42 protein-coding genes and 7 pseudogenes are annotated in these 47,195 nt (G+C 58.3%); 22 read left to right on the forward strand and 27 right to left on the reverse strand.

The annotated features are described in order from the left end of the window. Positions 1-96 (forward strand): integrase catalytic subunit (locus QMG56_RS20540; protein WP_281824588.1); only part of this gene is annotated, 96 nt, incomplete at its 5' end. Positions 97-145: 49 nt separating this feature from the next. After that, the gene (locus tag QMG56_RS20545) at positions 146-1,114 is read left to right on the forward strand and encodes an MFS transporter (RefSeq protein WP_281824589.1); all 969 of its coding nucleotides are present in this window, start codon (positions 146-148) and stop codon (positions 1,112-1,114) included. 3 nt (positions 1,115-1,117) lie between these two features. Here the strand turns inward: QMG56_RS20545 and QMG56_RS20550 are convergent, their stop codons facing one another. The 7 genes from QMG56_RS20550 to QMG56_RS20580 all read right to left on the reverse strand — a co-directional run bounded on the left by QMG56_RS20550 (position 1,118) and on the right by QMG56_RS20580 (position 7,737). Continuing rightward, positions 1,118-1,435 (reverse strand): hypothetical protein, encoded by a 318-nt coding sequence (locus QMG56_RS20550; protein WP_281824528.1) that lies wholly within the window; start codon positions 1,433-1,435, stop codon positions 1,118-1,120. Positions 1,436-1,454: 19 nt separating this feature from the next. Next, positions 1,455-2,003: a TetR/AcrR family transcriptional regulator gene (locus tag QMG56_RS20555; protein WP_281824529.1), complete on the reverse strand. Its 549-nt coding sequence runs from the start codon at positions 2,001-2,003 to the stop codon at positions 1,455-1,457. 200 nt (positions 2,004-2,203) lie between these two features. Beyond that, positions 2,204-2,560 carry a MarR family winged helix-turn-helix transcriptional regulator gene (locus QMG56_RS20560; protein WP_281824530.1) on the reverse strand — a complete coding sequence of 119 codons (357 nt, stop codon included), beginning with the start codon at positions 2,558-2,560 and terminating at the stop codon, positions 2,204-2,206. A gap of 241 nt (positions 2,561-2,801) precedes the next feature. Next, positions 2,802-4,199: a dihydrolipoyl dehydrogenase gene (gene lpdA, locus QMG56_RS20565; protein ID WP_281824531.1), complete on the reverse strand. Its 1,398-nt coding sequence runs from the start codon at positions 4,197-4,199 to the stop codon at positions 2,802-2,804. A 4-nt stretch (positions 4,200-4,203) separates the two neighbouring features. Continuing rightward, positions 4,204-5,496 (reverse strand): dihydrolipoamide acetyltransferase family protein, encoded by a 1,293-nt coding sequence (locus tag QMG56_RS20570; RefSeq protein WP_281824533.1) that lies wholly within the window; start codon positions 5,494-5,496, stop codon positions 4,204-4,206. Continuing rightward, positions 5,496-6,512, reverse strand: a complete 1,017-nt coding sequence (locus QMG56_RS20575) for an alpha-ketoacid dehydrogenase subunit beta (protein WP_281824535.1) — start codon at positions 6,510-6,512, stop codon at positions 5,496-5,498. The genes QMG56_RS20570 and QMG56_RS20575 overlap by 1 nt, the downstream gene beginning before the upstream one ends. Position 6,513: 1 nt before the next feature. Continuing rightward, the gene (locus QMG56_RS20580) at positions 6,514-7,737 is read right to left on the reverse strand and encodes a thiamine pyrophosphate-dependent enzyme (protein ID WP_281824536.1); all 1,224 of its coding nucleotides are present in this window, start codon (positions 7,735-7,737) and stop codon (positions 6,514-6,516) included. 126 nt (positions 7,738-7,863) lie between these two features. Between QMG56_RS20580 and QMG56_RS20585 the strand changes: the two genes are divergently transcribed. Further along, positions 7,864-8,316, forward strand: a complete 453-nt coding sequence (locus tag QMG56_RS20585; RefSeq protein WP_281824537.1) for an Lrp/AsnC family transcriptional regulator — start codon at positions 7,864-7,866, stop codon at positions 8,314-8,316. A 330-nt stretch (positions 8,317-8,646) separates the two neighbouring features. Next, positions 8,647-9,966: pseudogene (locus QMG56_RS20590) on the forward strand (IS1380 family transposase). Positions 9,967-10,286: 320 nt separating this feature from the next. Here QMG56_RS20590 and QMG56_RS20595 read toward each other — a convergent pair. The 3 genes from QMG56_RS20595 to QMG56_RS20605 all read right to left on the reverse strand — a co-directional run bounded on the left by QMG56_RS20595 (position 10,287) and on the right by QMG56_RS20605 (position 15,041). Next, entirely contained in the window at positions 10,287-11,192 is a 906-nt protein-coding gene (locus tag QMG56_RS20595; protein WP_281824590.1) for an alpha/beta fold hydrolase, read from the reverse strand. A 134-nt stretch (positions 11,193-11,326) separates the two neighbouring features. After that, on the reverse strand, positions 11,327-12,619 hold the full coding sequence (locus QMG56_RS20600; RefSeq protein WP_281824539.1) for an MFS transporter: 1,293 nt from the start codon (positions 12,617-12,619) through the stop codon (positions 11,327-11,329). A gap of 235 nt (positions 12,620-12,854) precedes the next feature. Then, the gene (locus tag QMG56_RS20605) at positions 12,855-15,041 is read right to left on the reverse strand and encodes a TonB-dependent receptor (protein ID WP_281824541.1); all 2,187 of its coding nucleotides are present in this window, start codon (positions 15,039-15,041) and stop codon (positions 12,855-12,857) included. 402 nt (positions 15,042-15,443) lie between these two features. On the opposite strand from QMG56_RS20605, the gene QMG56_RS20610 reads away from it, so the two are divergent. Together QMG56_RS20610 and QMG56_RS20615 are read left to right on the forward strand one after the other, a co-directional pair. After that, positions 15,444-15,824 carry a hypothetical protein gene (locus QMG56_RS20610; protein WP_281824543.1) on the forward strand — a complete coding sequence of 127 codons (381 nt, stop codon included), beginning with the start codon at positions 15,444-15,446 and terminating at the stop codon, positions 15,822-15,824. Continuing rightward, a complete protein-coding gene (locus QMG56_RS20615) occupies positions 15,817-16,602 on the forward strand; it encodes a helix-turn-helix domain-containing protein (protein ID WP_281824545.1) in 786 nt (261 codons plus the stop codon). Before QMG56_RS20610 ends, QMG56_RS20615 begins: the two co-directional genes overlap by 8 nt. Before the next feature lie 541 nt (positions 16,603-17,143). Here the strand turns inward: QMG56_RS20615 and QMG56_RS20620 are convergent. After that, positions 17,144-17,941 (reverse strand): annotated as a pseudogene (locus QMG56_RS20620) (IS5 family transposase). Positions 17,942-18,007: 66 nt separating this feature from the next. On the opposite strand from QMG56_RS20620, the gene QMG56_RS20625 reads away from it, so the two are divergent. After that, complete coding sequence (locus tag QMG56_RS20625) at positions 18,008-18,172, forward strand: hypothetical protein (protein WP_281824547.1); 165 nt, start codon at positions 18,008-18,010, stop codon at positions 18,170-18,172. 307 nt (positions 18,173-18,479) lie between these two features. Here the strand turns inward: QMG56_RS20625 and QMG56_RS20630 are convergent. Next, positions 18,480-19,320 (reverse strand): annotated as a pseudogene (locus QMG56_RS20630) (IS91 family transposase); the annotation flags it as partial. 167 nt (positions 19,321-19,487) lie between these two features. On the opposite strand from QMG56_RS20630, the gene QMG56_RS20635 reads away from it, so the two are divergent. Genes QMG56_RS20635 through QMG56_RS20645 form a run of 3 tightly spaced genes read left to right on the forward strand, consistent with a single transcriptional unit; the run spans position 19,488 to position 22,611 of the window. Continuing rightward, complete coding sequence (locus QMG56_RS20635; RefSeq protein WP_281824549.1) at positions 19,488-20,720, forward strand: tyrosine-type recombinase/integrase; 1,233 nt, start codon at positions 19,488-19,490, stop codon at positions 20,718-20,720. Next, the gene (locus tag QMG56_RS20640) at positions 20,720-21,625 is read left to right on the forward strand and encodes a tyrosine-type recombinase/integrase (RefSeq protein ID WP_281824550.1); all 906 of its coding nucleotides are present in this window, start codon (positions 20,720-20,722) and stop codon (positions 21,623-21,625) included. Before QMG56_RS20635 ends, QMG56_RS20640 begins: the two co-directional genes overlap by 1 nt. Next, a complete protein-coding gene (locus tag QMG56_RS20645; RefSeq protein WP_281824552.1) occupies positions 21,622-22,611 on the forward strand; it encodes a tyrosine-type recombinase/integrase in 990 nt (329 codons plus the stop codon). Before QMG56_RS20640 ends, QMG56_RS20645 begins: the two co-directional genes overlap by 4 nt. An 81-nt stretch (positions 22,612-22,692) precedes the next feature. Here QMG56_RS20645 and QMG56_RS20650 read toward each other — a convergent pair. Next, a pseudogene (locus QMG56_RS20650) lies at positions 22,693-22,887 on the reverse strand (transposase zinc-binding domain-containing protein); the annotation flags it as partial. 239 nt (positions 22,888-23,126) lie between these two features. Continuing rightward, complete coding sequence (locus QMG56_RS20655) at positions 23,127-23,615, reverse strand: hypothetical protein (protein WP_281824553.1); 489 nt, start codon at positions 23,613-23,615, stop codon at positions 23,127-23,129. 77 nt (positions 23,616-23,692) lie between these two features. On the opposite strand from QMG56_RS20655, the gene QMG56_RS20660 reads away from it, so the two are divergent. From QMG56_RS20660 to QMG56_RS20670, 3 genes are all read left to right on the forward strand, one after another. Then, the gene (locus tag QMG56_RS20660; RefSeq protein ID WP_281824555.1) at positions 23,693-24,061 is read left to right on the forward strand and encodes a transposase; all 369 of its coding nucleotides are present in this window, start codon (positions 23,693-23,695) and stop codon (positions 24,059-24,061) included. After that, positions 24,058-24,399 (forward strand): IS66 family insertion sequence element accessory protein TnpB, encoded by a 342-nt coding sequence (gene tnpB / locus QMG56_RS20665; protein ID WP_281824558.1) that lies wholly within the window; start codon positions 24,058-24,060, stop codon positions 24,397-24,399. The genes QMG56_RS20660 and tnpB overlap by 4 nt, the downstream gene beginning before the upstream one ends. A 72-nt stretch (positions 24,400-24,471) precedes the next feature. Continuing rightward, positions 24,472-26,112: an IS66 family transposase gene (locus tag QMG56_RS20670; RefSeq protein ID WP_281824560.1), complete on the forward strand. Its 1,641-nt coding sequence runs from the start codon at positions 24,472-24,474 to the stop codon at positions 26,110-26,112. Here the strand turns inward: QMG56_RS20670 and QMG56_RS23555 are convergent. From QMG56_RS23555 to QMG56_RS20680, 4 genes are all read right to left on the reverse strand, one after another. Continuing rightward, positions 26,040-26,345, reverse strand: coding sequence for a hypothetical protein (locus QMG56_RS23555; RefSeq protein ID WP_375713741.1), 306 nt, complete (start codon positions 26,343-26,345; stop codon positions 26,040-26,042). The genes QMG56_RS20670 and QMG56_RS23555 overlap by 73 nt on opposite strands. A gap of 105 nt (positions 26,346-26,450) precedes the next feature. Continuing rightward, positions 26,451-26,648 (reverse strand): NIPSNAP family protein, encoded by a 198-nt coding sequence (locus QMG56_RS23560; protein WP_375713743.1) that lies wholly within the window; start codon positions 26,646-26,648, stop codon positions 26,451-26,453. 50 nt (positions 26,649-26,698) lie between these two features. Further along, positions 26,699-27,862: an FAD-dependent monooxygenase gene (locus QMG56_RS20675; RefSeq protein ID WP_281824562.1), complete on the reverse strand. Its 1,164-nt coding sequence runs from the start codon at positions 27,860-27,862 to the stop codon at positions 26,699-26,701. A gap of 108 nt (positions 27,863-27,970) precedes the next feature. After that, a complete protein-coding gene (locus tag QMG56_RS20680; protein WP_281824564.1) occupies positions 27,971-28,129 on the reverse strand; it encodes a hypothetical protein in 159 nt (52 codons plus the stop codon). Between the two features lie 116 nt (positions 28,130-28,245). Here QMG56_RS20680 and QMG56_RS20685 point away from each other — a divergent pair, with 116 nt between their 5' ends. The 4 genes from QMG56_RS20685 (at position 28,246) to QMG56_RS20700 (ending at position 31,977) form a co-directional block, all read left to right on the forward strand. Then, on the forward strand, positions 28,246-29,409 hold the full coding sequence (locus QMG56_RS20685; RefSeq protein WP_281824566.1) for an acyl-CoA dehydrogenase family protein: 1,164 nt from the start codon (positions 28,246-28,248) through the stop codon (positions 29,407-29,409). 61 nt (positions 29,410-29,470) lie between these two features. After that, complete coding sequence (locus QMG56_RS20690; protein ID WP_281824568.1) at positions 29,471-30,217, forward strand: SDR family NAD(P)-dependent oxidoreductase; 747 nt, start codon at positions 29,471-29,473, stop codon at positions 30,215-30,217. Between the two features lie 73 nt (positions 30,218-30,290). After that, complete coding sequence (locus QMG56_RS20695) at positions 30,291-31,175, forward strand: IclR family transcriptional regulator (RefSeq protein WP_375713742.1); 885 nt, start codon at positions 30,291-30,293, stop codon at positions 31,173-31,175. Further along, positions 31,168-31,977: an IclR family transcriptional regulator gene (locus QMG56_RS20700; RefSeq protein WP_281824572.1), complete on the forward strand. Its 810-nt coding sequence runs from the start codon at positions 31,168-31,170 to the stop codon at positions 31,975-31,977. The genes QMG56_RS20695 and QMG56_RS20700 overlap by 8 nt, the downstream gene beginning before the upstream one ends. 40 nt (positions 31,978-32,017) lie before the next feature. Here QMG56_RS20700 and QMG56_RS20705 read toward each other — a convergent pair. Beyond that, positions 32,018-32,134 (reverse strand): annotated as a pseudogene (locus QMG56_RS20705) (IS3 family transposase); the annotation flags it as partial. 57 nt (positions 32,135-32,191) lie between these two features. Here QMG56_RS20705 and QMG56_RS23565 point away from each other — a divergent pair. The 4 genes and pseudogenes from QMG56_RS23565 to QMG56_RS20725 form a co-directional block, all read left to right on the forward strand. Beyond that, positions 32,192-32,566, forward strand: a pseudogene (locus QMG56_RS23565) (hypothetical protein); the annotation flags it as partial. Continuing rightward, positions 32,520-33,605 (forward strand): LLM class flavin-dependent oxidoreductase, encoded by a 1,086-nt coding sequence (locus tag QMG56_RS20715; RefSeq protein WP_281824574.1) that lies wholly within the window; start codon positions 32,520-32,522, stop codon positions 33,603-33,605. The pseudogene QMG56_RS23565 and the gene QMG56_RS20715, both read left to right, overlap by 47 nt. 149 nt (positions 33,606-33,754) lie before the next feature. After that, positions 33,755-34,576, forward strand: a complete 822-nt coding sequence (locus QMG56_RS20720) for an alpha/beta fold hydrolase (protein ID WP_281824576.1) — start codon at positions 33,755-33,757, stop codon at positions 34,574-34,576. A gap of 238 nt (positions 34,577-34,814) precedes the next feature. Continuing rightward, the gene (locus QMG56_RS20725; RefSeq protein WP_281824578.1) at positions 34,815-35,696 is read left to right on the forward strand and encodes an alpha/beta fold hydrolase; all 882 of its coding nucleotides are present in this window, start codon (positions 34,815-34,817) and stop codon (positions 35,694-35,696) included. 88 nt (positions 35,697-35,784) lie between these two features. Here the strand turns inward: QMG56_RS20725 and QMG56_RS20730 are convergent, their stop codons facing one another. The 7 genes from QMG56_RS20730 to QMG56_RS23380 all read right to left on the reverse strand — a co-directional run bounded on the left by QMG56_RS20730 (position 35,785) and on the right by QMG56_RS23380 (position 45,787). Next, positions 35,785-36,576, reverse strand: coding sequence for an SDR family oxidoreductase (locus tag QMG56_RS20730; protein ID WP_281824579.1), 792 nt, complete (start codon positions 36,574-36,576; stop codon positions 35,785-35,787). Positions 36,577-36,644: 68 nt separating this feature from the next. Then, on the reverse strand, positions 36,645-37,424 hold the full coding sequence (locus QMG56_RS20735) for an SDR family NAD(P)-dependent oxidoreductase (protein WP_281824581.1): 780 nt from the start codon (positions 37,422-37,424) through the stop codon (positions 36,645-36,647). A gap of 72 nt (positions 37,425-37,496) precedes the next feature. Further along, positions 37,497-39,911, reverse strand: coding sequence for a TonB-dependent receptor (locus QMG56_RS20740; protein WP_281824583.1), 2,415 nt, complete (start codon positions 39,909-39,911; stop codon positions 37,497-37,499). A 295-nt stretch (positions 39,912-40,206) separates the two neighbouring features. Next, positions 40,207-41,418, reverse strand: a complete 1,212-nt coding sequence (locus QMG56_RS20745; RefSeq protein ID WP_281824592.1) for an MFS transporter — start codon at positions 41,416-41,418, stop codon at positions 40,207-40,209. Between the two features lie 85 nt (positions 41,419-41,503). Beyond that, complete coding sequence (locus QMG56_RS20750) at positions 41,504-42,727, reverse strand: Rieske 2Fe-2S domain-containing protein (protein WP_281824584.1); 1,224 nt, start codon at positions 42,725-42,727, stop codon at positions 41,504-41,506. 50 nt (positions 42,728-42,777) lie between these two features. Continuing rightward, on the reverse strand, positions 42,778-45,342 hold the full coding sequence (locus QMG56_RS20755) for a TonB-dependent receptor (RefSeq protein WP_281824586.1): 2,565 nt from the start codon (positions 45,340-45,342) through the stop codon (positions 42,778-42,780). 184 nt (positions 45,343-45,526) lie between these two features. Beyond that, positions 45,527-45,787 (reverse strand): hypothetical protein, encoded by a 261-nt coding sequence (locus tag QMG56_RS23380; protein ID WP_309298594.1) that lies wholly within the window; start codon positions 45,785-45,787, stop codon positions 45,527-45,529. 381 nt (positions 45,788-46,168) lie between these two features. On the opposite strand from QMG56_RS23380, the gene QMG56_RS20765 reads away from it, so the two are divergent. Further along, on the forward strand, positions 46,169-46,408 hold the full coding sequence (locus QMG56_RS20765; RefSeq protein WP_281824595.1) for a hypothetical protein: 240 nt from the start codon (positions 46,169-46,171) through the stop codon (positions 46,406-46,408). A gap of 454 nt (positions 46,409-46,862) precedes the next feature. Here the strand turns inward: QMG56_RS20765 and QMG56_RS20770 are convergent. Beyond that, positions 46,863-47,030, reverse strand: a pseudogene (locus QMG56_RS20770) (transposase); the annotation flags it as partial. Positions 47,031-47,195 lie beyond the last annotated feature (165 nt).

Raw genomic sequence — 47,195 nt, forward strand, 5'->3', positions numbered from 1 at the left:
CCGGCTCCGGAAACGGCTTCTCCGCCATTACCGCCCTCCGGTTCCGCTTCGCTCCACCTCCAGGCGGCAATGGCAACGGAGGCGATAATGCACTAACAATCAGCACGGACCACTCAGTGGGGGCCGGTCAATAGCAGGTAATTTCATCCAGTTGGTGCTTGCTCGGATGGGCGTTGGTGCAGCAGAATCAGTCGCGTCGCCCGCGAGCGTCTCACTGATCTCGGACAGCTTCCCGCTGCATCAGCGCAATACCGCGATCAATATCTATTATGCTGGCGCACCAGCCGGCCAGCTCGTCATCTTTGTCCTGGGCGGATGGATCCTTATGCATTTCGAATGGCGAGCGGTCTTCCTCGTGGCCGGCCTTCCCGGTTTGATGTTTGCCGCGTTGCTGTTCTTTACCTGCCGCGAGCCGCTGCGCGGGAATCAGGATACGCATATCGGCTCCGCCGTAAAAAGCGTCAATGCGAAGGCTCCGCGTCTGGTCGAGGTAATGCACACTATCGTCCGGGATCCGGCTTTACGCTATGCATTGCTGGGGAATATGATCGTGACCGGCGTCAATTCAACGCTTGTTCTTTGGCTCACCTCGTTCCTCGTCCGTATTCACGAACTACCAGTCAGTCGGGCCGCGATTTGGGTTGGCCTCGGCTATGGATTGTCGCAGACGGTCGCGGCACTTGCGGTCGGCCCCTTCGCAGACCGCTATTCGCGCAGTCTGCCCTCGCGGCTCGCGCGGATCCCAGCGGTCGCATCTGTGCTGGCGCTGGCCGCGGGCATAGTCATGGCGCTGTCTAGCGCGCTTGGAGTCGCCCTGGCAGCGTTAATCCTGTTCTCATTCATCGGCGGTTTCCTTAACGGCCCGAGCTATGCGCTCATACTGTCGCTCGCTAAACCGCAGATGCGCGGATCGGTGATGGCAACGAGCAAGCTTCTAGTGATCCTGATCGGCAGCGGGCTGTTTCCTTTCCTCACCGGTGCTATCAGTGACGCTGTGGGTACAGGTAATTCTATCCAGCCCGCGATCCTCGCGACGATCTCGTTGCTCGCAGTTGCGCCTTGGTTCTTCATGTTGGCAGGACGCTGCGCGCGAGTTGCCGAACTGGCAGGATAACTTTCAATCCATCATTTGGCTCGACCCGATCGCCGATGTGCGAGTGCATGAAATGACCCTCGTTTTGTGGCCGAAGCCTTTCGCCAAGACGGGGTCGGGCTGCAAAGCCTGCCCGAGCATTGCATAAATGCGATCCTCCATCGCAAGCGCTGGGTCAGCAATAATAACTTCGTGCGATTCGGTGAAATCTATCACGTTGTGCCCGACCGAAACTGTCCGTTTATCGAGGTCGGCCATCGGCGCGAGCGCCGACACAGCCTGATTGTACAAGAGTTCGCAGATATCGGACCAACCCCAATACAGACGACCAAAAAATTGCATATTCGTCCAATGATCGAATTCACGGCGCGAGACTACGCAACACCAGATTGACCACCTCCCTCGGATGACTCTGAAGCATACCAGAGTTAGACTGGCGCATCAGCGGATTGTAGAAAATTTCCATGGCTTGCATGATGCCACTGATCGTCTCATCAAACGGTGTCTTGCGCTCGAATTCGCGGGCTTCGCGCCCTTGCAGGATCATCTCGCCCAAAGCTTTCCCCAATGCAGCACGATAGCCGGTGTAGCAGGGCCATTTTTCAAGCGCTGAAAGTGCTGCAAGCTCATACAGTTTCGGGTCATTCAGTAAAAATGTGGCGCTCGCGACGCATATGGTATCGAAGAAGCTCCTCAGGCGATCGGCAGCATCTGCGCCATCCTTGATCGCAGCCAGTGTTTGTTCCAAACAAATACCGAGTACCTGCGAGCAAATCGCGTGTCCGATCGCCTGTTTAGAATCAAAATATTTGTAAATATAAGCCTTGGAAAAACCAATAACTCTGGCGATGTCCGAGACAGTTGTCTTGTGATAGCCATAACGCGAGAAATGACTTTTTGCGGTTGTCATGACCTTCAGTCGCACAGCGTGGTCGTCCGGCCCACGATATCCAACGGTCTCCGTGTTCAGCGTTCTCCCAACCATTGGCTCTCTATCACCCCCAACTCCTAACTCATTGCCATTCGTTCGCCTGGCCGGTTCAGGCGAAAATTGGGTGGTGAAGCCGGTATGCTGTCAGGATGACGCATCCGCCTACATCAACTTCCCGATCATGGGCGTGTACCTTTGCCGCCTACCGTTTCCACTATTTCCAGTAATGCCTGGAGTTGCGAAACCAACGTCGTAACCTTCTCACGATCCCATCCTTCCAATCGCTGGTTCCAGCGTGCAATAACCTTCTCTTTGCATTTTGCGGCGAGTTCATGGCCCGTAGCCGTCAGCGCAAGCTTGACCACGCGGCGATCGGAAGTATCGCGTCGGCGCACGATCCAGCCGCATTCCTCCATCGTGTCGACCAAGCGGGTCATCGCGCCACCATTGTAACTGAGATCCCTGGCAAGCTCAGAACAGGTGGTACTGTGACCGGATGAAATCGACATCAAGGCAGACCATTGTGTGCCCGTCATACACTCTTCTGCGAAAATCGGCTCAAGATCTGCTGCACTCGCCTGGTGTAGGCGGCGAAGGACATATCCCAATGATTGCTGAGTATTAAAACTCGAGCTCGAATAAAATTCCATCTCAACACTTCACAGAATGTAGATAGAATGCATGTAATTTTCTCTCGGGGACGTCAATATACGCCATCGTCGGCAAGCAAATCGGAGCGGCGAAATCCTGCAGCCTATATAAAAAGGAGTCATAGCCCTAAATGTGGAGAGGGTGTCCCAGTGCGGCGAGCGCGCTTTCATGAATGGCTTCACCCAACGTGGGATGCGCGTGAATGATCCCGGCCACATCCTCCAAGACCGCCCCCATCTCGATCAGAGTTGCGAACTCTCCGGCAAATTCGGAAATGTGAGCCCCAACGGCCTGCAGGCCCAAGATACGGTGATCCGCTTTGCGCGCAACGATGCGGACGAAGCCTCCACCGCTACCTGCTTCCATCGACAGTGCGCGACCATTGGCAAGAAACGGGAACTGTCCGATGGTCGACTCGACCCCTGCGGGAACCTCATGCGGCAACAGTCCGACACTTACGATCTCCGGCTCGGTGAAGCAGACCGCAGGAATAGCGCGTGGCGCGAACCGCCGCATCTTGCCCGCGATGATCTCGGCCACACATTCTCCCTGCGCTGATGCCTTGTGCGCCAGCATGGGTTCACCAACCAGATCGCCTATTGCCCACACATTCGTGGTCGATGTCGCGCATCGGTCATCGACACGAACGAAGGGGCCGTTCATGGCAATATTCATTGCCTCCAGCCCCCAACCCGCCACGTTGGGCCTGCGGCCAACGGTGACAAGTATCTGGTCGGCCGGTAATATTTTCCGTTCACCCGAGATAGTCTCGATCGCGAGCCCCTGCCCTTCTTCGCCCACCGCGCGTGCCTCAAGATACAACGCTACATCATGCACTTTCAACCAGCGAAGGACCGGGGCGGTGAGCTTGGCATCATAAAGCGGCAGAATGCGGTCAGCTACTTCAACGATCGCCACCTGTGCGCCAAGTTTTCGGAAGGCGATGCCGAGTTCAAGGCCGATATAGCCAGCGCCGACGACGACGAGCGATCGGGGGACGCGCGGGAGCGATAGCGCTTCCGTCGATGAAATCACCTTGCCCCCAAAAGGCAGGAATGGGAGGTCAACCGGAAGCGAACCCGTCGCCAGGACAACATGCTCGGGGCGGATCGTGACGACACCCTCAGCCGTTTCGACCGTGCATGTCTTGGCGTCTGAAAAAACGGCATGGCCGGTAATCACCTTGACCTTCGCTTTACGCAGCAATCCGTCAACGCCGCCGCTCAGTTGATCGACCACGCTCTCTTTCCAAGCAACCGTCACGCCAAAATCAAGCGTGGGTGCCGCTGTGAGCCCAATACCAAAACGGGGCGTGCGCGCAGCCTCGGTGATTTCGGCATGAAACGAGGCGGCCTGGATCAGCGCCTTCGACGGGATGCATCCCCTGATGAGACAGGTGCCGCCCAGCCTGTCGGCTTCAACCAGAATGGTATCGATCCCAAGCTGTCCGGCCCTGATTGCCGCTACATAGCCGCCCGGACCGCCGCCAACGACAAGCACTTTGGGAGAAAAGGATGTGGTCATTGCATCATTCCATGAAGAGGAGCGCAGGGTGCTCGATCAACCGCTTCAACCGCTGCACAAACAGAGCGGCATCATAGCCATCGACGATACGATGATCGAACGATGAGGACAGGTTCATCATCTTGCGCACAGTCACGAAGCTGCCTTCTATCACCGGTCGCTCGACGATTTTGTTCGGGCCGATAATTGCCACCTCGGGATGGTTTATCACCGGCGTCGTCGTAATTCCGCCAAGCGTTCCCAGACTGGTGACCGTGATCGTCGAGCCACTGAGATCTTCCCGTGCGGCGGTGCCAGCGCGCGCGGCGGCGCTGACCCGCGCCACTTCCCGCGCGAGGTTCCAAAGATCGTGCGCCTCCGCATGACGCACCACCGGAACCATGAGGCCGCCCGGCGTTTGTGTTGCGATGCCGATATGAATACCATCATAGCGGTGCAGTATGCCGGCATCGTCGTCGTATCGCGCATTTATATGTGGAAAGTCGGGTAGCGCCCGGACGAGCGCCAGCATGAAAAAGGGTAGCAACGTAAGCTTGGGTTGGTCAGGCTTTCGGTGCGCGTTGAGGTCCTGCCGAAGCTTTTCGAGTTCGGTGACGTCGGTTTCCTCGACATAGGCGATGTGAGGGATACGACGCTTGGCCTCCTGCATCTTTTCTGCGATTTTCCGCCGCAGCCCGATGATTTTGGTTTCCTGTACGCCTTCGCGTGCGATGTAACGTGCATCGTCGAGGGATATCGCTCCGTCACTTTTCAGATATGCATCGAGATCGTCTGCGGTGATGCGCCCGCCCGGTCCGGTCCCAGGCACAAACTGCAGGGCAACCCCGCGTTCGAAAGCCCTTGCGCGTGTGGCCGGCGACGCAAGCGGCGCGTCGCCTTCCGCGCGCGTGGCAAAAGCAACGACTGCAGGACGACGCGGCAGCGCACGGCCTTCTCCCTTTGACGGAGAAGGAGGAAGAGCAGGAGGAGGATCGGTTACCGGTGGGCTCAGCTCGGCCAAAACGCTCGGTGCCAGAGCCGTCAACTCTTCAGTGATTGCCGCAGCATTGCCGACCCCATCAACTTCAAGTTCAATCAGCACCGAACCAACGGGCAGCATCGAGCCAATGTCGCCGTGAATTGCCGTAACGGTCCCATCGACCGGCGAAGTCATGTCAACGGTCGCCTTGTCGGTCATGACATCAACCAGACTCTGGTCTTCCTTGACCGTATCTCCAGGCTTAACATGCCATACGACGATCTCGGCTTCGGCAACCCCTTCGCCAACGTCAGGGAGCCGGAACAGATAACGGCCCATCAGTGATTCTCCATTGTACGCTTAAGCGCTTTCGCCAGACGTCCAGGGCCGGGGAAATAGTCCCATTCGAACGCGTGTGGATACGGCGTGTCCCACCCGGCGACGCGTTCGATGGGGCTCTTTAGCGCCCAGAAGCATCGCTCCTGCACCAAAGCGGCCAGTTCGCCGCCGAACCCTCCAAAGCGAGACGCCTCGTGCAGGATCACACAGCGGCCGGTTTTGGTGACGGATGCGACGATTGTGTCCACATCGAGCGGCACGATGGAACGCAAATCTATCAGCTCGGCATCGACGCCGCTGTCGGCAATCCCGGCTTTGGCGACATGTACCATCGTGCCGTAGGCAAGAATCGTCGCTTCGCTTCCTTGCCTAACGATCGCGGCCTTGCCCAGCGGGACAGTGTAATGCCCTTCGGGCACCTCAGCTGTCGGATCACCTGCCCAGGTCTTGAGCGCCTGATCATGCCTCCCGTCGAACGGACCATTATACAACCTTTTGGGTTCAAGGAAGATCACGGGATCGTCGTCTTCGATCGCGGCGATTAACAGCCCTTTGGCGTCGAAGGGATTGGACGGGATCACCGTCTTCAGGCCGGTGATGTGTGCGAAGATCGCTTCAGGACTCTGACTGTGCGTTTGTCCGCCGAAGATGCCCCCGCCATATGGACTGCGGACCGTAATCGGCGCCCAGAATTCTCCGTTCGAGCGATAGCGCAGCCGCGCCGCTTCGCTGACGAGTTGGTCGAACGCGGGTAGGATATAGTCGGCAAACTGGATTTCGGGGACAGGCCGAAGGCCATAGGCGCCCATGCCGATCGCCGTGGCAATTATGCCTCCCTCGCTGATTGGAGCATCGAAGCATCGTTGCATACCGTGCTTTTTTTGCAATCCGTCGGTGACACGGAAGACACCGCCGAAATAGCCGACATCCTGGCCGAAGATCAGGGTGTCAGGGTCATCGCCCAGCTTTACATCAAGCGCCGAGTTTAGCGCCTGGATCATGGTCATCGTCGCCATGTCAGATTCCAATCTCGCGGCGCTGTTCGATTGCGCGCCAGTCAAGTTCCTTGAAGACGCCCTCAAACATCTCGGCAACGCTCGGCTTGGATTTCCCCAACGTCCCGATCGCCTCGGCCGCACGCTGGGCAGCGCGCAGTGCCTCGGTCAGCTCGGATTCAAGTTGCGCATGCCGTTCTTCAGACCATTCACCCATATCGATCAGGTGCAGCTTGAGGCGCTCGATCGGATCGCCCAGCGGCCAGTGGGAAGGCTCGTCTGCTGGCCGGTATTTGGTTGGATCGTCCGACGTGGAGTGCCCTGCGACGCGATAGGTCACAAACTCTATCACGGTCGCGCCGAGATTGGCCCGGGCGCGATCAGCTGCCCATTTCGTTGCAGCCCAGACCGCAAGAAAATCATTACCGTCAACGCGCAGCCCCGGCAGGCCATAAGCGAGCGCCTTGGCCGCAAAGGTTGTCTGCTCAGCACCCGCGATCCCCGCGAAACTCGAGATCGCCCACTGATTGTTGGTGATCACGAGGATCGCGGGAGCACGGTATACGCTGGCAAAGGTCAAAGCCTCGTGGAAATCGCCTTCGGCTGTCGTTCCTTCGCCAATATAGCCCAAAGCGATATGGCATGCGCCCTTATAGGCGGAGGCCATGGCCCAACCAACTGCATGGCCAAACCGGCTGCCGACATTGCCTGATAGCGAATAAAAGCCATAGTCGCGCGCGGAATACAAAATTGGAAGCTGTCGACCTTTCAAAGGGTCCTTTTCGTTCGAATAGATCTGATTGATCATGTCTTCGAGCGGATAGTCCCGCGCAATGAGCCACCCCTGTACCCGATAAGTCGGGAAGCACATGTCTCCAGGTGCCAGAGCCAGGGATTGCGCAACACCAATGGCCTCTTCGCCCGTCGATTTCATGAAGAAACTGGTCTTGCCCTGACGATGGGCGCGGAACATTCGATCCTCGAACAGGCGGGTCTGTAGCATCGCCCGCAATCCAGATCGCATCATCTCCGGATCAAGACCAGGGTCCCAGGCGGCATTGTCCTCGCCAATGACGCGAATAAGACCATAAGGAAACTCTCTCAACTCGGGCTCGGGCGTGTCGAATTCGGGCCGCTGCACCGCGGCCCCAGGAACGAAGCTCAAATAGTCGAAGCGCGAGGCATCGCCGGGTCGGGCAACGGGTTGCGGAATGTGCAGGCGCAAAGGAACGGCATCGTCGGTCATATACACTCCGTGTGGGCAGCTATGATAGGTGCGTATGACGGGTATTTATATTTCTAAATCACAGAAATTTGAGTATATCACGCAATCGTTACGTCGTTTTTTTGAATATTTTAGGATATTGCTTTCGTGGACCGAATCGATCGAAACATTCTCGCCGCTATGCAGGACCAGCCGGACCTTTCAACTGGTGAAATCGCTGAGCGAGTGGGGTTATCGAACACGCCCTGCTGGCGGCGGATCAAGAAACTGGAAGCCGATGGTGTAATCGCCGGCAAAGTCATTTTGCTCAATGCGAAGGCGCTGGGGCTGGCAGTCAATGTCTTCGCCGAGATACGCCTCCGACAACATGATGAGGAGACGCTGCTGGCGCTGGAAGCAGCAGTGGCGCGGCAACCTGAAATTGTTGAATGCTTCTCGGTGAGCGGCGAAAGTGATTATATGGCCAGGATCGTCACGCAAAGTATTGCGACATATGAAACCTTCCTGAAAAAGGTACTTCTTCATCTCCCGGGCGTTGCCGCCGTGAATTCGCGATTTGCGCTAGGATGTGTCAAAATGACGACTGCTTTGCCGATCTGATTTGGGTAGCAAGAATATGATCGTGGCTGGCTTGGATGGGCGTGAGTGCCGCGTCGGAATTTCGCTGAGTTCCGCAGGCTCCGGGCGCCTATCCTCGAGACTATAACTTTCAGTCATAGCAAACCGCCTTAAATTCACCGGGATCTTCGCGTGCGAAATGGGTAACGAAAATTTTCAACGCCATAGCGAGGACAAGTCGCTTCCTTAGCCCGTCTTATTCACCGGGAGCGAGTGAGAAGGTTGGCGATCGTAGCGTAACTATCTGATTTGGTTTAGAGAACGGTTGCTTACACTAATCCTCGATGCCGGACAGAAAGTGCCACGATCGCCATGGACGACAATAGCGCACAGGGTTTCTCATTCCCAGCGATTTGCCGCAAGAAAGTGACCGCGGCCTTCGATGGCGGGAGGCTGACATCTGATGGTGGCGTGCTGCTGGCGCAGGCGGAGCGACAGTTCGGCCTCGCGTCACGGCTTGCCGCCTGCATCGCCGACCCTCGCGACCAGAGCCGCGTCGTCCATGATCTCGACGACATCCTGCGCGCACGCATGCTGGCGATTGCCTGCGGGCATGAGGATGCCGATGATCTCGACACCTTACGTCACGATCCGGGGTTCAAGCTGGCGCTCGGTAAACCGCCCGGCGGCGTGATCGGCCTGGCGAGCCAGCCGACGATGAGCCGCTGGGAGAATGCGCCGACGGTGCGCGAACCGGTGCGGCTGACCGGCGCGCTCGTCGATCTTTACTGCGCGAGCTACCCGACCCCGCCGACGGCGGTGACGCTCGACATTGATGAGACGGTCGATGTCGTCCACGGCGGCCAGCAACTCTCCTTTTGGAACGGCCATTATGGCGAGCGCTGCTTCCTGCCGATCCATGTCTACGATACTGCGACGGGCCGCCCGGTGGCGATGCTGCTACGCACCGGCAAGACCCCGTCAGGCGCCGAGATGGCAGGCCATGTCCGCCGCCTGATCCGCCGCATCCGCTGTCATTGGGCTGATACCCACATCACGCTGCGCGGCGACGGGCATTACGGCCGCCCCGAGATCATGGAATGGTGCGAGAAGAACGACATCGACTATGTGTTCGGCCTGCCCGGTAACAAGGCGCTCCATGCCGATCCCGTCATCGTCAGTCGCGGCGATGCCTGCGCCACCGACCGGGCGCTGCGCGATCTCGGCGTGCTGCGCCGCTATGCCGAGACCCGTTATGCCGCCAAGTCCTGGGGGCCGCGCCAGCGCCGGGTCGCCGCCCGGATCTAGACGACCAGCCTCGGCCTCGATATCCGGTTCGTCGTCACTTCGATCGAGGCAGGCAGCGCCGAGCACATCTACGACACGCTCTACTGTGCCCGTGGCCAGGCCGAAAACCTCATCAAACTCCACAAAACCCAGTTGAAGAGCGACCGTACCTCCTGCCGGTCGGCCAACGCCAACCAGATGCGCCTCATCCTCCATACCGCGGCATATTGGTTGATGTGGAAGCTGCGTCAGGTTGCGCCCGCCACCGTGCGCCTCAGACTGATCAAGGTCGCCGCCCGCGTCGTCGAAACCGCCAGCCGCATCCGCATCGCCTTCGCCAGTGCTTGCCCAGCTGCCGACATCTTCCGGCATATCGCCCGCGCCCTCAAACCCGCGCCGACCTGAACGGCGCGGCTGGGCCGCAGATCGATCCACCCTGTGCCGAAAACCCCGCAAACCTCTCGGCCAAACGCGACGCAATAGTCGCCATAGGAAAACCTATGCCTGCAGCCTCCACCTGCCGCCACCCTCCCGGATTACGCCAGCACCCAGCGCCCCGGTGAATAAGAGAGGTTAGAATGTCAATCTCCTGGAGCTTGCCCCCTAACCGCTCTTGCTGCCCTGCATCACTTTGTCCTTTCAAGCGTTGCCGCAAGCCAGTTTGATCCAGCCTAAACAGAAAGGGCGTGGCCCGGCGAGGATGAGCATTGTGACGCTCTTATATGCTAGCCACGCAAAAAATCGATATGAAGACGATTGAAAGTCTCCGGTTCTTCATATTGGGGCCAATGACCGCAGCGGTCCATAATCACGAAGCTGGCGCCCGTGATCGCTGACGCGATCCATTGCCCCTGTTCGATCGATGCCGTCGGATCATCCGACGTCCACAAGACCAGCGTGGGGCACTGAATACGCGCATAGTCTTCTTCGCGCATGAGGTTCCGTTGCCGAACGTCCATTTCCTGCAAGGCAAGGCCATGACGAATCGCCACGTTCATACCCGCCTGCATGTATATCGCCTGGCGCGCAGCTACCAGATCGTCAGTCACTTTCGATTTATCGACCACCAACCATTCCAGCCGAGCCTTGATCAAAGCCCATGACGGATCCTCCGCCGCCCGCAAGGAAACTGACTTGATAGCTGCCATAACGTCGGGAAGCGCCTGTGAGCCGCCAGCCGTATTGAGGACAAGACGCTCTACCCGTTCCGGATAGTCTGCGGCCAAACGGGATGCCACCCATCCGCCTAGTGACTCCCCACTGAGCAGCGCGCTTTCTACCCCAACCGCATCCATGAAGCGCAGCACATGGTCCACATAATGCCTTATCTCAAGATCATGATCCGGTTTGTCTGTCCAACCGTGCCCGACCATATCGATTGCCCAGCAATCAAAATGCTGTCCATGCGGACCCAAATTGCGGACATAGGCTTCTGCATGCCCCCCAGTGCCGTGCAGGAATATGAGTGTCTTGCCGTTGTCGGCACCGCTGCGGAGATAGCGCGTTCGTATGCCGCCAGCATCAATCCATCCTTGAGAAAAGGCATAGTCCTTGAGGTCTTGCCACATGCTCGAATATGCAACAGCTGCCACGTTCACTTCTCCCAGTTTACCATCCGGTTTACCCGGCACGCGCAACCTTAAGGTCGACGGGTTTAAGTTGAGGCAGGTTTGCGCTACCTCGCACTCGTCCCCGAGCCCGCTCGATAGAAATCTGTCTGCTGCGCAGAACACTTCTGCCGCACACCGCTCAAACGGATGAGATATTAGCATAATCCGCGCCGGACCCGCGCCGCAACGACATAGAATATCAGTGAGGCGATCAGATATACTGCGACTGTGGGTAACAATGCGTAGCGAATTGAATCTGCCCCAAGTGTCGGTACGATAAAGTCACTAAGTATCCCCACGCAAAAAGGACCCAGGCCAAGACCAAGTAAATTGATCGCAGTTCCCAATAATGCAACTGCTAGAGCCATGTTATTGCTAGGCGTAAAAATGCGGAATGTTGCCATAACGAGCGGCGGCCAGCCGCTCGTTAGCAAATACACGCAGCATATTGCCACCAGCGTAAACCAGGCTGAAGTCGAAAACAAGGCCAGCAGAAGGATGGGAGCGGCTATAGCACTCAATAGAGCAAGCGTATAAGGATAGGCACCATTGTCGCTTTGCAGCCGACGGTCTCCCATAATTGAGGCCAAAACCGGTGCGCCCATGCCGCCAACGCCGAAAATCAGGCCTAAAGCCAGTCCGGCTTCGCTTAGTGACCAGCCATAAGACCGTTGCAGTAATGCGGCCGACCAGATTAGGAGGGCGCTCAATGAAAACATCATTGCGCTGGCTCCGGCGACTAGGAGCACAAAAATTGGCCGACCAAGTAATTGGCCAAGCGCGACCCGAAGGCTGAGGCTCTCATCAGGACCATTTTGTCTGGAAGGGGTTACTTTGAGGCGTGGTTCGGGCAGGACGAACCAGCAGATCACGCCAAGGGCCAAGCCGGGCAATCCGACAAGAAGGAATGACATACGCCAGTCAAAATGTTGCGCAAGATACCCTCCCACGGCGAATGCGAGCAGAGTTCCAATTGCCGCAGCGAGCGGAACAACCGACATCGCGCGCGCGCGATAGCGGGGCTCAAAATAGTCCGAAATCAAAGCGTAGCTGATCGGCGAACACGCTGATTCACCTGCTGCCACTCCAAAGCGCGCCATGAGGAGCATGCCAAACGTTTTAGCCAAACCACAGAATACGGTCATAATTGACCAGAAACCGAGCATTATGGACAATATTCGCACTCTGTTCCCTCGATCAGCGATCCGGGCAATAGGCACTGCGCAGACCGCATAACAGATGGAGAAAGCCAAGCCCGTGAGAAGGCCGGTCTGAGTGTCGGAAAGGGCAAGATCCTTCTTAATGGGTTCTGCAAGAATGCCGACGATTTTGCGATCGAGCATGTTGAGCAGGTTCGTCGCACCCAGAAGAAATAGCGCGACGGCAAAAGTCTTTGATGTCTGCGTTCCTGCCGCATCGGCAGACATATCGACCGGTTGCTTGTTCATGACGCTCCCCTTAGATGGTCAAATGGAAAGATGCGGGACTTGACAGGGCGTCATGCACCTCATCGCCTATCATGCGGCATCCAAAGAATGGGCGGCCGACCCAAAAGTTGAGCAACCGCAGCATTTTTGAAGTCATAAACCATTGGCAAGTTGGCAACATCAGCAGCCGAATCGACGTGGTTGCGAGGCGAACCTCTATCGCTCCGTGCTGACGTATCGAGCAAAGCTGCAGGATTCAAAAGTTTAGACCTATCCGCATCCCCGCATAAAGTGGTCGTTCGTATGTGACGAAATCGCCAAAGCTGTTCGCACTGGCCTGCTGATAAATCCTTGCATTTGTGAGGTTGCGTCCAAAAATGCTGACCTCCAGAATCTTACTTTGAGACACCCATTTTATTTCCGCGTTAAGCAGCGTGTAGGGAGACTGACTGAGGCGATTGGCAAAATCGAAAAACACCCGCGCTGAATGGAAGGCATTTGCGTTGAAGTGTATCTCAGAGCCGCCTGACAGCGCATGTCTCCAGTCGCCGCTGAGAGAAAGTGTGTATTTTGGTGCCCTGGTCATACGATTATTTGCAACATCAAGCGAAGCTGTCGCATTGCCGGAGAACAGCCCGGTGCCAGGAATAGCAATCGGAATGAAGGATTGCGCACCTGGGAATGACTTGTACTTCGCATTGAGGAGGCTTCCGGCAAAACGGAAGCTCAGGTTACGACTGGCTTTGATTTGCGCTTCCAGTTCGGCACCCCGGATGCGGGCATTAGCGGCATTCTGCAAAAGATAGCCGGTGGCCGGCGCAGGCGCCCGCGCTGAAACCTGCAGATCCTTATAATCATAAGAGAACAACGAGATGTTCGTTCTCAACCACGATAAAGGGTCGGATTTCAATCCTACTTCGTAAGATGCAATGGTTTCCGGTTCGGTCGGGACAGGGCTGGTCCCGTAAGTGTTATAGACCCCGCTCTTGTAGCCGGTGCTGTAAGTCACGTAGATGAGCGTCCGGTCATCAATCTGGTAGTTCGCTGTAGCGCGATATGTCCATTTATTCGCCTTCATGCTTTGATGAGGAAATGGATCCACGCCGTTGACCGTTGTTCCAAACCCTCTCTTTTCTGAGGTATAGCGGACGCCCAGGATGAGCTTTAAGGGATCGAAAATTCCGTACGTACCCTCCGCGAACACGGCAAGCGAAGAAACGGTCGCCCGCGGTAGCATATTGACCGTTCTGGTTACGCTTGAATAGCGCGGTGCTGTTCCCAGGAAACGGTTGAGGGTGGTGTGCCCATCAAGGTCGTAGAAATATCCGCCGACAATCCATTGGAGGCGACTTTCATTCTGAGAGAGTAGTCGTACTTCCTGGCTGAAGACACGATTGTGAATGAGGAACTGATTAGAGTCAGCATAAAGCGGCGTTGTGTCAGAATCCGACTCCTGATTGACCCGATCTTTTGTATAGGCACCAGTGGTTTCGAAGCTTACGGCGCCAAGGTCAAATGCCGTTCGGATTGCAGCACTAAATGAGCGTATCTTGATAACCGGATCAATCGAAAGCGCGACGTTAAACGGGGTGTCAGGCACAATGGCTCCCGGAACGCTGTAGCCCACGGAATTGCCCCCGATCGGCTGGCTTGAATTACCGCCATTGTCCAACTGGTTGAGATAGGCGAGCGTCACCACGACCTTGGTCCTGTCACCAGGCTGGAACAGTAGCTTGCCCCTCGTGTTTATAGCGCGGGCCTGTCCTTCCGTTCCCCCCGATACAAGATCGTCCAAATACCCGTCATTGTAGCGGTATATGGCCGATATATCGGCAGCAATCGTATCGGTCAGGCCACCGGTTGCATAAGCCCGCACATTGATATCGTTTGCGCCAAGTAAGTGCCCATATTGCAGCAAAACCCTACCTTCCGGCGTGAACTTCGGATCGGGCGTAATGACATTGATCAAGCCACCGGTAGCATTGCGGCCGAACAGTGTGCCCTGTGGTCCCCGCAGCACCTCCACGCGATCGACCGCTACCAGATCCACAAGGTTGGCCAATGCGTTCGGTTGGTAAACACCATCGATATACAGCGCGACGTTCGCCTCGTCACCGAGTGAGACACCGGTCGAACCCACACCCCGTATATTAGGCTGAAATACTGCAAAATTGCGACCGCCCGAAAAGCCGGGAACAGCAATAGCCAGTTGGCGTACGTCATTTGCGCCAACGCTTTGCAAGTTACCGGCGTCAAGCGCGGTTACAGCGACCGGAACATTCTGCAGGCGTTCGTCGCGCCGCTGCGCGGTTACAACGATATCTTCGATATTATCAGCGCTATTATCATTTTTGCTCTGCGCGAAAACAGGCTGCTGAACCAATGCGGTAGACGCACTAAGTGCAGCAACCAATGCGCAGACCTTTTTATTGGTAATCTTCATAGACCTCTCCCTGGACTAAGCATCGGCCAATGTTTCCTGGCTCAGGCTTGGGCGCCGCGATGCCTGTTTGCCCGCCCCGTTTCAACGACCTCGCGAAATACGTGCACCCTGCGCACCAAGTCGCCGACAATGGCGATGGCGATGGCACACCTTCGCAATGCGAGAGACACCCCCTCACAGGCGCACGTCTTCGCCGGCGGGAGCTATGGCTCCGACGTGCGAAACAACTGCTTCAAACCTGAAACACAGCATATGGTAATTGGCTTAATTTCGTGGGCAGCGGCCAGATGCGTTTATTCCGTGTCGGAGTGCTAAACCGGCAAGAAACTCCGGAATGCACTGCCTCGCATCGGCCAATCGGGATAGCCAAGCGCTTCGATCCCGCGAGGAGTTTAGTGCCGCTTGTCGCTTCAGTGGATGGTCGAGCACGCGCAGGCATGGGTCAACCGAGCCCAGCGCCCCGTGCCGGACCTTTCCGGACCATGGCTGTGGCACAGGGATGGCGCAGACCGTCGGCCATTTGCCTCTTTACTGGAAAGGAAATGGCTGCCGGATGATTATATGTCCGGCACCAAAGGCTGTTCACTGATTGCACATTTCTTCATTATTCGTTGCACTCCCGTTGAGAGATACGGCACCGTTAACCCCAGAATTTCAGGCCGGGCCAGAATTTCAGGCCGGGTTGGTCCATATATCACCATATCGTCGGCCGTTGACCCTGGTCAGCGCCTGCATTTGAAGACCAGTGCTCGCAAGAATGTTGAGGAAGGAACAGTTGGCTAAGCGAACTAAATCTGTCCGGTCGGTCGAGCGGGGCCTGGAAATTTTGTCCCTTGTAGCAGCCAAACCGGGTCTTGGCATTCTGGATATCAGCGAACAGCTCAGCTTACACAGAACCACCGTATATCGACACCTGCTTTCCCTTGAAGAAATGGGATATGTTCGTCGCAGGGTCCATGACGAAAAGTTCTGTCTTACGCAAAAGGCATTGACGCTCGGCGGCGCGTCCAATGCAGATTGTGAACTGCTCGATGCCTCCGCTCCCTTCATGCGTGACCTGATCGAGCGGATTGACTGGCCCTCGAGTCTTGTGATGTTGGGGCACGACTCCCGACTTTACATCAGAGAAACGACGCACGGACGGAGTAGAATCCGCGTCCATGATGCCAGCATCGGAACTCCAGTTCCATGGCTGACCTCTGCGGTGGGACGAGCTTACTTGTCTTATTGCACAGATGAGGACAGGGCTAGAATTCTGTCGGACCTTAACAGGTCAAATCCCCGCGGAAAGCAGAATAACCCGCGTTTCATGGAACATATCGCCAACAAGACACTCAACGATGGTTTCGCGACGAGTTTCGGTGAGACATGGTCTTGGCTAACAAGCCTTGCCATGCCTGTACGGGTTCAGGGCCGCGTTGCAGCATGCGTCAATATTGTTTTTCTCACCAGTGCCGTCAAGAAAACGGTCTTACTTGCTGAATATCTGCCGGTAATCAGCGCAACTGTCAGCAAAATTGAGACGCAACTCGATTCATTACAATTAGGCCCGAAGCAATAGCGTGTCCGGCAAACAACCGTAGATACCTGTGTGGACATCCACACCTTTCGAATTGGATTTTCGCAATCTTTTAGGTTTAATTGTGTGCGAGAGTCATTTCCGGGGCAGGACATGGTGATGAACAACTTACGAGCGGCCATATTTCAGATGATTGCGGCGGAATGTTCGGAATTTTAGAATCAAGAAAAAACTTGAAAGACGGCTCCAGCCTAGCTGCGCGTTAATAATCATACCAGCTCGGTTGCAGTGCCTGATGCTTTTTACCCCGTTAGGCAAAATAGCTTTGGCCATCCTCGGTATTCACGATCGCGAACACGTCAGCAGCGGCAAACAAAGCTCCGGAATTCTTAAACCCGCAGTTTGCGTGGATTGAGGGGGGACTTGCCGTTGGTCGCTCTTACCGTCGTCGAGATGCCTGCCCATCCGTTCTCTAGAACGACGGCTTCATAAAATCGTTGCCAGCGCGGGATCCCGCAACAATGATTTACCCGCTCGCTTGCGATCCGGCTTATCGACGGGGAGCGCGGTCTCCTTCGTTCCACTAGATGCCGTAATGGGCCGGCGTCTCAAGAGTAGCCAGGTTGGGTGGCCGCAACCAGAGGCGCATTGAGGCGAGTTTGACCATGGCGAGGAAGTTGTCGGCGAGGTTGTCGAAACGGGTGTCGATGCGTCGGAAGTGCTTGAGCTTGCTGAAGAATCACTCGACCTGGTTGCGCTCGCGGTAGAGCGTCTTGGAGAAGCAGGGGCGCCATTTGCGGTTCGACTCGACGGGGATGTTGGGCACCGCGCCCTGTGCCTCGATCAGGTCGCGGATGGCGTTGCCATCGTAAGCCTTGTCGCCCAGCACGATCGTGCGCGGAGCAGAGCTGGCCGAGCAGGGTCAGCGCAGCGGGAGCATCGTGCGCTTGCCCTGCGCTCAGGCCGAGCCGGAGCGGGAGGCCTTGCCGGTCAACGACCGCGTGGATTTTGGTCGTGAGACCGCCTCGGGAGTGACCGAGACAATGAGCTCGACCCCCCTTTTTGCCGTCGCAGCCTGCTGGTGCGCCCGGACAGAAGTGCTGTCGATCATCTGGATATCGCCGGCGTACGCCTCGGTGATCGCGTCCATCAGCTGGTCTGCCCACACGCCCGCCTTTCGCCAGCGCACGAAGCGGTTGTAGCACGTCGTCCTCGGTCCGTACCGCTCGGGAAGGTCGCGCCACGGCGCACCCGAACGCGGCACCCAGAAAATGCCGTTCAGCACCCATCGGTCATCGACACGCGGCACCCCTCTCGGCTTGTTCGGCAACAACGGCGCGATCACGCGCCACTCAAAGTCGGTCAGATCATAGCGGCTCATGCCGCAACGTTGAATCAGATCAACGCCGCTTTGGGAATCTGGAGGTTTCTGTGAGGTCGCGCGGCGGTGAACGGCGATCTTGGCGTGATGCGCGACCTCATTGAAGCCGGATTGAGCGAACCCCCTAACGCGGCCACGCGCTATGGGCTTTGTGTTGCTGCGCCGGTTCTGGGGGATCGATTTGGGGCGACGGAACTGCCCTGTATCGGCGTCGGCGATATCGAACCGTAGGTGTCGAACACGGTGACCGACGCGACCATCAGGATTCTGGACAGGGTTGAGGTTCGATGCTTGTGATCCGCAGGCAGTTCAACAAGGTCGCAGACACAGGTTGCCATTGCGTTCGTCGGTGCCGCGACGCCGCCATGTTCGATATTCGGGCGGGAGCCGATGCTCACGATGTGTCGAACCGCGAGCGATGGCGCGCGAATGTCGCGGTGACGCGCAGGGCGCCGCCACAACAGGGGCAGACCGTTGGATCGAAGCGAGGCCGCTGACGGATGAGCGGTATATCCTCGCAATCGACCTTGTCCGTCGCGGGGTTCGCTACCACCAGCAACTGCCGGATGGTGACAAGCCGGGCTCGACGGCAGCCATTGGCGAGAAAGCCATAATGGCGGATGCGGTGGAAGCCATCGGGCAGGCTGTGGAGCAGGAAGCGGCGGATGAACTCGTGCGCGTCGAGCGTCATGAGTCCGGGTGCGTTGCCATGGTGGTAGTCCCGCCAACGAAAGGTCACGGTCGTGTCGTCGGCGCTGACCAGACGGCTGTTGGCGATGGCGACCCGGTGGGTGTAGCGCCCGAGATAGGCGAGAAACTGTTCGGGCGATCCGAACGGCGGCTTGGCATAGACGACCCAGTTCTTGCGACGAAGTTGCCGGATCGCCGCGGCAAAGACATCCGCGTCACCACGCCCGTCGAGCGTGCCGGAGAAGCGCAGTCGCCCGGCGGCATAGGCCGTCTGGAGCCGTTCGAGGAACAGCCGCCGGAATAGTCGAGAGCACGCGGATGGTCGGAAGAAACGTGGCCGGCAGCCGAGCCAGCGTCCCTCGGGTGAGAGCGCACCGCCGGGGACGACGCAATGGATATGGGGATGATGCGTGAGCGCCTGCCCCCAAGGTGTGAAGAATGGCCAGGAACCCGATCTCACCGCCGAGGTGCCTGAGATCGGCGGCGATGGTCTTGAGCGTTGCGGCGACTGCGTCGAACAGGATGGCATAGACGACCGCCTTGTTGTGGAAGGCTATCTCGGCGGCTTCGGCCGGCACCGTGAACACGACATGGAAATAGGGCACCGGCAGCAGGTCGGCTTGCCGCGCGGCGAGCCACCGTTCGCGCGTCGTGTTCTGGCACTTGGGGCAATGCCGGTTGCGGCACGTAATGGGCATTTTCCATTACCTGTCTTATGGGCAAATCCAGTAATGGGGAGCTGGCGTGCCAGCATGGGCATTTTCAGTGAATTTCCCCGCATTTTGTCTCCATAACATCGCAGCCCCGTGCTTCCGTAAACGCGGCCATTAATGGCCGTTCACAAACGGAGACGATTATGTTGGAAACCTACTTCTCTGCGTCGAAGATGCTGTGGCATCTGCGCAGCGGGCCATGCGGGCCATACCTAGATGGCTTCGCTGCAGCACTCGAACAGCAGGGCTATGGCCCCGAGACTGCTGTGCGCTATCTGCGGGCGGCAACTCATGTCGGCCACGTTATGGCAGAGCGCGATGCAAGCGTGAGCGACATGGATTTGGCGGCGTTCGAAGAACATCTGCGAACGTGCCGATGCCCGCGCGCGAAGGGAGGCCGCTGCAACCATCACACCATTTACGGCGCAAAGCTCTTCCGTCGGCACCTCGAAGAAATAGGTGTGTGCAAGCCCGCGGTTACGCCGATGCGGCCTGCCGAACCGCAGCTAGTCGTCGGCTTTAAAGCATGGCTCAGCAAGCATCGCGGGGCTTCCGATGCGACGATAAGGCTCTATGCGCGCGATGCAGCCAGTATCATGGCAGCACTTGCAACGGACCCGGCGCGTTGGAGTCCCACCGATATCCGCGACCACGTCATGAAGCGCGCGCGCACATGGGGGCGCGGCACTATCGAGAAGATGACGACGAGCCTACGGGCGTTTTTGCGCTACCTCGCTGTTCAAGGCCACTGCCGGGCCGGTCTCGACAATGCCGTTCCGGCCTACGCCCATTGGCAGCTTGCCGAGATGCCGCGATACCTCTCGGGCGAACAGGTCAGCCGGTTGATTGCTGCCTGCGATGGTGATGCCGGCGCGCGCCGGCGGGATCGCGCCATCATACTGCTGTTGGCTCGCCTCGGCCTGCGGGCCGGCGACGTGGCGCAGCTCCGTCTCATCGATATCGAGTGGCAGGCGGGTTCGCTGCGGGTCACGGGCAAGTCGCGCTATGAGGTTCGCTTGCCGCTGCCCCAGGACGTTGGGGATGCGATCGCGGCCTATCTCGAATGTCGACCGACGTGTTGTCGAAGCGATCGCGTCTTCCTGAGCACGATCGCGCCCGCCCGTCCATTCCGGAACGGCGACGGCGTCTCTTCGGTGGTCAGGCGCGTCATGAAGCGGGCTGGCGTCGTGGCGCCCATCAAGGGTGCGCACGCCCTGCGGCACACCGCAGCGACCGAGATGCTGCGCCATGGCGTACCGCTCGACAAGATCGGCCTAGTCCTCCGGCATAGTGGCATCGACACGACGGCCCGCTACGCCAAAGCCGATGTCGCTCTTCTGAAGCAGGTGGCGCAGCCGTGGCCGGAGGCATTCTGATGTTGAAGACCATCGAAACCTATCTCGCACTGCGCCGGGCCACGGGCTTTGCGATGTTGAATGCCGAATACCTGCTCAAGAGCTTTGCCGCCTTCGCGGCCGAGCGCGGGCACGCGTATGTCCACACGCAAACAGCCATCGATTGGGCCACGCTCGGACCGTCCGTTGCGCAGCGCGATGCTCGACTGAAGGCCGTCTGCCGCTTCGCCCGCCATATCCGCATCGAAGATGCCCGGCACGAGTTGCCACCGGGCAATCACTTCGGCGCCCGCAAAAGGCGTCGACCGCCGCACATTTACTCGGACGCGGAGATCGCTCGCCTCATCGAAGCCGCCGGCTGGCTTCAGCCTCAAGGAGGCCTGCGCTCGCTGACGTATGCGACCTTAATCGCCCTTCTCGCGGCCACCGGGCTGCGAATCTCCGAAGCACTCAAGCTCATATTCGCGGACATAACAAGCGACGGTCTGCTGATCCGCAAGACCAAGTTCCGCAAGACCCGTCTCGTGCCGTTGCATGAGACGGCGACCGCAGGCTTGCAACGCTACCTGAAGAGCCGCGGACCTGGTTCGGGTGATGATCCAGTGTTCGCCGACATGCATGGCCGGCCACTGCGCTACATCGCCGTCAAAGAGACCTTCGACAGGCTGATCGACAAAATTGGCATCCGGTCTACGCCGGCGCGGCGTCCTCGGCTGCATGATCTGCGGCACACGTTCGCGGTGCGGGTGCTACAAGGCAGTCCGACGAGCGGAAACCGGTGCGGGCCGCATATGGTCGCGCTCGCGACGTACATGGGTCACGTCAACATCTACTCTACCTACTGGTACCTGGAGGCAACCGCCGATCTCGTGCGCGACATCGCAATGACCGGAGAGGCGTTCATGACAGAAGGGAGACGAGCATGACACCGATCGCTCCCCTCATCGAAGCGTTCCTGCGCGAAACACTCGTCCATCAGCGGGGCGCAAGCAGACACACGTGTGATTCCTATGCCCAGAGCTTCCAGCTCCTGTTCGAGTTCGCTGCTGCAAGGCTCAAGAGTAAACCATCCAAGCTGATGTTGGAGCAGATGGACTCCGGTTTGGTCAGTGCGTTCCTCGTGCATCTCGAAGATACGCGCAAGAACGCCGCAGTGACGCGAAATGTTCGTTTGGCAGCAATCAAGTCGTTCTTCCGCTTCCTCGAATACCGGCAGCCGGCAGCCCTCGACCAGATCCGTCGCGTGCTGGCGATCCCGTTCAAGAAGACGGATACGCGTCTTGTTCCTTATCTACTGCGCGAAGAGCTGCAAGCGCTGCTCGATGCCCCGGATCCAACAACGCGCGACGGCATCCGCGACCGAGCCATGCTGTACGTGGCCGTGTGTGCAGGATTGCGCGTGTCGGAACTGACGGGGCTGAAGATCGACGATATCGACATGTCGTCGATGAGCATACGTGTTGTCGGTAAGGGGCGGCGGGAACGAGCGCTGCCGCTGTGGAAGCCGGCGGCCACATCATTGCGGGCCTGGCTCGCCATTCGCGGAAAGGCCGCCACACCCGAAGTGTTCATCAGTGCCCGCGGTGAGCCTCTGAGCCGATGGGGCTTCGCCTACCTGCTCAAGCAGCACGCCGCGATTGCTGCTCGTCAGCAACAAGGCCTCGCCAAAAAACGCGTCTCACCTCATGTTCTCAGACACACCTGCGCGATGATCATCCTGCAGGCGACGCAAGACATCCGGAAAGTATCGCTGTGGCTGGGCCATGCCACGCTGACGACCACAGAGGTCTACACACGCGGCGATCCAACCGAAAAGCTCGAAGCCATGGAAGCGATCGTGCCACCGCATCTGAGGCGCGGCACCTTCCAACCGACCGACAAGCTGATGGCACTGCTAAAGAACGCCACGTAATGGTGAGGGGGGCGGGCGGCGAAATGCGTGAAAGAGCCATCAGGTCGCCGCCAGCTCCCCATTACTGGATTTGCCCATAAGGCACGAATTATAAGCGACACTGGCATGCGCGCAGTCCTCATAAGCCTCGACATGACCGCCGAGCGCCGCTGTCCGGCAGAGTTCGATCGCCGACATGACGCGGCGCTCCACGCGGACGAGATGGCCGTCATGGGCCTGGGCGTAGGAAGGGCCATGGCGGCGGAAGATATCCGCCACCTCGGCGAAATGCGCCATGCCCGCGATCCAGCCGGGAACATCGATATAATCCTTCTGAACGACATCAAACGATCCGGCGGTAGCGAGTGCAGCGGTTGCCGCAACCCAGCACAATATCTCGTTGCCGCCGGCGCCCGCTACGGCGTCTACGCTTTCGGCCGTGAAGCTGTCGGTGGTCGCCCAGTCGGCGCGCGCTAGTGTTTCAAGCAGCGCGCGGTCCCATTCGGGGTTGAGCGGCCGCGAGGGTCCCTCGCCCGTCATGGCCAGCCGAGCGGCTCGCGCCCCTGGATCTCGCGGTGCGCCTGCTGTTCGGGTGTGAACGCGGTTCGTCCGATCAGGCGATCGCGCACTTCGGGCGGAGCGCCGCGGATCATCGGAATCACGGGATCATGGCTTAGCCCCCCCGAAGCAACGAAAAGCACGCGCCGCCCTGAAAGCTGGGCAAACCGTCCCACCGCCTCACCCAGCAATCGCGCGCGGCGATAGGTCGGCAACGGATAGGCGATCGCGTTCACGAACACCGGGACGATCGGATAGACATCGAACCCGCCCAACATTGCTTCCCATATCTGCACAAAGCCATGATCGACGATCATGTCGAACGAAACGGCAGCATCGATGTTAGCAGCGCGCACCGCATCGAGCATGTCCAGCGCGAAGTCCTCATCGACGCGAAGCGCGCCCGTCGCTGTGTTCCAGTCGCCATAGGAGCGCGCTGCCGCGCCAATGCAGAAGCTCGTATCCATCCGGCGTGACCCGCCTTGTCGATGGGGTGAGGGACCGGTCTTAAGCTCGTGCTCAAGAGCGCGCTTAGGAGCGGTTGATGGGTCAAGTGACGGTATTTTCGGGGCCTGAGCGGCGCAGGCGCTGGAGCGACGATGAGCGGCTCCGGATTTTGAACGAGGCGTTTGCGCCGGGCGCCTGTGTCGTGCGCGTGGCCCAGCGGCACGATGTTTCGACGTCATTGGTCTACACGTGGCGGCGCAAGCTGCGTGCGGCTAGCAACGAGCCGGCGGTGACCGAGCTAGAGTCACCGCAGTTTGCTGAGGCGATGATGACCCAGGCGCCCGATGCAGCCCGGCCCAGCCTCAGCCCCGCGATCGTCGTTGATCTGGCGCGCGGCAACCGGGTCAGCATCTTCGCCTCGGCGTCGCCGGCGCTGGTCGCGGCAGCCTTGCGAGTGCTGCGGTGATCCCTGCAGGTGCACGTGTGTGGATCGCGATGGGTCACACCGATATGAGGAAGGGGATGCAAGGCCTGGCCCTGCTGGTCCAGCAAGGCCTTAAGCGTGATCCCCACGGCGGCGATCTGTTCGTGTTCCGCGGGCGGGCAGGATCGCTGGTAAAGCTGATCTGGCATGATGGGATCGGCATGTCCCTCTACGCCAAGCGGCTCGAGAAGGGCCGGTTCGTCTGGCCGTCTGCCAAGGACGGCATGGTGTCGCTGACGGCCTCGCAGCTGGCCTGCCTGCTCGACGGGATCGACTGGCGTAACCCGCAGTATTCCTGGCGTCCGCAGAGCGCGGGGTAGACCCCGCACTTTCTTCGTCAGCGGCGCATTTTGTGCTTCATCCGGGCGGTATTTTGTGATTCCATCGCGGCTATGGAAGCTGCGGTTTCGCCCGTTCCTGACGATGTCGAAGCGCTCAAGGCGCTGCTGGCAACCGCGACCCGGCGGGCTGACGAGGCCGAGGCCAAGCTCGCCAACGCCCATGCTCGCCAGAGCGCCACCGACGCGATGATCGCCCACCTCAAGCTGCAGATCGCCAAGCTGCGCCGCGAGCAGTACGGGCCCAGCGCCGAGCGTACTCGCTTGCTCGAGCAGATGGAGCTGAGCCTCGAAGATCTCGAAGGTGACGCCGCCCAGGACGATCTTGTCGCCGAGGCCGCCGCTCAGAAGACCGCGAGTGTCACCCCGTTCGACCGCAAGAAGCCTTCCAGGAAGCCGTTCCCCGAGCACCTGCCGCGCGAGCGGGTGGTCATCCCCGCGCCTTGTGCTTGCCCGGCATGCGGCAGCAGCCGCCTGTCCAAGCTCGGTGAGGACGTCACAGAGACGCTCGAGGTGATCCCGCGCAGCTGGAAGGTCATCCAGACCATGCGCGAGAAGGTCGCCTGCCGGGACTGCGAGCAGATTACGCAGCCGCCAGCGCCGTTCCACGTCGTGCCGCGCGGGTGGGCAGGCCCCAGCTTCCTGGCCATGCTCCTGTTCGAGAAGTACGGACAGCACCAGCCTCTCAACCGCCAGGCTGACCGTTTTGCTCGCGAGGGCGTACCGCTCAGCACATCGACGCTCGCCGATCAGGTCGGCGCCGCCGCCTTCGCATTGATGCCGCTCTACCGCCGGATCGAGGCCCATGTTCTGGCCGCCGAGCGATTGCACGGCGACGATACCACCGTGCCGGTCATGGCCAAGGGCAAGACCGATACCGCCAGATTGTGGGTCTATGTCCGCGATGACCGCCCGTTTGCCGGCGCCGATCCGCCAGCGGCGCTGTTCCACTACTCGCGCGATCGGCGCGGCGAGCATCCACGCGCGCATCTGGCATCCTGGTCAGGGATTCTCCAGGCCGACGCCTATGGCGGCTATGGCGAGCTCTATGCACCTGCCCGCGTGCCTTCGCCCGTGCTCGAGGCCGGCTGCTTTGCCCACGCGAGGCGCAAGTTCTTCGAACTGGCCGACGTCGAAGGCGCTGCGCGCAGGAAGAGCCGCGGCGAGCGCGCCGGCATGATCTATCCGATCGCGCTCGAAGCCGTGCAGCGGATCGACGCCTTGTTCGATGTCGAGCGCGCCATCAACGGCAAGCACGCCGGCGAACGCCTCGCTATGCGACGCGAGCTGAGCGCACCGCTGGTAACCGAGCTGCACAGCTGGCTCATCGCTCAGCTCGCCAAGCTCTCGCGTAATCACGACCTCGCCAAGGCCATCAACTACATGCTGCGGCGCTGGGACGCCTTCACCCGGTTCCTTGAAGACGGGCGCGTATGCCTCACCAACAATGCTGCCGAGCGCGCGCTGCGCTGCGTGCCGCTCGGCCGCAAGGCATGGCTGTTCTGCGGCTCCGATCGCGGCGGCGAGCGTGCAGCGGTAATCTACACGCTGATCCAGACCGCACGCCTCAACGACGTCGATCCCCAGGCTTGGCTTGCCGATGTCCTCGCCCGTATCGCCGACTATCCCGCCACCCGCCTCGATGACCTGCTGCCCTGGAACTGGCAACCCAATCGCGCCGCCATCGCCGCCTGACCGACGTTCGCCGCGGCCTTCACCGGATGGCTACAGAAGCTCGGCATATTATCATAGTGAAAGCCGTGATAATGATCAGGCGAGAACTGGATTACTTGCTCAGGCGCAAAATCGCGAACAAAGCGCGCTAGCTGATCATATGAATCGCTGACCTTTGCGCAGGTCGCGGCATCAGAATATGCCTCTTCAAGCAACATAGGCGTATGCGAGGCGCAGGCCAAGGCCATATCCATCTTGTGTCTCCCAAGGTCTATTGCAGCGGAGAAAAACCTATCGGCGCCAGCAAAACCGATTCCTGTTTCTGAAGCATGGCGGACGTGTTCTTCGCTCGGGTTCAGTCAATCTGGATCAGCCCATAGCGCGGCACGCGGTGCGGAGCGGTGGGCATGGTCATGATAGGCCCATATCTGAACAAGCTGGTTGATAGTGCTGGTTTCCGGGGTGGGCGCCGCGACAAGCTCACCCAGATGCCGCTTGAGAATCCGCAGCCGCGTTTCCTCGAACAGACGGGAGTAGGAGGATTCTTGGGATGGCAGGTATCGGCGGTTTTGATCTTGAGCATGTCTGCACCAGTCCGCATGTGGCCCTAAAGTGGCACGGTTGCAGGATTATATGCGAACAGGCCCATGCTCTCGGCATTCTGGCCCGGGCCCGCCTTTCCGGTCTTGCGGCCCTGTAAATCTCTGCCACGATCGCGCGATGCAAGCTGAACGGTCGTCGTGCGCTGCTTGCGCGCGCCTTCGTAAAGCGCAAAAGCCTCCCCCACGGTGGACGCCTGATCGACAGCCCGGGCGAGCACGATACCGTCCTCGATCGCCAGACACGCGCCCTGGCCCAGGAACGGCGTCATCGGATGGGCAGCGTCGCCCAGCATCGTGATGCGCCCCTGTGTCCAGGCGGACAGAGGCTCGCGGTCGCGTAGCGCCCATTTGAAGATCGCATCCTCGGGCAGCGCGCCGAGCAGCGCGAGCACAGCGGGGTGAAAATCCTGATAGAGTCGAACAAATTCATCCCGCGTAGCGGGAATGATCCAGCCCTCTTCCTGCCAATCGGGTTCGTGCGCGATGCCGATTACGTTCATCAGTTTCCTGTTACGCAGCGGATAGAACAGCAGCATCCGGCCCGGTCCCACAAAATAGCTGTAGGGCGCGTTGAGCAGCGCTTTGGGCACGCGATCGAAGTCAAGCACCGCGCGATAGGCGACCTGTTCGGTATATTTGACGGGCTCGCTGCCAAAGGTCGATGTCCGCACTAGCGATGCATTGCCGTCGCACCCGATCAGGGCGTCGGCTTCATAGCGCAAGCCGTTGGCGAAGGTGGCGGTCACGCGCCCTCCCTCCTGGGTCGCGCCGACGAAGCGGTGGCCCAGATGGAGTGTGTAATTGCCTCCAGCCGCCGCTGCATCGGCAAGGGCCGAATGCAGATCGGCGCGGTGGCATTGATGGAAGCCTGCGCCAAAACGGGTCCGGAACTCTTCCGAAGAAGGCCCACGAAGCAGAATTTCACCTGTAGCATAATCTTGTGAATGATAGCACTCAGCTGGACCAGCCTCGGCCGCTACCCGGTCTGCGATACCTAAATAATCGAAGGAATGCATCGCCTGTGGCGTAATGATGACGCCGGCGCCGATCTCCTTCAGTTCCGGCGCCTGTTCAAACACGGTAACGCGAGCGCCCGCGCGCTGCAGCGCCGCCGCCGCCGTCAACCCGCCTATTCCTGCGCCCACTACCAGAAAATGTGCATCCTTCATACCGTAATCCTAACCCGTTTCAGGTCCTGTTCGCTGACCTGTTCTTCATTCAATCGCAATCGCTCAGCCCACATCCAAATCGGCTTACGCGCCACACGACACAAAACTTCACATAATCGCATTAAACCGGCAGATGGCTCGTTCGGCGTGCAATTTTTTCGCCTTGCTCGCAAATTTCGGCCCCTCACTTGTGCGAACAGGCGGTATGCCGGTTTCCCCTTTGGATTCCGATCCATGCTTGCTCATGGAATTGTCGAATTTCCCCATGCACACTCCCTCATGGCAAATTGCTTTCTGCGCTAAGCTTGGTGACGAATTGAGTTGATTACATGCCCTATATATGAAATGTATTCCATAATCCAGACGATAAATTTGAAAGGAAAATGATGCTTCAGCCCACGTTCGAGGACACCCGGGTGATTGTGGAAAAGGTGAGTGGGCTGCTCGGCAACATCGGCGCGCGCGTCGCGCAGACGGAAAATCTTCGCAAGATTCCACAAGAAAGCATCGATGAACTGGCTAATGCCGGCTTGTTCAGATTGTATCAGCCTTCGCGCTTTGGCGGTTTGGAACTGCCTTACGGCCCGTTGCAACTAGAGATCTCGACATTGCTGGGAAGCGTCTGTGCCTCGACCGCCTGGGTGCAGGGCGGTATTGCCGTGCACGCCTGGATGCTGGGAACGTTTCCCGCCGCGGCGCAGGAAGCGGTGTGGGGAAACAATCCCGATGCTCGCATTGCAACTGCGTTTTCCTATGCTGACTGCTCGTGCACGGCCACTGATGGCGGCTACCTGCTTTCCGGGACATGGCAATTCTCAAGCGGCATCGACGCGAGCGACTGGGTCATCGTGCGCGCGCCATGCAAACGTGAAGATGGCAGCATTGATATGCGGATTTTTGCTTGCCCGACAGGCGAAGTCGAAATTGTGGATGTCTGGCAGGCGGTAGGGATGCGCGGCACCGGCAGTAATGACGTCAAGATCGGGTCCTTGTTCGTGCCCGCCGAGCACTCGATCAGCCTTGCGAGTCTGCGGGGTGAGCGAACGGCGGATCATCCCGGGGCACTCTACTCCCTGCCATTTGCAACATTGTTTCCATTTGCCGTGGCCGCACCTGCGATTGGCATTGCCAGAGGCGCATTGGCCTATTTCGCCCAGGATGCGAAAAATAGCGCAGCCAAGCAGCAGCAACTGACGCGGCAACTGATTTATGCCCAATCGTCGGCAGAAGTGGATGCGGCCGAAAGTCTGCTACTATTAAGCGCCGAAGTCGCTGCGGCACTTGTCCGAAACGATGCTTTGGCAAGTCGTGACGACAAGGCTTTGAGCAAGCGCAATACGGCCTATGCCCCCGAACTGTGCCGTCGGGCGATCGACCGGTTGACGCGTATGCTTGGCGCTCACGGGGTTAACGATGACCACCCAATCCAGCGCGCCAATCGTGACATGATCACCATCAGCAGCCATTTCGGACTTAACTGGGACAATTCCGCTGAAATCTTCGGCAGGCAGTTGTTCGGTTTGGAACCCACAGATCCGATGATCTGACGTAATAGCAGGGTCCGCACCGTGTTTTCGACCCTGTGCTTTTTGAGAAGGAGAAGATGCAGTGCCTGAAACGGTAATGGTCACGGGAGGCGGACTGGGCATCGGGCGCGCTGTCGCGCTTGAGTTCGCTGCAAAAGGTTCGAATGTCGCAATCGTCGATTTGAATGCGGCCGATGCAAGCGAAACCGCCGAGCTGGTGCGAAACGCCGGCGCGAATGCATTGGTTCTAAGCTTAAATGTGACCGACGAAGATGCAGTTTCAAGAGCCGTTGACGAAATCGTGGATCGGTTTGGTGGCCTGGACTGTGCATTCAACGGCGCAGGCATGCGCCAGAACGGCGAGTCGCTGGCCGACCTCAGTTTGAAGACCTGGCGAGCTATCATGGATGTGAACGTGACCGGCGTGTTTCTTTGTCTCAAGGCGCAGATGCGTGCGATGCGCGAGCATGGTGGAGCCATTGTCAATGCCTCCTCAATGCTAGGCGTGGTCGGAAGCGTAAACACTGCCGCTTATACGTCGAGCAAGCACGCGGTGATCGGCCTGACCCGGGTTGCCGCCATCGAGGGCGCGCCCAAGCGCATTCGGGTTAACGCGGTGGCTCCAGGTTTTACCGCTACACCGATGACTTCAAATATGCTTCCTGGCGGACATGCGGAGCTTGAACGACTAAAGGGGCCGGAAATTCCTTTGGGGCGGCTGGCCGCACCCGAGGAGATCGCCAATGTGATCGCATGGCTGTTGTCGTCCCAGTCGAGTTATGTAACGGGGCATACGCTCGTTGCAGATGCCGGCTTTACGGCAAAATAGCCAAGTTGACGCATATTCCTGGTTGGTTTAGGCATTTCTATGCACGCTGCAAAAGCAGATTGTGCCGGAGTTGGTGCCGCGTAGGCCATGGGGGGGGCGGAAAATAGTCGATTCGAGAGGCGAAGACCCGGAAGCCGAGCAGAATAGCCCTGCCAATATCAACAAAGCCGCCATGCGCGTATTGCTGGTGCTTTCTGCTCTCGCGGAACGAAATAGCCCTTCTGAGATCAAAACACTGTGTACCCAACTCGGTATGAGCCGGAATATGGTTTTCCGCGCGCTGACTACGTTGGTCGAGCAGGGCTATGTCGTTCGCGACCGGGTAGGCAACAAATATGATATCGGCTATGGCGTGCTCAATCTGCGTGGACACGAGAATCCAGAACCGGACATCCGTTCGATCTGTCACCGCTTTCTTCAAGAGTTACACATCCTGACGTCCGAAAGCGTCTTTTTGTCCATCTTCGCGGGGTATAATCGCTTCAACATCGACGGTATCGAGGCAAAGGGACCTCGTGTAACGCATGTGCAGCGCGGTCGACCGCTGCCGTTGCATATCACTATCACCGGGCGCACCATGCTGGCGGCACTCACCGACGCTGAAATCCAGGACTATATCGATGCTGTTACGTTCAGCGACTTTCCCGAGGCAATTGCCGCCACTCCCGAAATTCTGTGGGACGAAATCAAGCGCATTCGAGAAGAGGGTTTCGGTTTCTCCCGGGGCGAGACCTTGCCAGGTCTAAAGTTGTCCAATTTCGCGGCCTTTGTGGTCCATGACGCATTGGGACGGCCTCACGCATCGCTAACCGTGGGCGGTCCAGCCTCACGCTTTACCTTGGAACGGATGAACAATCTGCTACCGGAAATGAAGCTTATTATCCAGCGTGCGAATCTCGCTCTCCGGCAGTTCCCTGCCCACATTGCATTCTGGCGTGGTGACCGCCCCCATGACTAGCAAAATCAATACCTCTTCGCAGCACATTTTCGACATTCTCAAAATGTTGAGTGAAGCGTCTCGGCCGCTGGGCGTAAAGGATGTAAGTCAAGAACTTGGGTTGCCGCCAAGCACAACCCATCGCGGGCTAACTACACTTTTGAGCGTGGGCTATGCTGCACGCTACCAGTCTTCGGCGACATATATGATCGGCGATATTGCCCAGCGTGTACGCCACGCCTTTTACATGCGCCAGAAGATCAGAGACCTTAGCCTTCCCTACTTGCAGCAACTGGCCTTCATGACGGGCGAGACTGTCACGTTGAACATAAGATTGGGATGGTATGCTGTCCGGATTCAGACGATTCCTGGGACAAATGAAATCATCAGTTTTCCTGAACTGGGCGAGGTGCAATTTCTGGATCAAAGCGCCAGCGCGCGCGTCATCCTTGCGCACATGCCCGAGAGCGACGTCCGGCATTTCCTGCGTTGGCGGGGCAAAAATGAGACCTCGTCAAGCGGATTGCGATTGATCCGTAATTTGCGAGAGATAGCCGAAAAAGGCTATGATACGGACGCGCGAGGGTATGCAGAAGGTCCGGTCGCCCTGGCGTTCCCGGTTTGCTATGGCGGCAAGGGCATCGCCTCGGTCACCATTGAGGGAGCAATATTCAGCGGCGACAACATGAAGCCCGGTGAACTGCGTAGATTTCAAGACACAGTAGCTAGGATCGATAGCGTCGCCGCGAAGGAGTCCGTCGAGGACATATTGCCATTCGACCATCTAGATCCCGATACGATTGCGCTTACCGTGACAGAATGAGAGGTGGCCGGATTGTTCTGCGCAGGGATTGGCAACGAATAACCTCCCCGTATTTTACCGGGCACCACAGACGCTCGACAACGACATTGTCGCACCATGCGACCCTGCCGTCCATGCTGATGGCAATCCCTTCGCGCAGCAGTATGTTGGTGAAGGCCAACGCACCCTTGTCGCCGTCGCGGCGGCAGGAGCAAAACCTGCCGTTCCGCGCCGAACGACAACCGCCAAATGGCGCAGCTTCGATGCCACAATCTACAAGGACCGCAATCTGATCGAACGCTGCTTCAGCAAGATCAACCACTTCCGGCGCATCGCAACACGGTACGACAAACTCGCCAGAAACTTTGCTGGCTTCCTCAGCCTCGTCGCCGCACCCAAATGCGTCGTTGAGTGTAAGCACCATCCAGGGAACGCGCTCGAAAAGTGGCTTGACCCGTTCTGGTTGTCTGTATATTGGAATATTCTTCAAAATCCAATCAACAAACAGGTGGAAGACTCGCTGCAGGCTGGCTTGCCTGAAGTGTTCCTTGAGGGAGGCCAGAATGAAACTCGGCATGTTCATGATGCCATTCCATTCTCTCGATCGTAGCTATCGAGAGATGTATGATATGGATACGCAGGCTGCGATCCATGCCGATGCATGCGGTTTCGAGGAGCTTTGGGTCGGCGAGCATTACACCGCAAAGGTGGAACCGATTTCGAACACACTGCAATTCATGTCTTCCCTCATTCCTGTAACGAAGAACATGAAGCTGTGTCCGGGTGTTTTGAACCTGCCCCAGCACAACCCCGTACGCGTCGCTGCCGATGTGGCCATGTTCGACAACATGTCGGGTGGCCGCTTTATCATGGGCATCGGCCCCGGTGGGCTGGGTTCCGATCTGGAAATTTTCGATACAATGCCCAAGGATCGGAACGCGATGATGATCGAATGCGCCGAAATGGTGCAACAGATCTGGCAATCCAACCAGGCGCCGTTCCATTTGAAAGGCGAATACTGGAATCACGACCTGCAGAAGGCCGTCCACCCAGATCTGGGTATCGGCATTATTCCGAAACCGTTGCAGGATCCCTTCCCTGCCTTTTGCATTTCGGCGATGAGCCCACATTCCGGTACAGCCGCGCTGGCCGGCACCAAGGGGTGGAATCTGATTTCCGCAAACTTCAATGCGCCATGGGTCATCCGTTCGCATTGGGATGTTCACAGCAAGGCCATCGAAGCCGAAGGTCGCACAGCGGATCCCTCGACCTGGCGTGTGTGCAGGTCGATCCTTGTTACGGATACAATGGAACAGGCGAACGCCTTTCTGGCGGATCGCAATAACTCCATCAGCCACTATTATGATTACATGGTGACATTGTTGCGTAGGACAGGTCGCGGGCGCATTCAGGCCCTTCTCCCCACAGAGAGTTCCGAAGAAGACGATGTGTCGTTGCAGACCTGCCTCGATTCCATGGTGATCGTCGGCACGCCAGACGTGGTCGCTGAAAAAATCTCGGCGTTCCGCGACGAAGTTGGCCCGTTCGGTACGCTGCTGATGGCGTTTCATGAATGGGATGACGAAGCCTTGTGGCGCCGTTCGTATGAACTGTTGGCAGAGAAAGTCTTACCTGCCGTCAATGCGTAACCGCACGCGAATCCGCTTAAGGTGAACCACTGAAAATGCAATGCGTCATTAGGGCGGGCTCATGCCCGGCCTTCAATAGCAAGGAACGTAGTGGCACAATGACCGCCGGGCAGCCGGATGGTCGATAGAGGAACGGAAACTCTTCGGAAATGAACGAAAATCCTGAAATCGGGCAATCTGTCCAGGCTGCGGGCCTCGCCACCAATTTCCTTGAACAGGGGAAGGGTCAGCCGGTACTGATGATTCATGGCTCCGGTCCTGGTGTGACCGGCTATGCAAATTGGCGATTGACCATGCCTGCCCTTGCCGAAAATCACCGGGTGATTGCTCCTGACATCCCCGGTTTTGGCTATACCGAGCGTCCTGCCGACGGCAAATATGGCCTCGATTTCTGGACCCACCACATGGTTTCTTTCCTCGATGCGCTGGGGATCGAAAAAACGCATTTGGTGGGAAATTCGTTTGGCGGCGCGCTCAGTCTTGCATTGGCGGCACGGCACCCCGACCGGGTGGACAAACTCGTACTGATGGGGGCAGTAGGGACGAATTTCGACCTCACCTGGGGACTCGATCAGGTGTGGGGATACACACCTTCCATGGAAAATATGCGTCGTCTTATCGGCATATTTGCCTATAACAGCGCCTTGGTAACCGACGATCTGGTAAATTCCCGATATCAGGCAAGTATGCGGCCAGGCTTCCAGGAAAGCTACGCCCGGCTTTTCCCTGAACCCAGACAGAAGCAAATTTCCGGATTGGCAACTTCAGAAGCTGATATCGCAAAAATCCCCCATCCCACACTGATCGTACACGGGCGGGACGACAAGGTCATCCCCTTGTCGAATAGCGTAAAACTCAATCATCTCATCAGGCAATCGGAGCTGCACATCTTTGGCGAGTGCGGTCATTGGACTCAGATCGAAAAAAAGGATCGTTTCAATCGCTTGATCGGAGACTTCCTGGCCTCTTGATTTTCCAATCTTCGCAAGGGACGGTCGGCGAACCAGACCATCCCCTGTCGACAGTCGCGCCAACCGATCCCATGCATGGATTGAAGTTTTGCGATGGCCCGCACTTGGGCATTCCGGATTGCGAGATTATTACTTACTAGTGCCCTTGGAATGCGCCGAAGAACGCCGAATTCAGCCACTGGGTGCCCGCTTTTGCCATGTCACCAAATTGAATAAGACATCGAAGAGGATATGTTCAATGCGTGATGCACCCAACAACGCCCCCTATCAAAGTATCTGGACCCATTTGCATGGTCTGGATTTTGAGCAACGCTACATCAAGGCTGGGGCTGTGCGTACCCGTTATGCCCACGCTGGGCGCCGCAGCGCCCCCGCCGTCATCATGTTGCATGGTACCGGCGGGCATTGGGAATCCTTTTGCGCCAACCTTGCAGCTCACGCCGAGCACTACGATTGTTACGCACTCGACTTTGTAGGTTCAGGACATTCCGACAAACCGGCACATCCCTACGAGATTGCGACTTATGTTGAACATGTGCTCAATTTCATGAGCGCGCTCAACCTGGAAAAGGCCTCGATCATCGGCGTGTCTTTAGGGTCCTGGGTTGCTGCGGCTATAGCCATCGCAGCTCCGGAAAGGGTTGAGAAACTGGTATTGCTGTCGGCAGCCGGCTATTTCTCCACCGCCGCAAACCGCGCCCAAATAAAAAAGGATCGCGGGGGTAGCGCGGCCGATCCCAGTTGGGAACGGATCAAGGGAATTTTTTCGCGCCTGCTGGCACGCGAAGAGGCACGGATCGACGATTTGATAGGCTTGAGGCAGGCGCTGTACAGCATGCCAGGGGCAGCCGAAGCTATGCAGAACGTGCTCGTGCTGCAAAATCCGGATATCCGCCAGAAGAACCTGATCCAGGATGACGGCTGGCGAGCGATTGTCGCGCCGGCGCTCGTTGTCGGGTCGCTGGCGGATTCTGACGAATATCTCGACACGGCACGAATTGTCTCGAAACTCATTCCAGACGCTTCATATGTTGAAATGGAGGGTGTCGGCCACTGGCCGCAATTCGAGGACCCCGAAACGTTCAACCGACTGTCGGTTGCTTTTCTTAAAGGCGGATAGCAACTGCCGCTTTGTAGGCTATGCGGCTGCGCGAAAATCGCGCAGCCGGTCTATCCGGGACCGCCGCAGCACAAATGGTGAGTGGTCTTTAGCGGCAGACGATGCCCATATCGACCATCATGCTATCGCCCGATACGAAGGAAGCTTCCTTTGAGCAAAGCCAGACTGCGGCAGCAGCAACCTCGGCCGGGTTAGCCATGCGCCCGGTGGTGGTGGTGCTCATGATCCATTCTTTCAGCTCTGGATCGCCGTCTGTAAGCTGGGCTTGCATCGGCGTGTCCGTATGCCCGGGGCAAATTGCGTTTATGCGGATATTGCTGCGTGCAAATTCCATAGCGGCCGATTTGGTGAGCCCCAGAACCCCGTGCTTGGCGGCCGAATAGGCTTCGAAGCGCGGACACCCCACGATGCCCGCACCCGATGAGGTGTTGACGATCGCGCCGCCGCCAGCGCCCATCATATGCGCAATCTCATGTTTCATGCACAGGTACACCGATGTCAGCGAGATCGTGATGACCCGGTTCCATTCGGCCAGCGTCGATTGTTCGAAAGGCACCATCCTGCCGCCATAGGCCGCGTTGTTGAACGCACAGTGCAGGCCGCCCAGTTCGGAGACCACCGTGTCCACCAGATGCTTGACCGCCGGTTCGTCGGTCACATCGGTTTCGACGAACAGAGCGCGCCCGCCCGCATCGTTGATCGCCGCCGCGGCCGCTTGTCCGCCCGCCGCATCGATATCGGCGATCCCGACTGCGGCGCCGCGGCCCGCGAAGATCTTCGTCGCTGCCAGGCCGATGCCGCTCGCACCGCCTGTAACCAGCACCACCTTGCCTGCAAAATCATCCGAACCACCAGCCATATCCGCATCCTCTTTGCTCAAAATAAAATCTTGTCGAAGGTACAACCTTCCGCCGCGACAGCGGCATGCCGGGCGCCGAACGACCGGGCCTAGCGCGCCGACCAGCCGCCATCGACGGCGATCGACTGGCCCGTCACCATCTGCGTCGCATCGGATGCCAGCCACAGGATCGCCTCGGCCTGCTCGCTCGCCTTGATCGTGCGCTTGATTGCGTGCCCCTCGATCATCCGGTCGGCCATCGCCTTGGCCGCCTCTGCGCCCACCGCGTTTTCCAGCCCTTTGGTGATCGTCACGCCCGGGGCGATGCAGTTCACGCGCACCCCCCGCTCCGCATAGGCGAGCGCCGCAAAGCGCGTGAGATGGATCACGCCGGCCTTCGCCGCGCTATAGGCCGGGCCGCCTTCGGGAACATAAAGCATGCCGACGAGCGAGGCGACGTTCACGATCGAACCGCCTCCATGTTCGATCATGTAGGCGATCTCGTGCTTAAGGGCGAGAAAGGTGCTGCGAAGCGACAGTGCCAGCGTCCCGTCCCAGCTTTCAACGCTCTTGGTGTGCAGTTCCCCCCCTGACGAGTCCATCACCGCACCGCCAACGACATTCGCCGCGACATCGAGTGCGCCGAACAGTTCGGTCGTTCGTCGCACCAGCTGCTCGACATCCTGCTCCTGCGCGCCGTCGGCCCGCATGAAATGCGCTTCCGTCCCCGCGGCCCGCAAACGCTCCGTCACCCGCTCGCCGCCGGCCACATCGATATCGGACAGCATCAACCGCGCGCCTTCTTTGGCGAACGCTTCGGCAGTCGCCTCGCCAATGCCCGACGCCGCCGCCGTCACCAATGCGGTCTTGCCGCTGAATCTTCCGCTCACTCCCGATCTCCTTGTTCAGATGGTTCGGCACCGTGCGGCCGGCCTTGCACCCGCCGCACGGTCCGAAAATGCTTAGAAACTATACCTCACGCCGGCCCCGAAGGTGCGCGGATTGCCTTGATTTTCGCTGGTGATGCCAATCGCATTGTAAACATCGAAGGCGTAGGTGAAATATTCCTTGTCCGTCAGGTTGCGTGCCCAGAGATAGGCCTCGAGACCGTTGTTGAGGGTCAGCGCGATGCGTCCGTTCAACAGGCCGTAGCTGTCGATCGTGGCCAGCCGGTTGGCGGTCGCCACATCCGCCGCCACCGCAGGCGGCGATCCGGGCGTGGCCGTCGATGCGAAGATCACCTTCTTGTCGGTCCACGAATAGTCGAGGTGGAACGAGGCGACGCCGAAGTCGAGTTGCCAATCCTGCGTCGCGCCCAGGCTGAGGGCCCATTTGGGCGCCTGCGGTACCGGCTCCCCGCTGCGATCGACCAGCAGAGGCGCCGCGCCGGTGCCCCGGTTTTCCACGAAACTTCCCGCTTCATACGACGTATCCAGATAGGCACCGCCGCCGGTCAGCTTCATGCCTTCCCACGGCGCCGCCGTGAGTTCGAGTTCGACACCCTTCGAATTCACGTTGCCGGCATTTTGTAGATATTGACTCGGATTATTATTGATCGGGGCAACAATCACGCGTTGGGCACCCTTGGTTTTGGATGCGAAGGCAGCGACATTGGCGCGTAGACGCCTGTCGAACAGATCGACCTTGGCGCCAACCTCGATGTCGGTAACTTCTTCCGGCTGGAACGAGCGCCGATCGAAAGGCGCCGCACGTGTATTCAGCCCACCTGCCCGCGAAGCTCTGCTAGATTTGATATAGAGGAATGCGTTGGGCGCCGCCCTGTAATCCAGGCTGATCGTCCACGCCGGATAGCTGAAATTTTCGCTCAGCGGCTGGGCGCAGCCGTCCGGTGTCAGCGGGATGGTATCGGTGCAGCTGGTGGGATCGGCCAGCACCGTTCGATTGCGGCGAACCAGACTGCGCTTGTCCCAAGTGTGGCGATAGCCCGCCGTGGCGTTCAACCGGTCCGTGAAGGCATAATTGGCCTGGATGAAGGCCCCCTTGGAGATCGACTTGAAAGCCGAGTTGTCCCTTGATGGAGGGTTGCCGACGGCGCCGAACACTTCGAAGATCGATTGGTCGATCCCGCTTTCTTCGAAGTAATAAAGCCCGCCGATCAGATTCAGCCTGTCGAAGCTTTTGCTGATCTGAAGTTCCTGGCTGTACTGATCCTGCTTGAACTGGTTTGCCGTCGCAAGCAGCCGGAGCGGCGTTCCGTCGAAATCGAAACTGTTGTAGGCGTTGTTTTTACGCCATGCGCTGATCGATTTCACGCCCCAGGAGCCGAAATCGAGATCGAGCGTCGCAGCCACGCCCGATTGCCGCCCCCGATCCCTCGGCACATCGATCTCTGCAATGCCCGTGCCGGGCATGGCGTAGGTCTGGTCGAAATTCACGCCCTTGCGGTAGATGTAATCTGCCGGGTCGAAACCGTTCATCAGGAAGATATCGCTCACAGTCGGCCCCGTTGGCCCCAGCGGCTGCAGCGCCGTGTTGATGCCCGCCACCGCCACCGCCTGGCCATGATCGTCATATCCCGAAGTGTCCGCCGAAATGGTCAGCGTAAGCGGGATCGTGTCCGGTGCCCATTTCACCGTCATGCGGGCGGCCCACGCGCCGTCCAGATCCTGCATCGCCCTGCCGGTCACGGGATTGTCGAAATAGCCGTCGTGGGTTCCGTAATGGGCCGCGATGCGCATCGCCAGCTGATCGCCCTGCAGCGGAACCGTGACCGCGCCTTCGATCTTTCTCGATGCGAAATTCCCGATTTCACCCAGAATATAGCCGCCGAATTCGCCGGTCGGCTGCGTGGTGGCGATCGTCACCGCGCCGCCGGTGGTATTCCGGCCGAACAGGGTACCCTGCGGCCCGCGCAGAACTTCGATCTGCGCTGCATCGAGAAAGCCGAGATTGCCCGATGTCGGGCGGGCGTAATAGACCCCGTCGACATAGGTGGCGACCGCCGGATCCGACGCAGAATTGGCTTCGCTGGCGACCTGCCCGCGAATGGACACATAGACCAGGCCCGACCCGCCCGAACCACCCGTCGCCATCGAAATGCTGGGCGCGATTTTCTGCAGGTCGGACACCGATGCGATCTGATTCCTGGCGATCGCTTCCGCAGTAACGGCAGTGATGGCGACCGGGCTGGTTTGCAACCGCTCCGATTGCTTCCGCGCGGTGACGACAATGTCTCCAAGTTGGCTGCTACTCTGGCTGGCGGGGGATGCCTTTGTCAGTTCGCCCGCCGATCCGACCTGAGCATATGTTGATGTCGGCATCATCGGTAGCAGCAGGGCGGCGGTCGATGCTCGCAACAGGCATTTTTTCGCCGAGCGATCATTAAGAATTCGAATACGAAATTGCTTCGTTGACATGGTTCTCTCCCCTAAGATTATAATTTTCAATCTGTTTCAGCGCATCTTCACTGATGCTTCTTTGCTGCATCATTCATCTCGCGATAGCTGCGATCCAGAGAATGGACTGGCATTATGAACATGCCGAGTTTGATTCTGGCCTCCCTCAACGAATACTTCAGGCATGCCAGCCTGGAGCATGGCTTGCATTCGGTTGCCTGATTATATTTTGAACGGTATTCCAATATACAGACAGCCAGAGCGGGTCAAGCCACTTTTCGAATGCCTCCCCTTACGCTTAGTCGGCTGCCGGCCGTCATATCGCCGGGATGGGATCAGCATCCTGATGCTTGTCCGCAAGCTCAGTGAAACGGGTCAACCCGATTGGCGCGGAAACGCACAGCGCAGCGCAGCCGATCAGCGGCAAATAAATGGGCAAATAACTGCCATAGGCATCGAAGACAGCGCCAGCCAACGGGCCCCCGATCGCGCCGGCGACCAGTTGTGTTGTATGGATATAGCTGGTCAACGAGCCCAGCCGACGGCCGCCAAACGCTTCGACCTGCAGCATTGGCACTAACACTGGGACCGACGCCGCACCAAAGCCGAACAGCGAGGTCGAAACCACCGTGGCAAAGAACGGGAGGCCCATTGAGAGGCCTAAAAGCCCAAGAGCCAGCAGGGTCAGCCCAGCGGCCAGCATCAAACGGGCACCAAACCGGTCGGCGAGCGCCCCGAACAGCGGTTTACCCAATATGGCGCAGATCAGCATCGCCGAAAAACTTGTGGCTGCACCTTCCAGCGAAAAGCCGCGATCGGTCAGCAGCGCAATCAAGTGAAACGATACCGCTGTCGAGATGACGCCATAGGCAGCGAAAATCAGCGCAAGCAGCCAGAACGCACGTCCCTTGAGCGCCTCACGGAGGCTGAGGCCCGGTAAGGTGGTGGCAAGATCCGGGCGACCGCCTGATTGGTTCGGCGATAGGATTTTATCGAGCGGGGCTGCTTGCACGAACAGAACCACAAGCGGAACCACAACCAAGAAGCTAATAGCGGCGAGTATCCCATAACCCCATCGCCAGTTCAGATATTCGAGACAATAGGTGACCAGATAGTTGACCCCCAGAGGCCCCGCCGCGACGCCGACTACGCCCACCGAGAAAGCGAAAGCGCGCTTTTTTTCCACGAACCAATTGTTGGCGATGATCGTCAGCGGGATCAGCCCCGCAAACGAGGCACCCGATCCCAAAAACACATAAGCAACCAGGACCATCCAATAGTGATCGGCCTGGGCAGCAATAAGATAGCCTAATCCGGTTTGGAGCAGACCCGCCAGCACCACCAACTTGAGATCAATCCGATCGAGCAGCCATCCCGTAAAAAGCGCCGCGCCGGCCGAAGCGAACAGCCCAACGGTAGCGATTGCGGTGATCTGCGCGCGTCCGCCACCGAAATATTCGAGCAACGGTTTCAGGAAAATGCCGAAGCCGGCGATCCCACCGATGGTGATGCTGACGCTGAGGAGCATCGTCAAAATGACCGCCCATGATCGCATTCTGCATACGCGGTGCTCCGACGCTGTGCGTTCTGGCTCTATTGTGGTCACGATCGGGTCAGCCTGCTTCCTGGAGACGGGACACAAAAAGTGCCTCGACCTCAGATAGATCTTCGTCGCGCCCAATCGGCGGCTCGCCGCGCTGATGCGCCCGAACCGCGTCGAGCAAGGTGGCCCGCCCCTCGACCACGGCGCGATCGATCGGAGTCAGCATCTCGCGGGTTCGGTCGAGCCGGCCCTGACTCTCGATCACGCAGACATCCTCCGCCAGGATCGTCATCCGGTCCATGCCGACAATCCCGGCGAAGCTTTCACCGCGTTCCATCGCAGCGCGATCCTGTCCCCATAGATTGTCAGGTCCACGCTCACCCATGCCGTGCAGGAAATCGTCAAGATCGGGCAGCGAGCGCATCGTCTCACCAATGCCTCCGGTCCGCAGTGGAGCGAAACGATTATAGAAAATCAGCCACAACAGGGTGTGATCGTCGTCGATCGGCACGCTGATCTGCAGCACGCGATCATCCTTTACGCCTGGGGTCGACGTGTGGAACTGGATGAACGGGGCGACGAAGTGGAAATTGGTTTCCTTCGCAGCATCGCTATTGGTGTATGTGAAGCCATAGGACGTGCGGGAGGCCCGCATCGTGGGATAGTCAAATTCCAAGTCGCCTGACTTACGACCGGAGGCGGAAAAATAGTCCTTTGCCCGCGCCGACGAACGGTTGGTCTTGTTGTGCAGGATTTGGGAATGGAACACGTCCCACAATGTTTCAAGCGGATGAAGCCAGTTGCAGTTGAGCACCGCCGTGGTCGCCAGGACGTGATCGTCGGGTAGCCCGGTGAAAGCGAGGCTGGGAAACTGCGGCGGTTCACCCTTTCCCAACCAGGTCCAGATCATTCCCTGGCTTTCCCGCACAGGATGGGATCTGGTCTTGATATGGCCAACCTCGACCGAAGCGGGATAGGTTGGGGCATCCACAAGCATGCCGGCGGCATTGACTTGCCAGCCATGATAGATGCAGCGCAGCCCGCATTCCTCGTTGCGCGCTAATGCCATCGAAGCACCGCGGTGCGGACACGCCTCGTCCATCACACCAACCGCACCGCCCGGTGACCGGAACACCACCAAGGGTTCCCCAAGGATCGTCCAGCGCAGTGGTGGTGCTCCGGCTACTACCCGGCCCGACCGCATAATCGGGACCCAGTACTCGCGCATGAACGCCCCCATCGGCGTGGCAGGTCCGACCTCGGTCAGCATCTTGTTTTCACTTTCGGTCAGCACATTAGCCTCCTGTCTTGAGCGATCCGTCACCAGTTGGCGGAATCGGGATTTTAGCGCATTGCTCCGAATGGCACCCGCACCTCGACGCTCATCATGCGCGGCGGCCCAACCTGGACCGCGAAACTGCCAACATTGTTGAGTGCGTTGAGCGCGTTGTGAAAATAGTATTTATTCGCAACATTCTTGGCGACAAAGGCAACATCTGCGGACCCACCAAGGAAATTCTTCCAGTCCAACCGAAAATCGATCAAGCCGTAACCAGGAAGTCGTCCGGCGTGGTTGTAGCAACTGACATAGACTGCGGCAGGATTTGGATCGCCCGGAACCTGGCATCGGGCAGTATTGATGTCGTTCGTGGTGTAAAATCCCGAACGATAATTGTAGCTTGACGTGAGGGAGAGAGAACCAAACCGTTCCTCAATAGGAATCTGGAGGTTGGCAGAGAGGTTAATTGTGTTCTTGGATATCAGGATGAACTGGGAATCGGAGACATCGACCACGTAGTTCACGCCGTTGGTAGGCTCGCGATAGAGATCACTGAACTTATCGTATTTGGGATCGGTGTAAGCATAACCCGCAGTCAGCGTCAGGATGTCCACCGGCTTCCAGACCACTTCGGCTTCGACGCCCCAAATGTGCGCCTTAGCCGCGTTGATTGTCGTGTTGGTATTGCCGGCAAGCGTAATCGCGTTGACCGTCCGCTGAACGTCTCGATAGTCGGTATAATAACCGGCGAGATTGAACCGCAACGGGGTCTGCCCCAATTTGAAATCGTTTTTCGTGCCCACTTCATAAGTGATATTGCTTTCGGGCTGAAACGCCTGAAGCTGCAGTACATTTGTCGCACTCCCGCTGAAACCACCTGACCGATAGCCGCGGGCAACCGAGGCGTAGATGAGCGAAGACGGGGCGGGATGGTAACTGATACCCACATCCCAGGTTGGTTCGGTGAACGCGATCGACACAGGAAGATTGCACGCGCTGCCATTGCCCACTCCAGCCGCAGGCTGGAGTGGGCAGGCGTACATCGGATTGGCGCTGACCCCCGGCGTTGTCTGACGACGGCTGTGATAGGTCACAGCTCGTTTGTCGTGCGTAATCCGCGCGCCCGCAGTGAAGGTCAGGTTTTCGGCCAGATCGATGCCGACATGGGCGAAGGCAGAATAGGAAGTGTTTTTGATATCAATATCGGAAATTGAGAAAGTCGGAGCCACAGCATACTGGGTGGTTAGTTCGTTGCCTTTCTCACGGAAATAGAACAGGCCAGTAACAAAGTTGAACCCATCACCTTTCCCCTGAAGCTGCAATTCCTCTGAAAACTGGCGAATGTTCTGCTCGGTCGCTGCCTGGACTCCCAGGAAAGGCGCTGGAATGGTTTCAAAAGTTTGCGATCCATCGACCACGCGGTAGCCGATAATATTTTTCAAGGCGAGGTTACCTAAACCGCTCGATCCCAGTTCAATCTCCGTATTGTTCTGGATCCCATAAGCCGACTGGTTCTGGTCCTGCTGTGTCAGGAACACCGACGGCACGCCTCCGATAAGTATATTGGCCGTCTGCTGATTGAACGAAGTCAAGAATTCGTATCGGCCAAGCGCATTTGTCGCGGCCAGCGCGGCGGGCAGTTGCGCATAAACCCCGGCGACCTGCGGTGATGATGGCGCGGGCGCGATCTTCGCCAGTCGTGCTCCTTCTCCATTGCCTGTGGCATTGAAATAGGTCCCGATGAAGGTGGAGGTTAAGCCGCCCGACCTTATGCGCAACTGGGCCCGAAGGTTGTCATTGTTGAGATCATTGGCCTCAGCTCCGCTGAATGCATCGTGGAGATAGCCGGCTCGTTCCTCATGGGAACCGACCACACGTAATGCAACTTGCTCGCTGAGCGGCACATTGAGCACAACCTCACCACGCACCTGAGCGTAATTTCCGCCACCAAATTTCAGGTAACCTTCGAAATCGTCGGTCGGCGCGGTGGGTGTAATGAGGATTGCGCCAGCGGTCGCATTTCGACCAAACAGCGTCCCTTGTGGTCCTTTAAGCACCTGAACCGAACTGATATCTACGAGTCCAGCGTTCACGCCCATCGCCCGCGCCCAGGGAAGTTCTGCGAAGTAAATACCGACCGAAGGATCAGTGGTGGCGCTCGGTTCACGGTTGATCTGGCCGCGAATGGCGAAAATCGGGGCGCTGGCACCGCGAGATGAACCCGGAGCAGTAAACACGCCGGGAACCGCGCTGCCAATCTCCGCAAGGTTTGCCACTCCGCGCGCGACCAGTGTATTACCGCTCACCGCGGATATGGAAACCGGCACGTCCTGGAGTTTCTCCTCGACCCGCCGTGCAGTCACCACGATGTCACCGATCGAGCCCAGAGTTGCCGCATCGCGGTGGCGCTGCCCTCGGGAACGGTTTGAGCGGTCGCAGAAAAGGCGACAGCAAGACTCAGAACTGCGCTGGTTGTCCATAAGCTGGAACGCCTTGTGCGATGAGCGATGCGTCCAACGGCGGACACGGTGCCTGATCGGTAAGATTGTTTCATCAATATCCCCTCCATCCCCAAGATCGAGCCGCTGTCTCGTCGTTCCGCTTCTCGGCGGAATGGCGAACTTGGCCAAATGAGTTAGGAATCCAATGGCTTGCTCACATGTCGCAAACCATCAGCCGACACATTTTGTATCGGTCCCACTCCCCGGGCCGCTGGGTGTCTTCCCCGCGTGCCTAGGGAAATCGGTCTGCCGGAAAGGAAGCACTACGGGAATACTGGAGTCTTGCGACGGCTCCGTCCGGCCGCAGATGTCTCTAAGTGATTGTAGCGGCCGAGGGGTGCAGCAGGATACCGTCATCGCCCAGTGTCAATCTAGCCTGCGGATAGGCCGCAAGCGCCATTGCCAAGGGTAAACGCGCCGACGATTTCCAGTGGCCCAGCCGACGGTAGGACGAGCCAAACCAGGCCCAAGTATGTTCCCACGGGACTAGCGCGGGGGCGTGGATTGCTGGTAGAGTGCTTGCCAGCCAGACGTAGAAGTCGAGAGCAAGTCCATTTCGGCTAAGCGCCAGCACCGCTGAACGCCTTAACGGAATCGTTAACGCGCCGAATCGATTGCGGAATTCACCGCGAACACGATCCCACACTGGATCGCCAGGTCTGACCTCTAATGGCCATTCCAGGACATGTTCGACGCCTCCCCGCGAGCATCCGGGCGGAGTGATCAGCCGTAAATCCACTGCGGCGACGTGTGCCAGCAATTGCCGGAGATCGGCATAGGTCCGACCTCCCGACGAACATTTCGTTAGCGAATGCGACCATTTGTACATGCTTACCAGATCCGAGCGAATCCGGTCCTCGCCGCGAAGCGCTTCGCTAATCAGATGGATATAAAGCACCCTGGCACGCGGGCCGGCTGGCAGTTTGGTTTCAGGGTTTGCGGCCCTTTGCTGCCATTGGCAAATCGTACCGTCAAAAGCTGTGCGCTCGATCCACGGCGCGTCTACGGCCCGGTGGGGCAAGGTCGTGACGAATGGCAGCGCGTGAACCAGATCGGACCCGGAGGCCCTTGTCTGCATCGCTCCGACGATTTCGACCTGTTTGCGCTCAATCGCGGAACGCGCCGCAAGTCTCGCGCGTGCCAAGCCTTCGCACGCGATCAGCCGGTGCAGAGAGGCGCAATCAACGTCCAATGAAGCGAGCCGACTATTTGTTGTAATAAAAGCGATATAGTGCCCTTCCCGTATCGCGCACGGCGAGGCCAGAGCGGGTCTGGTCCATTTATGAGACAGCCCCAGTCAGCACGGACGGCCCGCGCATTCTGCTTTTTGGCAGCATTTAGCTATAGATCGCACATTAAGTTAAGTAAATGGTGAGGTTGATTTTAGTACGCAAAAACAGTCTAGTTGACGCCTTGCTCCGCTGGAGTGTGCAACGGTCAAGAGCTCGCTGAGGTGTTGTCGATCTGTCAGAATTCCGCCGCCACCCCTCATAACGCCGAAATTTGCATGTCAAGGTGCTGAGCTGCTTGCGAGATAGGCGGCTTCAATCCCTGCCGAACCGACTTCGCCGTGAGCGGACGGACCTGAGAAGCCTCATAGGTCTCACGAGATAAGCATGTTCAGATACTAAGATCGGGACTGATTGATTGAGCCAGAAGATAACGGTGGCGGCGATGCAGATGGCGGACATGAAGGTATGGGCGCATCTGTTTTAGCGGGTGTGGATACGCCGCCAGTCCTTGAGGCTGCCGAACATGTTTTCAATTTTGTGGCGCTGACGGTAGAGCACGGTGTCGTGCGGGATCGGCACCTTTCGGTTTCCTTCGAGGATCAAGAAACTGGAAGCCGATGGACTAGGGGCGGATGCCATTGGTATGATCCATATCGGGAATTGCGGAGATGGTTGCGGCATTCTGCGGGGCTGAATGCGTCGAGCGATGAGCCGATGCGGCGCCACGTTGTCTCATGGGTTCGCTCAGCG

It is taken from the genome of Sphingobium sp. BS19, assembly GCF_027925545.1.
In the GTDB taxonomy this organism is placed as follows: domain Bacteria; phylum Pseudomonadota; class Alphaproteobacteria; order Sphingomonadales; family Sphingomonadaceae; genus Sphingobium.

Coding starts and splice junctions, on each gene's coding strand:
- QMG56_RS20550 (WP_281824528.1), bottom strand. CDS start 1,435: ATGCAATTTTTTGGTCGTCTGTATTGGGGTTGGTCCGATATCTGCGAA.
- QMG56_RS20555 (WP_281824529.1), bottom strand. CDS start 2,003: ATGACAACCGCAAAAAGTCATTTCTCGCGTTATGGCTATCACAAGACA.
- QMG56_RS20560 (WP_281824530.1), bottom strand. CDS start 2,560: ATGACGGGCACACAATGGTCTGCCTTGATGTCGATTTCATCCGGTCAC.
- lpdA (WP_281824531.1), bottom strand. CDS start 4,199: ATGACCACATCCTTTTCTCCCAAAGTGCTTGTCGTTGGCGGCGGTCCG.
- QMG56_RS20570 (WP_281824533.1), bottom strand. CDS start 5,496: ATGGGCCGTTATCTGTTCCGGCTCCCTGACGTTGGCGAAGGGGTTGCC.
- QMG56_RS20575 (WP_281824535.1), bottom strand. CDS start 6,512: ATGGCGACGATGACCATGATCCAGGCGCTAAACTCGGCGCTTGATGTA.
- QMG56_RS20580 (WP_281824536.1), bottom strand. CDS start 7,737: ATGACCGACGATGCCGTTCCTTTGCGCCTGCACATTCCGCAACCCGTT.
- QMG56_RS20600 (WP_281824539.1), bottom strand. CDS start 12,619: ATGAACAAGCAACCGGTCGATATGTCTGCCGATGCGGCAGGAACGCAG.
- QMG56_RS20605 (WP_281824541.1), bottom strand. CDS start 15,041: ATGAAGATTACCAATAAAAAGGTCTGCGCATTGGTTGCTGCACTTAGT.
- QMG56_RS20635 (WP_281824549.1), top strand. CDS start 19,488: ATGTTGGAAACCTACTTCTCTGCGTCGAAGATGCTGTGGCATCTGCGC.
- QMG56_RS20640 (WP_281824550.1), top strand. CDS start 20,720: ATGTTGAAGACCATCGAAACCTATCTCGCACTGCGCCGGGCCACGGGC.
- QMG56_RS20645 (WP_281824552.1), top strand. CDS start 21,622: ATGACACCGATCGCTCCCCTCATCGAAGCGTTCCTGCGCGAAACACTC.
- QMG56_RS20655 (WP_281824553.1), bottom strand. CDS start 23,615: ATGGATACGAGCTTCTGCATTGGCGCGGCAGCGCGCTCCTATGGCGAC.
- QMG56_RS20660 (WP_281824555.1), top strand. CDS start 23,693: ATGGGTCAAGTGACGGTATTTTCGGGGCCTGAGCGGCGCAGGCGCTGG.
- QMG56_RS20670 (WP_281824560.1), top strand. CDS start 24,472: ATGGAAGCTGCGGTTTCGCCCGTTCCTGACGATGTCGAAGCGCTCAAG.
- QMG56_RS23555 (WP_375713741.1), bottom strand. CDS start 26,345: ATGGATATGGCCTTGGCCTGCGCCTCGCATACGCCTATGTTGCTTGAA.
- QMG56_RS20675 (WP_281824562.1), bottom strand. CDS start 27,862: ATGAAGGATGCACATTTTCTGGTAGTGGGCGCAGGAATAGGCGGGTTG.
- QMG56_RS20680 (WP_281824564.1), bottom strand. CDS start 28,129: ATGGGGAAATTCGACAATTCCATGAGCAAGCATGGATCGGAATCCAAA.
- QMG56_RS20685 (WP_281824566.1), top strand. CDS start 28,246: ATGATGCTTCAGCCCACGTTCGAGGACACCCGGGTGATTGTGGAAAAG.
- QMG56_RS20700 (WP_281824572.1), top strand. CDS start 31,168: ATGACTAGCAAAATCAATACCTCTTCGCAGCACATTTTCGACATTCTC.
- QMG56_RS20715 (WP_281824574.1), top strand. CDS start 32,520: ATGAAACTCGGCATGTTCATGATGCCATTCCATTCTCTCGATCGTAGC.
- QMG56_RS20720 (WP_281824576.1), top strand. CDS start 33,755: ATGAACGAAAATCCTGAAATCGGGCAATCTGTCCAGGCTGCGGGCCTC.
- QMG56_RS20725 (WP_281824578.1), top strand. CDS start 34,815: ATGCGTGATGCACCCAACAACGCCCCCTATCAAAGTATCTGGACCCAT.
- QMG56_RS20740 (WP_281824583.1), bottom strand. CDS start 39,911: ATGTCAACGAAGCAATTTCGTATTCGAATTCTTAATGATCGCTCGGCG.
- QMG56_RS20745 (WP_281824592.1), bottom strand. CDS start 41,418: ATGCTCCTCAGCGTCAGCATCACCATCGGTGGGATCGCCGGCTTCGGC.